Origin of the sequence: Paenibacillus sp. J5C2022 (genome assembly GCF_025567625.1) — a bacterium.
Classification (GTDB): Bacteria; Bacillota; Bacilli; order Paenibacillales; family Paenibacillaceae; genus Pristimantibacillus.
This window is the reverse complement of the sequence record NZ_JAOQJC010000004.1, coordinates 1-57671: the sequence shown is the minus strand read 5'-3', so window position 1 is coordinate 57671 and position 57671 is coordinate 1. Positions and strand designations below refer to the sequence as shown.

Here is a 57671-nt window from a genome sequence, read left to right as displayed (position 1 = left end):
ATTCTCTTTTTTGTTATTCAATTAGAGTTTTCTAATAATTTTATTATTCATTTCGCGACCTTTTAGGCATAAAAAAAGCATACGAAACCCCAATTGCCATACGATTCCATTGTGACCGTCAGTGCTAGCTTTGCAAAAAACCATCAATCGTTCCGCCGTTCAAAATATGCTCCATCATCGCTTCCGAACAACCTTTCATGCCTCTCTTCTCCAGCAGCAGCGTGATGAGCCGCGCCAGATCAATGGATTCATTCCAGGGTCCGTAGCCTGACATCAGCAGCAATTCCGTCATGGAACGAGATTCGTCTATTATCGATTTTTTCTGACACAACGATTCGTCTTCGGATATCCGCTGCAAGAACTGCTTCAGACGTATTTGCTTTTGTTCCAGATTGATAACACTCATCGTAGCAATTCCTCCATTCATCCACTTGCTGCCCCCGCAAGTTTTAGATTGCTTTACTCAGATTTCCTATACAACCTTAATGAGGAGGTTCTATTCATTCCATATGCATGATTTCCCTTTGAGAGGGGACATGTGAAGCTTTTTCACACTACGAGTCTAAGTATGCCATAGATTTCCGCAAATCATGAGGGAAGAAAGACATGTGTCGCTTAGCCTTTCTTTCTCATTTTCGTCATCGTTTTTCATAAGTAAGGACGACTATTTTAGTGGTTTGACACTTACTTTGGTACCGCTTTCAACTCCCTATCTTGATGAATTGTCAGAAAAAATCGTTTTTTGTCCCAGCAGCCGTTTTCCATCTACAGACTCACATTCCCGATGCAATCAGGCACCCGTCATCCCTTGTAAAATAAAGGATTTCTCACCTCTATTCCAAGAAGATTCTGAAAAAAGCAAGCCACCGCTTCCCGGATTTGATGATTCATTAGGGACTATGGTCCATGAGCTTGCCAATCCACGGGAAGAAATGTTGGTTTCGACAATTTTTGCACTTCTCGCGAAGCCTGTTTTTTCAGCATGCAAAGCTATATTTTTTCACATTAATGCAAGTCGTCCATCAAAATTGTAAATGAAAGGTCGAATTGAGCTTGACTTTTGCAAATGGCTTGGTCCTTTACGAACGTTCCTCAAACCGCAATTCAAATTAGCCGTCGTCCGACTAGGCATACGCGACCATAAAGCGTCTTGATTTCCGTTACTATTGGAACAGAGATTAAAAATGGAATGCGAAACGGCACAGGAAATAATCCTGTACCGTTTCTTCGGGTTCTTCATCATCGGCCCCGATTGTTTTCTATGCCCGCTCTCCGCTCAACGTGCAATCTCGTACAAGGTGAAATCCGCCCCCCGAAGGAATGGCGTCCACTCGCCGTCCGCGTAGAGATGCAGCCGGTGCATGGCCCGCGTGCATGCCGTGTAGAACAGCTTCCGCTCACTCTCGCGGCCGTATACCCGTTCCGATGCGTCATAGACCAGCACCGCGTCGAATTCCACTCCCTTGGCAAGATAGGCCGGGATGACCATGATTCCTTTCTCGAAAGCCGGCGTCTTCTTCGTGATCAGCTTCAGCCCCCGGCAGCCCCGCACCTGCAGCGCTTCGTACGCTTCGAGGCTCTCCGACGCCGTCTTCGCAATGACGGCGATCGTGTCGAAGCCCTCGCCGCGAAGCGCCTCAAGATCGGCTGCCATGCGCGCAAGTCGTTCCTCGCCCGTGTCCGTCTCGACGAGCAGCGGCTGCTTGCCGCTTCGTTCGAACGGCTCGATCTCCCCGCCGTCCGGCAGCAGTGTCCGAGTGAAGGCCACGATCTCACGTGTGGAACGATAGCTGCGAAGCAGCCGGATCAGCCTCGTCTCTTCCTTTCCATACAGTTGAAGTAACGGCGATTGTTCGTCCCGAAGATCGGTCGACTGTGTGAAGATCGCTTGCCCGAAATCGCCGAGCACCGTCATGCGGGCGCGAGGGAACAGTTTTTTCACGTATTCGTACTGGAACATCGAGTAGTCCTGTCCTTCGTCGATGAACACATGGCGCACCTCCGCATTCGTCCGCACGCCCTCGACCAGCTCCTTCAGATACAGGAACGGCGTCGCATCCTCGTAATACAGCTCCTTCGCGGCCAGCTTGCGCTTCGTCTGCCCGCCGATCTCCGCCCAGCGCCCTGGCAGCTCTTCCGCCCCCGAACCCGTCATGTCCCGGTAAGTCTCCCCGCTGTCGAACAACTGTGCGTAGACGGCGGGCATATCGACGAACGCAAGCTTCCTGACGCTTCGCCTGAGGGGGCGGTACGCATCCTTCACGACCCTCTTGCGCAGCAGCTCTTCCTCTCGATCGGCGAATTCGAAGTCCGCCTCGTCGCCGCGGCGCTTGCCGGTTACAAGCTCGGCGACTTGCTCGTACTTCTCGCCAAAGTCGAATACGCCTCGGTCCTTATGCAGTTCCTCGAACGCTTCCGCGTACTGTTCCTTGTCGAGGTAATTGAGCTCCTCCTGCACCCACTCCTCAAGCAGCTCCCGGCGCGCATGCCTGGCCAGTTCCCCAAGCAGCCACTCACGCAGCAGGTCGATCCGGTTCGGCAGCGTGACGGACGGATCGATGCGGTAGAATTGTTCCTCCATGCGTCCCGCCGAGATCAGCTCCCGTTCGCGGAGGCGTATGCTGCGGAAGCGCATGCCTTGCTTGCCGAGCCATTCGGCATAACGCTGCAGCGCCTCGAGATACTTCGGCGATGCCTTGTACCGAATGCCGTTCATCCGAGCTTCGTAGCCCGCTTCTCCCGTCTGCGACAGCACGTATTCGATCTGGTCGAACGGGTCCTCCGCGCGGAGCTCCGGCTCGAGCGAATAGTCGAGATACTCTTGGAACGTGGTCTGCTGCAGATTCTCCTCTCCCAGCTCGGGCAGGACGGTAGAGACGTAGCTGTTGAACATCGGATTAGGCGAGAACAGCAAGATCTGATCCGCCTTCAAGCGTTCGCGATGCTTATACAGCAGATAGGCTGCGCGCTGCAGTGCGGCGGACGTCTTGCCGCTGCCCGCCGCCCCTTGAACGATAAGCATCCTGCTCGCGTCGTCGCGGATGATCGCATTCTGCTCCCGCTGGATCGTCGCCACGATGCTCTTCATCTGCGAATCCGCGCTCTCGCTCAACGCCTCCTGCAGCAGCTCGTCTCCGATCGTGACGCCGGCGTCGAACATGCCGCGAAGCTGTCCTCCTTGAATCCGGAATTGCCGCTTCAGCTCCATCTCGCCAGAGACGGGGCCGATCGGCGTATCGTAAGCCGCCGTGCCCGGCGAATAGTCGTAATACATACCCGCGATCGGCGAGCGCCAATCATAGATCAGGAACGTCAATCCGTCGTCGTCCATTAGCGATGAAACGCCGATATAGATCTCCTCCAGCATGTTCAGACCGTCCTCCCGGAAGTCAATGCGGCCGAAATAAGGCGATTGCAGAAGCCGATTCATCCCCTGCCACTGCTGCATTAATTGCCGGTGCCTGCGTTCCCGCTCGTTCAGTACCGCCGCTTGCTGCCGCACTGTATAGAATGTTTCCTCCAGATCCTCGTCCGAGCTCGTGTTAACCGTCACTTCATCCCAGAATCGCTTCTGGATATCCGCCGCCTGATCGCGCAAGCCCTCCGCCTCCGGCTCCAGTTCGGCTATCCGCACCTGTAGCGTTGATAGGATTCCGGCAAGTCGCTTCTCTTCCCGCTTCCATTCGTTCGCATCCATCATTTACACGCCACGCTCCCCGTATTGAATTTGCATACCGCGCTTGACAACCCGACGACCTCCATGATAAGATTAAATTATAGATAAAATGAATTAACTGTGTCCATATGAATTGTGAATACATATGGATTTCTTATCATAGCACAAAAAACAACTTTGCACCAGCCTGCGTGCATGAATGATCGAGCGCATATTTATGAGAAATGGCTTACGGCGTCCTTTTACAAGGACGCCGTAAGCCATTTCTCATAAAAGTTTATTCGACAGAAGAATCGAAGCACTGGCTTTGGCAGCTTTTGTTTAACGAGCAAGCTGCACATTTGCCCTGCCGGCTTTTCTTCATAAACCGATATATTGTCCACGAGGCATATCCAAAAATAGCAACACCCAATATCCAACTCACCACTGCCGCTTCCTCCCTTGCCCTTTATTCGAATCCAAGTAAACGGCCTGCATGATACACAATGAACGATATCAAATAAGCGATAACGAGCGCATAAAGTATGGAAAATAGCGTCCATTTCTTCGATTTCGTTTCCTTCTGAATAATCGCTACAGTGGCCAAACAAGGGACGTATAACAGAATAAAAGCCATAAAGCTGTATGCCGACAAAGGTGTAAATTGTGTGGCCAGCAGCCCTTGCAGCATATCCGTATTCGGTACAAAGTAGATAATATTCATCGTCGACACAACGACTTCTTTCGCAAGAAATCCCGTAATTAACGCAGCTCCCGCTTGCCAGGTGCCAAAGCCGATCGGGGCAAAAATAGGAGCGAGACCTCCGCCCAATATGGCCATAAAGCTCTTGTCGATCTCAACGTCGAATCCGCCAGGACCTGTATAGGATAACAGCCAAATGACTACTGTCCCTCCAAAAATCAACGTACCCGCTTTTTTGACAAAGCCTTTCCCTTTATCCCACGTGCTTCTTATCAATGTCTTGCCTTGCGGTACTCTGTATGGAGGAAGCTCAATGACAAATAAAGAGGACTCGTTCTTCATAAATAATAATGAGAACAGCTTAGCTAATAGCAAAGCTACGACAACGCCCATAACATATAAAGATAACACAATGAGCGCTTGATGGTTTTCGAAAAATGTGCCCACAAATAAACTGTATACGGCAAGTCGGGCGGAACAGGACATTAATGGCGTCAATATGACCGTTAATAACCGTTCCTTAGGCTGCTCGATCGTTCTGGCCGCCATAATCCCCGGCACATTGCAGCCAAAGCCGATAATCATGGGAATAAAGGCTTTGCCGTTAAGACCGGTTTTCTCCAACAGGCGATCCATGACCATCGCTACACGCGCCATGTAACCCGAATCTTCAATTAACGAAATAAAGAAAAATAAAATGAAAATTTGCGGCACGAAAACCAACACTCCGCCAACTCCAGCAACGATCCCATTCAAAACAAGCGCTTGAATAAAGGAATTAACGTTGAGCTTCGTTAAGGCGCCACTTAGCATGTCTGTTAGCGGGCCTGAGAAAAAGGAGTCCAGCGCGTCTGATAAAGGGGAGCCGAGCCAATCAAACGTAAGCTTGAAGATAAGAAACATGAACAATAAAAAAATAGGGATGCCCAAAAAGCGGTTCGTAACGATTTGGTCAATAATTTCAGTGAATTGATCTTCTTTATGTTCTTGTCTCTCATAAGAGGCATTCAGCACAGTTTGAATATATTGCTTTCTTATGCGGTATATATGGTCCTGCATTCGCTTGGATAATCCGGATTCGATAATAGCCTTCTCTGTCCGATCATACAGGAATTGCAAGGAATCCGAATCAATATAATGCTCCAGACTGTGACGAGCAACGTAGTTGCCTTCAAAAAATTGAATCGCAAGCCACCGCTTATTACGATCGTCCATATCCGGCAACTGCGAAAGCAGCTCCCGTATGCCGTTCTCCAATTGGCCGCCATAGTCAAGAACAAGCGGTTCCCTGGCCGGAATATTCTGAGAAAGTGCCCCCAACAGCTCTTGGCATCCTTGCCCTGTCCTTGCAATAACAGGCTTGACACCCACTCCGAGCTTCTTGGCTAGAATAGAAGGATTTACGACAATGCCGCGTTTTGCTGCAACGTCGATCATATTTAACCCGATCATGACAGGCTTTCCGTATTCCAGCAATTGGACAGTTAAGTGCAGGTTTCTTTCAATTTGCGAAGCATCAACAATATTAAGTATGTGAGAGAAGGTTTCGTTTAACAGAAATTGCGAGACTACCCCTTCATCTTTCGAAATCGGCGCCAGCGTATATACACCTGGGAGATCAATAAGTTCTCCTGCCTTGTTCGTCAACACGCCGACTTTCTGTTCAACGGTAACTCCGCTCCAATTTCCAACGTATTCGTAAGAACCCGTCAACTGATTAAATAAAGAAGTCTTCCCGATGTTCGGGTTTCCGGCCAGTGCGATTCTTGTCATTGGTACTCAACCTCGATGCATGCGGCTTCTTTGTAACGAATCCCTAGCCGTTGTCCGTTGCATTCCAGCATTAGCGGTCCGCCGAACGGCATTTGGCATTTATAGCACAGCTCCGATGCTTCAACGACTCCCATATCGTTTAGCCGTTTGCGTATGAGCCTGTTAATTGAAGATAAATCTTTTACTTTAATGACATCGCCGGTTTTTAGTTGCAGTTCTGAAAGTAATGGCAAGAGGCATCACCCTAATCGATAATAATTTTCATTAGCATTTATATTATAGGCGAATTTCGATATTTGTAAAGACTTTTCATAAGGTAGGGATTTTTTAACAACTGCAACAAAATGCTTCAATCCTCGTCCATTACTATTGTGATCACTTCATACGCGCATGAATGAATATTCAACTTAGGGGGAAGCATGTTTTGGTTTTCAGTTCCGTCATCTTTTTATTTTTCTTTCTGCCCCTTGTCCTAAGCTTGTATTTTGCTGTTCCTTTCAAATTTAAAAATATCATTCTTCTCATTTTCAGCTTAATCTTCTACGCCTGGGGTGAGCCCCGATATGTATTTCTCATGATCGTATCCATCCTCATCAACTATGGCTTCGGCATCTGGATTGATCGGGCGGAGCACTACGAGAAGAAGCGAATCTACATACTGGCTTCCGCCATTGCGGTCAACATCGGGCTTTTAGGCTTTTTCAAATATGCCAACTTCGCCGTTGATGTCATGAATGCCGCCTTGCACACGAATATCCAGCTGCAAGCGATTCCGCTGCCGATCGGCATTTCCTTCTATACGTTCCATGCGCTTAGCTATCTCATCGACATCTATCGCAGACAAGAGCAGGCCCAGCGGAATCTGTTCAGATTATCGCTGTATATTACGTTCTTCCCGCAGCTTGTGGCAGGCCCGATTATCCGTTACAACGATGTCGCCAAGCAGCTTGGCCGGCGCGTCTTCTCTTCCGTGCAGTTCGCTGAAGGCATCCAACGGTTCATTCTGGGCTTGTCCAAAAAGATGCTGCTGGCCAACCCGCTGGGCGCTGTAGCGGACACGATATTTATGACTTCTGCGAATGACCTGTCTACCGGCAGCGCGTGGATCGGCATTCTCGCCTATACGCTGCAGATCTATTTCGATTTCTCGGGTTATAGCGACATGGCGATCGGTCTGGGTAAAATGTTCGGATTCGAATTCAAGGAGAATTTCAACTATCCCTATATCGCCAAGAGCATCTCGGAGTTCTGGCGGCGCTGGCATATCTCCCTCGGGAGCTGGTTCAGGGACTATGTCTATATCCCGCTGGGCGGCAGCAGAGTATCGAAGTGGAAGCTATGCCGCAACCTGCTGGTTGTGTGGGCATTGACAGGCTTTTGGCATGGAGCAAGCTGGACGTTTATGGCCTGGGGCATCTATTACGGGGTGCTCATCGCGTTGGAGAAGTTCGGTCTGGAGAAGTGGCTGTCCAGGATCTATCCGTTCAATCACGTGCTGGTACTGCTGCTTGTCATGATCGGCTGGGTGTTCTTCCGCGCCGACAATTTCAGCTATGCAGCAGATTATCTTACCGCCATGTTTTCATCCCGCGGTCTGGAGATTTTGGATGCCCAGGCGCTGTCGCTGCTGTCATTGAATTGGTTCTATTTCGCCATTGCGATCGTCGCGGCCATGCCGGTATTTCCGAAGCTGCAGAAGCTTAAGCTGCACCCTTCGACCAATATTTTACGCGAGGCCGTTGCATTGTTCTTTTACATTTTCCTATTCGTGCAAGTGATCTTGTATCTGGTTAATTCAACGTACAATCCGTTTCTGTATTTCAGATTTTAAGCGGGCTTGCAATCAAGTCATAGTCATCAAGGGAGTATCAACGTGAACAAAACAATTGCCATTGTCTATATCGGAGCCTTCCTTGCCATTATATTCGGATTCTCCATAGCCAGCCTGGCGACGCCGGACAACAGCTTCTCGGCCAGCGAGAAGAGAACGTTAAGCCAACTGCCTGCATTCAGATCCGATTCGCTCCTCTCGCGAAGCTTCTTCGAAGATATGAATCAATATGTGAATGATCAGATCGTGCTTCGCGACGGGATGGTAATGATGTATCAGAGGCAGCAAAATTCGAAAGTATTCAACGCGATGCTGTTCGAAAACTTGCTCCGCCCTGCCCCTTCCCCCAGTCCGGAGGACGGAACGGTCGTGAAGGATTCGCGCATCGTGTCCAAGCTTGTGCTGATCAACAAGAAGTGGATCTTCCCCGTTCCCAGCAAAACCGTCTATATAAAGCATATTGACGCTGCGACCGCTAAATTGAACGAAGCGGTGAAATTCGCCGGGGAGCAAGGCACCGAGACCTATTTCGTCTTCAATCCGTCGAGAACGAAATCGTTAATGCATCTGTATCCCGCTTATTTGCGAACCGATTCTTATAGCAAGTCCAAGCAATACTTCCTATCCAAGCTGGATCAATCGGTTAACGTCGTAGATATCGGAGACAAGTTCGATACGTTTACGAAAGCGGAGCTGGAAGAGATGTATTTGGAGACCGACCATCACTGGAATATCAAGGGCGCCTTCACCGCTTATCAGGAAATGATTGAAGAAATCTCCGACAAATCGCCGCTTTTCACGGACGAGCCTATGACGTTGGACGATATCCATATCTCTCAATTAACGGACGGCAGATTCGAGGGCAGCTATAACAATCAGATCAATTATGTTATCAATCCGAAGAAAGCGGACCGTACGATTATTTACGAACCGCGAATTCCGTTCTCCTTCGAACAATTCGAGGTCATAAACAAGGACGGCACGCAGACGATCAAGGAGTTCCATGATTTCTACGGGTACAAGCGAGGCCGAAGCACCTACACGTACGGTTCGATCTTCGGGGGCGACCGTCAGAGGATCGTATATGAGAATCCGCAGGCGAACAATGATCTGAATGTCCTGCTGCTGAAGGATTCCTTCATGAACCCCCTTACGCCTTACCTGGCTCAGCACTTCAACAAGTTGACCGTTCTGGACAATCGATATTATACGGAATTCAGCTTGCAAGATGTGCTCACCCGGGAGCATTACGATATGCTCATCATCGCCTTCCACGACGATAATCTGTTCAGCGGCAATTATAGCTTCGAGAAGAAAGCGGAATGATCGGCACAGCTTGTCGAGCTATACAGGCAATAGCCCGATTCCTGCCGCATCAGAAGGAATCGGGCCATTGTTATCATGTATTAAGCTTCATCTCTCAAGCATTCAAGCATAAATGCTGGTATCCACCAGCTCACGGATGGACACCGGCCTGCCCTCAGCAATGGATACGTTCGCCCCTGCTCCGATCAGCAGCGACATAGCGCCCGCATGTGTCCCTGCCTGCTGCCCCAGCGGATCTGGCACCCCGTCTCTGAACAGCATATCGCGCAGCCTTGAATCTCCGCCGCCATGGTCGCCGCTGGACATGCGGCACTGCACGACCGTCCGTTCGCCATGCTCATTGTACAGCAATATGTCATTGTATGGCTTCATCTGCTCGCCGTTCACCGGATAGAGCTCCTCGGCAATCAGTCTGCCCTTCGTCCCGACAAGCACCGCCCGCCAGCCTTCTATCGGATTGTATGCGCTCAGAGAGTAAGACATCGTCGTTCCCCGTTCATAGCGCACTTGCACAGCCATCGTATCATAGATATCGATTTCCTCACTGAACACACAACGATCCCGATAATAGCCGTCATAGCTCTCATTCTCGAGATACAATGTCCGGTCCCGTTCGTTGCCCGCAATATTATAGTAGAACGAACAGGACTGCGCATGTGCGCAAGTATGACAGCGTTCGCCACGCTCTTCCCGGTTCGGCCCGTAGAACTTCAGATCACCGAATGCTTGCACTGTCTCGGGATGATCGTCCAGCCACCAATTGATCATATCGAAGTGATGCGTCGACTTGTGTAGCAGAAGCCCGCCGCTCTTCTCCATATGCCGGTGCCATCTGCGGAAGTAATCCGCTCCATGACGCGTATCCAGGAACCATTCCACATTCATATGCAGCACTTCGCCGATCGCTCCTTGCTTAAGCAATTGCTTCACCTTCGATACATATGGCATGAACCGCATATTGAATGTTACGGCCACCTTCTTCCCCGTCTCCGCTTCCGCCTTCATAATCGCCTGGCACTTGACGGCATCGATCGTCATCGGCTTCTCCGTGATAACATCGCACCCGGCTCTCAGTGCACGAATGATGAAGTCGTGATGCAAGCTGTCAATCGTGGTGACGATGACGCGGTCGGGCTTCGTCTCATCCAGCATTCGTTCGAAATCGTCGTAAGTGGCTACTCCTCCGCACCGCTCGCTCATCAGCCTGGCACGCCCCTCATTCACGTCGCATATGCCGACCAACTGCGCCACATCGGACAACTCTTCCACCAAGGGAATGGCGAACATATACGTGCATCTTACACCTGCGCCTACAATCGCATATTTCTTTTTCATTGCTACTCCTCCCGCTTCATATACGATGGAATCAAGAATAGAAATCGATTTCTAAAATTGGTTTAACCTTACTATAGCACAGCATTGCCGCTTTGAACATACAAAAAAAACTAACGATTATCAGAAATGGCTGCTGCCGCTGCAACTACGCTTCTTGACATTCGTTAGCCTATGGAACGGCCTATTCTAAAAGCAGTCCATCTCTTCTACAACCGCTTCCTTCTCATTAATTCGCACTCTCGTCATACCGTTCAAATATTCCGTATATCCGCATACAGTAAGCTCCCCGCCTTCGCCTCTGGCGTCCCGGAATTTCAAGTAAACGGCATTCTCGCTGGTAAGATCGAGATTCGGAATGAATCTTGCTTTCGACCCGCTCGCAATGATCTTGTCCAGCGTTTCCTTAGATTCGCCCTTCAACAACCCGAATTCCAATGAAACAATATCGTATTCCGAGTCATTGGTCACTTCGACTGTGAACGGACGGACGAAATTGAAAACCTCTGCGCTCTTGATCCAATTGACCAGCAGGAATGCAGTGGCAGCGAATAACGCTATAAAGATGAAAACGATCAGAATCGTGTTCCTTCTTCCGCTTTTCTCCATACGCCTTAGCTTCCGAATCGACGGGCATTCCTCGCCCGGGCGCGCTCGGCTTCCACTTCGCGATCACGCGGTTCGGCATTCGTTACAAGCGTGTCCAGCAAAGTTTTGGCCGAAGCCGCAACCTCCATGACAGCGCGGTGGAAGGCTTCTTCATTCGCCTTGGAAGGCTTGTTGAAGCCGGACAGCTTCCGGACGAATTGCACAGCGGCCGCCTCAATCTCCTCGTCCGTCGCAGGGGGATCGAAATTGAACAGCGTCTTAATATTTCGGCACATCGCGATCACTCCTTCATTGTAGCTTTATCTTTATTTATACTACGATAATGCGCGCGGCGAATCCAGCTCATGCTATAATTCACTTGGAGGTGATAGCCATGCTGGAGCCGATGGTGCAATGGATACAGAGCAGCCGGAACATAACCGTCTTGTCCGGAGCAGGCATCAGTACCGCAAGCGGGTTGCCCGACTTCCGTTCTCGCGGCGGCATTTACGATAATCATCTGAATGTGGAAGCGATTCTGTCGGAGTCTTATTTCTACAGTAAGCCCAAGCAATTCTGGGTATACTTCAAGGAGATTTTTCAATTCGAACAGCTGGAGCAGTATAAGCCCAATCCGGGCCATCATTTCGTTCGCCTCCTTGAGGACATGGGGAAGTCAGTGACCGTCGTCACTCAGAACATTGACGGCCTTCACCAGCAAGCCGGCAGCTCTCATGTACTGGAAGTTCATGGAACATTGAACTTCGCATGCTGTCCAAAATGCAAGCGTCAATACGATAGGAAGCATCTGATGCAAGAGGCAATTCCACGCTGCACGGAAGACGGCTTTATCCTGAAGCCGGAAGTCGTGCTGTTCGGTGGCAGTGTCAAGCATATGGAGGCTTCCTTCGCGGCAGCCTACGATGCCGATCTATTCATCGCGATGGGCACATCGCTGCAAGTCTCCCCCGTCAACGGGCTACCCGGCTATGCTGCGCGCAATCGCAACAGCAAGATGGCGCTCATTAATCGTGAGCCGACATCGATGGACTCGCTCTTCGATCTTGTCATACATGCGGACATTGTCGATACGGTCGAACAACTGCAGAGCCGATTGTCCATATCGTGAGACCTCTATCGCCGCAAAGCGTCTATCTATCAGGGTGAGAACGCGCGCTCCTGCACAGGGGCGCTCCAACTCCATCCTTCCCTTTTTCTTTCATTTCCCTCCTTCCATAAGCATGACTTGCAAGAGCTCCTTCGGATTGCTGGTCTTCAGAATAATCCCTTTGTGATCCAGCAGCACAATCGTCGGCGACTGCTTCAGATCCAGCAAGCTTTTATAATGATAAGGATGGGTCATATCGTTTACATTCACAAAGTTATACTTGCTAATCTTCGTAGCGGACATAACCTTATCGTCATAAAGAATGGCAAGCATTTCGTTATTGAGCTTCTGATAATCGGTCACCTTCTTGTCCCAGAAGACGAAAATGCTATAATAGCCCGGTTCGCTGGCGCTCATAAACCGTATTACTTCTTGTTTATCGGATGAATAAGCCACCGGCGCAAACACGAAAATTGCAAGTAATATTAACAATGACCATTTTTTCACAAATGCACCCCCACTATATAGGAACACCATGGATGGGGGTTAGGTTGCATGAGCTGATACCGCTCGACTTATGTATTCGGGATAACCATACGTTGGAACTGCTCTTTGCTTGTAAGGGTGGCATCGTTGACAACGGTTTCAAAAAGACTCCTTGACACCGTATACCGCTCGTTGTCTATGCCGGCATCTGACTCGGTTGTCAAATCTATTATGGTTACATACTCCACATCGGGAAACCGTTCGAACACTGTGCTGGCAATGCCTATTACATGAACATCCCTTAATTCTGCTTCGGTTTCTTTTATAGCTACGCATACCCGGCTCTCATCGGATACTTTGATCTCTTGTACAATTCGATGGTTTTGCAGTGCGGCTCCCAGCAAATGCTCCAGACCGGAATATTGCCCTCCTTCGCTTTGCCATCCCCCTTTATCCATGTACAGCATTTTTGCATAGTAGCCTTCCTTGCTCTTATAGTCTCCTTCAGACGATTGAATGAGCAGCTCGAATACGCGAGGAATGGCATACACACTAATAATGAACATAATAAAAATCAATAATATGTAGTCGCTTCTTCGAGCATACTTGCTTCTTTTCATTTTTATATGATCCCCTTTCCCCTCAGCTTGGACCTCTTACAGTAGTAACACTTCCAATCTCCATTAGGTAGCAGCTGCTGCGAATTTCTCTCAATTGCCAATAGTTTGTAAACACAAAGGATATCGGAATAGGTTATAATAACTGGAGGAAATTAGCGGAATAAGCAACTTTTCCACTATAAACAGCGCTAGCAAGGGGGTCGCAATAGATATGCAAGAGAAGCTAGTCCATCTGATGACCGCTAACTATGAACAACTAACCCCACAGCTTCAGAGAGAGATCTACGATGAGTTCTATCAGCTCATGTATCCAGTCATAATGTATATGGTGAAGGATCACGCCACAACCGAGGATATTATCCAGACTTCATTCCTGAAGGTCATACGCAACGTGCCGGAAACCAATACCGAAATGCAGTTGAAAGCATGGATGAAGGTTGTCGTGAAGAACACGGTATACAATTATTTCAGAAAAACGAAAAAAAATCGCAACGATATTGACTCTGACAGTGTTTACATAAATGAGAACTCCGAACTGACCACGGAACCGGGCTCAATCGAGCAGGAGGTGGAGCTCAAATTGATGTCCGAGACGCTGGATCAGTGTCTCAGAGAATTGAAGCCGGAGTATCGCTCGCTGATTGAACTAAGATGGAAACGGGACTTGAGTTACAAGGAAATAGCGGCAGAACTGGATACTACTCAGGAGACGGTGAAGTATAAGCTGTACCGCGCAAGGGAAGCCATGAAGAAGAGATTCAAAAAGAAATGGGGTGGCCGAAATGAATAAAGACGAATTCGAAAGGTGGTTCGATGAAGCATTCGAGGAGACGGCAAAAAAACATGAATTCGTACCCAGCTCCGATCAGTCATGGACGAGAGTTCAGGCGCAATTGCAGCGCAAGTCCAAACGAAAATTCCGGTTAAAAGTACTGCCTTATGTGGCAGCCTCTTTCCTGTTAGGCGCCATCATCTTTGGAACACCTACGGTGTCGAACGCTTTCGACCCCATCTATAAAGCCATTGTCAGCATAAAGGACGAAGCCATCAAGATCATATTCGGCTCGGAAGACAACAAAGGAGCCATTCCACAAACATCGCCTCCTCCGGAGGAAGGGGCTAAAGAAGTGAATGATGGGGGTGGCGGTAAGAGTAATGACTTTGGATTAATGGAATACAATTCAATTAAAGAAGCAATGGATCACATTTCATTCAAAATCCCAACTATTACTTATCTTCCTGAAAATTATACGATTAAATCGATTAAAGAATATTATAGTGGAAATTTTGAATCGGATAAGAAGACTGCTTATTTAAATATCATTTATACGAATTCTAATAACAATGATGTAACTATGTCTATTAAAAATGTTATTAGTCAAGAGCAATTAACCTCAGAAAACATAAAAGCTAATGATACTTTTAAGACAATTAAAATCAATCATGCAGATGCATTTTTATTTAACGATTCAAACGGAAAACTTAGTATTGAATATCCCTTTAATGACATTTATATTGTTATTTCAGGGAAGGCTGAAATAAACGAGCTAATCAAAATTTTAGAGAATATACAATAAAAAGCGAATCTCAATTGATTCGCTTTTTATCATAATATTAATCTGCTAACATTGTCGCAGTATATTCTACGGCAGATTCATTAGTACCATTATGACTTACGTAGTGGGTTATATACCCCCTGTAATAATATCCAGATGTAGTTGTTTTCGTAACACCGCCAAAAAATACACTAGTATCAGATTCACTAAAATTACTCTCTGGTCCAACGCTTAGCCAGTACGTGCCAGTCCATCTTTGAAGTTGAAACTTGGCTCCAATTGTATCAACATCTTGACTTGCCTGTGTTTGAGCTTGTAATTGACAAGTTTCATTCTGATTATCAATTATTGACCGAAACGATGATTCTAAATATGTATACCCCGTATATAATCCTAGAGGCTGAACCATCATCGGCGGTGGTGGTGTCTTCGGAACCGTCTTCGATTTAGATGCCGTCCCTCCTTCTGCAAACGCTGCCATCGGCGTCAACATTAATACTAGCGCCAAGACCATGCATGCTGAAATTTTTGAAAATCTGCTTAACCTTTTCATTTCAACCAATCCCTTCTTTTTTATATTTGTCCTTCACTCCTTAAACACATAAACTATTAACGAGGTTGCATATTTCAAAAAAAAAATTGTGACTTTTTAACCAGACAGCATGCACTATATAAAAACAGTTCGACAAGTCTATCATTGGTGCTATGTAACCATGTATTGATCATAATGAGCGATAGAGAACGACTTTGGGGCGGTCGAGGTACGATTGGCGGGGCTATGTGATCATTTTGAGCGATAGCGCACACTTTTCGGCTCCCTCTCAGGGGCTATGCATACATAATGAGCGATAGAAAGCGACTTTGGGGCGGTCCAGGCACAAGTGGCGGGGCTATATGACCATTTTGAGCGATAGCGCACACTTTTGGGTTCTCTTTCGGGGCTATGCGAGCAAAATGAGCCGATAGAAAGCAACTTTGGAGCGGTCGAGGCACGATTGGCGGGGCTATGTGACCATTTTGAGCGATAGCGCACACTTTTGGGCTCTCTTTCGGGGCTATGCACGCATAATGAGCGATAGAAAGCGACTTTGGGGCGGTCCAGGCACGAGTGACGGGGCTATGTGATCATTTTGAGCGATAGCGCACACTTTTCGGCTCCCTCTCAGGTGCTATGTGAGCAAAATGAGCGATAGAGAGCGACTTTAGGGCGGTCGTGGCACGATTGGCGGGGCTATGTGACCATTTTGAGCGATAGCGCACACTCCAGGCTCCCTCTCGGCGGCTATGCACGCATAATGAGCGATAGAGCTCGACTTTGGGGCGGTCGAGGCACGGTTGGCGGGGCTATGTGAGCAAAATGAGCGATAGAGAGCGACTTTGGGGCGGTCGAGGCACGGTTGGCGGGGCTATGTGAGCATAGTGAGCGATAGAGCTCGACTTTGGGGCGGTCGAGGCACGGTTGGCGGGGCTATGTGAGCAAAATGAGCGATAGAGAGCGACTTTGGGGCGGTCGAGGCATGATGGGCAGGGCTATGTGATCATTTTGAGCGATAGAGAGCGACTTTGGGGCGGTCGAGGCATGATGGGCAGGGCTATGTGATCATTTTGAGCGATAGCGCACACTTTTCGGCTCTCTCTCAGGGGCTATGTGACCATTTTGAGCGATAGAAAGCGACTTTGAGGCGGTCGAGGCACGATTGGCAGGGCTATGTGTACAGAATGGTCCGCAACACTTGCTCGGCGGCTTCCTCCAGTAGTCCTTCCGTTGCAGCCATCGCCTCACCCAGCTTCATCGGCCGGTTCACGATGCTGAATATGGCCGTTATCCCATGCTTATACAATACTTCAATGCCATCCCCTATAGACCCCGCCAGTACGATAACGGGGACACCATGACCTTGCGCAAGTCTCGCAATGCCGGACAATGTCTTGCCTCCGGCAGTCTGGGAGTCGATGCGCCCCTCTCCGGTGATGACGAGATCGGCTCCCGCTATCGCTTCTTCAAGTCGGGTGAATCTGGACACGATGGCTACGCCGGACTTCAGCTTGCCTTGCAAGATTGCCTTGATCGCCCCAGCGAGTCCGCCCGCCGCCCCGGCGCCAGGCTGGTGATGGATGGAGATGCCCAGAGTCTGCCGAATAACGTCGGCGAAGAGCTCAAGATTGCGATCCAGCTGCGCTACCATTTCGCTTGTAGCGCCCTTCTGCGGACCAAATACGACGGATGCCCCTTTCTCGCCAATATAAGGATTGTCTACGTCGCAAGCGATCAGGAACTCGCATTCCTTCAAGCGGGCATCCATACCGTCTATTCGAATCGTACTCAGCTCGCTTAATGCTCCGCCTCCGAAGCCGATGGCTTTGCCAGCATGGTCCAACAACTCCACGCCCAGCGCTTGCAGCATACCGGCCCCGCCATCATTCGTTGCACTGCCGCCGAGGGCGAGGATGAACTGCCGGCAGCCATGATCCAGCGCGGAGACAATGAGCTGACCGAAGCCGTAAGTCGTCGTCAGCATGGGATTCCGCTCATGCTCCCCGATGAGATATAACCCCGATGCCATCGCCATCTCGATGACACATGTCTTCCCGTCTCCCAGTATACCGTACCCGGAGCTGATCTCCCTGCCCAGCGGGTCGAGTACCGGACAGCTTACGAATGTGCCGCTTGTCGCTTGGATAAGGCAATCCAACGTACCTTCTCCGCCATCCGCCATCGGCATGTTCACCGTTCTGACTGCATCATCAGCTTTCTTGATCCCCCGCTCGATGGCTGCTGCTGCAGCTTTGGCAGACAGACTCCCTTTGAACGAATCGGGAGCTATAACAATCTTCATATCGCATCCTCCTCTGGCATTGGACAATTACTGAATTAACTGCTAGTACCATTATAGAAGGCGATCAAAGCTGCGACTATGTACGAAATATATAAATTGAAGACAACTCAAGAGCATCTTCTTGTACGAATTGCACAATATCACAATCCCACCTGCCGCCTCATCATCATCGCCACTTGAAAGTTCACCGCTTCCTGGAATTGACGCGGGTCTCTGCCTGTAATAGAAGCGATCCGCTCGAGCCGATACAGTAACGTATTCCGATGAATAGAGATGGTCCCGGCTGTCCGATTCAGATTCATGCCCTGATCGAAGAACACCTGCAGCGTGTCCAGCAGAAGGGGATGCTCCATAAGCTCGCCAAGTACTTGCATAATGAAGCGCTGGGACGATTCGGCCGATATATCTGACAAAGCATATGCCAAGCCCGCATCCTCCACATGAGCGATTGGCTCATCATCGGCATGCAGTCGGACAATCTTCAATAGCTTGTCCGCTTCGATAAATGCCGGTCCGATATGCTGCACCTGCTGACAAACGCCGCCTATTGCAATAATCGTATCTGCCTGGAAGCGGTCTAACATGAGTGAACGGATGCCGGATGCAATAGGAATGAGCGACTGCTTTGCATGACTATTGGACTGGTATGCCGATACGTCGGCCACAACGATCCAACGTCCTCTGCCTAATTGGGCAATCAGTGTCTCGCTGGGTGAGGGGAACAGAGACGCTATTTCTCTTGAGGCTATGCGATACACTCTCGCATCCTCCACGAACTTCATCTCAATGAGCAGAATGGCGCGAGACAGCTTCAAGTCAATCCCCAGCAATTCCCCTCGCATATAGAGACTGTCGAGTGCAGCTTGATCCACGCCTCCTGCATAACCTATTATCTCCTGTACCAAATACACCTTGGATCGTTCCTTCAGCTCCACTTGCTCCGTCAAATACGATTGCTGCAGCAGAAGCTCTGTCATCATGCGTACCGCACGGCCGAACGGGACAACCTCTGACTGTTCACCGGTCAAGCCAATTACACCGATGACTTCGCCATGGAAAGTGATCGGCATATTCATACCGGGCTTTGCCCCCGTCCACTGTTCCCCATCCGCATCCGTTACCGTCACTTCCTTGCCGAGCCGTACCGCTTCTGCAGCCCCTCCATGAAGCATGCCGATCCGTTCCGGATCGCTGGAGCTGATGATGACACCTGATTTGTCCATCACGTTAATATTTAATTGGGTTAATTCCTTCGTCTTCACGACGATCAGGTCAGCGATTTTCTTCGTAATCCGCATAGCGCCTCCGGAAGGATGTATAGTTGGAGATATCTTATCATATTCATTATCGACACACATCATAAAAAGCCTCCAACCACCCTGAGGTGAATTGGAAGCTTTCACATGTTTCGATGTGCCGCTAATGACGTTAAGCATGCATATCTGCATCAGCAGCAATACGGAAGCCGCAATTGCCCGTCGAGCTGTCTGGCGTATTGGAGCTTCTGGCGGCAACCCGGTATCGATTGCAATAGGAGCGATGACACAGGTATGACCCGCCTCGCATCGAGCGCTTGCCCGTCTCCTTGCCGTAATAAGGATTGTCGTCGGAGGTGGTCCGGTGATAAGCCGGGCTGAACCAGTCCGCTACCCATTCCCACACGTTGCCGGACATATTGTACAAGCCGTAGCCGTTAGGCTCATACGCATGAACGGGCGCTGTGCCGATATAGCCGTCGGAAGCGTTGTTCTTGACCGGGAACTTGCCTTGCCAGATGTTGCACATATGCTTGCCGTCCTGCTTCAGCAGGTCGCCCCAAGGATACATGCGCCGCTCAAGTCCGCCTCGCGCCGCGTATTCCCACTCCGCTTCCGTCGGTAGGCGAGCGCCGGCCCAGTCGCAATAAGCCAGCGCATCATTCCAGGAAATATGCACGACGGGATGATCCCAGCGACCTTCCAGATCGGAATCCTCGCCCTCCGGCTTCCGCCAATAAGCTCCCTCTACGACCAACCACCAAGGCACCTCTTGCGGCACATTCTGCACCTTCGCTTGCGTCGCTTCGGATGCCAGCAGATGGAAGACGAACGACCAGCCGAACCGCTCCGCCTCCGTCACATAGCCTGTCTCTTCCACGAAGCTGCGGAATTCCTTGTTCGTCACGCAATATGGCGCGATGCGGAACGGCTTCACCGTTACTGCGCGCACCGGCCCTTCCCCGTCGGCGGGGAAGCCTTCCTTCGTATCCGTTCCCATATGAAAGGTGCCCCCGGGAAGGCTGATTAAAGCATCCAGCGCCTCCCTGGCCCCTGCACCTGTATGCCGATCCGTTACCGGTTCCGCAACTGCTTGTCCACCTTCTGCTTCCCTCTGCGCTTTTGCAGCCTCGGCAACCGCTTCAGCGCTTGCAGCAATCGCTTCGGTGCCTGCAGAAGCCGCTACCTGTCCCCGGCTTGCCGCGCAGCACGCCTTCTTCTGTTCCATATTCACAACTTCCTCCTTCGTCCATCCTGCCTGCACGCATCTATTGTCAACCGCAGCGTTATCGGCTCCATCTCCCGTCGTCCGCCTTGTCAGGAGAAGAAGGCGATGCCTCCGATAGCCGAGAATAGCAAAATATAGACGGGATGCATCCGATACTTGACGAGCATCATCCAGCATACCCCTATCATAACAAGTCCGAACAGCAATTGCATGGCCCACTCCGGGCCGTCAAGCGAACCGACGCCAAGCCGATAGACGGCGAACAAAATAAGTGCCGTCACGATCGGCATCAGGCCGTAAAATATCCGGTCGATCCATTCCTTCTTGCGCAAGCGGTGAATGATGATGAAGACAATTGCCGCCACGATAACCGATGGAATAATAAGCCCCGCCAGCGCTGTAAGAGCGCCGCCAATTCCAAATGTCCGATAGCCGATAATCGTGCCCAGGTTCACCGCGATCGGTCCCGGCGACATGCCGGCAACGGACACCGCTTCAATGAACGCTTCCGTAGACATCCATTGCTGCGCCGCCGCTTCCCGTTCAATCATCGGAATAAGCGCATAGCCGCCGCCGAAGGAGATGAAGCCCAGCTTCAGGAAGAACAAGAACATGTGCAACATATGAATCATCTCCTCTTATCCGGATTATATAAAGTACATGTACCCTTCTTCGACTGTCCGGCTCGCTTCCCGCTTGTTCTCATTCCTCTGCTTGAATAAGGTTGCGACAATGCTGATCACGATGCCCGCCACGATCAGATAGACGGGCGACAGTCCGGCGAACAGACAGATCAGCCCGCCAAGCATGAGCAGCAGCGTGAACTTATCCTTGATCGCCGTTCGGCCCATCCGCAAAGCTGAAAACAAGATCAACGTAATGACGCCCCATGTGACGCCCGATAAAGCGCCCCTTACCTTGGGGGAATCTCCGAACCGCATATAAGCAAAAAATACGGCAAGCACAATAAAGAAGGTCGGCAGGATCGCCCCGATGCCTGCCGCGACCGCTCCGGACACACCGTTCAGCCGATGTCCCAGCAAAATTGCCGCATTGACGCCAACGCCGCCCGGTGCAGCCGAAGCCAGCGACAGCGTCTCCGACAGCTCCTGTCCGCTCAGCCAGCGGCGCCGGTCGACAACCTCCCTTTCAATAGAAGGGAATATCGCATAGCCGCCCCCGAACGAGATCGGAGACAGCTTCAGGAAACTCCACAGTATGGAGAAGAATGATGGTTTTTTCGTTGTAGTATGCATCATTATGGCCACCTTAGTGTTTGGTATCTCTATCATACCTCACTTTTGACCATTTTGGAATAAACTTTTGCTGATAAAAGCTATAACACTTCCTTATCAACTTATTAATTCCATTAATTCCGAGTACTTTAGTTCGTTTTGGAGTTTATTCCGTCGCTTTCTTCAGCATGAACGCCGCGGCGCCCGTCGCTACCGCATCGTCGCCCAATCCGCTCTGTTCGAAGGTTACGTCATATTGCGGGTAATGATACGTCTTGGACCTGGCCACCCTTACCGCTTGTTCGAAGAACAAGTCGTTCCCGGATACAAGCGGCCCGCCGAGCACGACCTTCTCGGGATGAAGAATGTTCAACAGATTGGACAGTCCTATCCCGAAGTAGCTTGCCGCCTGCAGGAACAGCTCCCTGACCATCTCATCCCCTTGCGCCAGAGCGCGCTCAAGCATGGGATACGTCACCTCTTCGGGCCGTGTCACCATACCCCGGAGCAGCGTCTCCCTGCCCAGCTTCAAGCCGCGCTTCGCCCCTTGCTGCAGCGCATAGGCGGAGACATACGTCTCCCAGCTGCCGCAGTTGCCCCCTTCCTGTCTGGATGGAGGGCCGTCTGCCTGAATAATCATCTGTCCTACGGCGCCTTCCATATCGACTGCACCGTACATGATCTCTCCGCCCATGATCATGGCCGAGCGAAGGCCGACACCGGCATGCACGTAGAGCAGATGCCGAATGCCGCTGCTCGCCTGCGTCCAGTACTCCCCCAGCAGCGCAGCATTCGCGCCATTGTCGATATGCACGGGGAAGCCAAGCTGTCTCTCCAGCATCGGCCCGATCTCCACATTCAGCCACCCCGCTGCGGCGAAGTGCATCGGATTCAGGATAATCCCTCCCTCGCGGTTCAGAGGACCGACGGCTCCGATGCCGAGACCGAGCATCGATCGGCTCTCGAGACCGTGCTCCCGCATCATGGCGTCGATAGACCTGACCACTTCCTCCATCAGGCGTTCCGGCGTCATGTAGCGGTTCATCGGCCATACTTCCGCCGCCAGCTTATTCAGATGCAGATCGCACAGCAGCAGTCTGGATACAGAACGCGATATTTCCAGCCCGAACACATAAGCGTACCGGGCATTGGTCCGGTATAGAATCGGACGTCTTCCTCCGCGTGATTCGCCGAAGCCGACTTCCTCGATCCACCCTTCCTGCACCAGCTCCTCCAGCAGCCTGGTCAACGTGCTGGTCGTCAGTCCGGTTAATTCTTTCAGATCGACCTTGGAGATCGTGCCTTTAGCCCGAATATGACCGTATACTTCCTTCGCTTTTCGCGTTGCCATGCGCTCGACTTGCCGCATTCATTCAACCCCCCGACCGTTATTCACCATATCTGCTAACACCGTTCACAGCCATTTCACAGACTGTGTCCCGACACTTTCATCCATTATGACATTAAGCGGCATAAGCCGTCGTTCCAATCGTACTTTCATGACCTCTTGCCCCATTATTCCACATCATATCATGAAAGTACCATCGAAAGTCATCACATTCACTTATGCTAGGTGCCTCGCCACGATAAGATATAGAAAAAACTATGGCGTAATTAGAGGAGGAATTAGGCATGATAAGAGAAATGAAAGCGGACATCGTCATTATCGGCGGCAGTCTGGGCGGCTGTTCGGCAGCGCTCGCTGCAGCCAGAATGGGCAAGCAAGTCATTATGACAGAAGAGACGGCATGGATCGGCGGGCAGCTGACGAGCCAAGCGGTTCCTCCCGATGAGAACAGATGGATCGAGGAATTCGGCAGTACTGCATCCTACCGCGAGTTCCGCACCAGAGTGCGCGATTATTATAGAAGAAACTTGCCGCTGACGAAGGAAGCGGCAGCGGAGCCGAATCTGAATCCCGGCAATGCCAACGTCAGCCGGATCAGCCACGATCCGCGCGTAGCGCTTGCTGTCCTGCAGGAAATGCTCGCCCCATATACGCTCAGCGGCAAGCTGACGATTCTGCCCCATCATCGTCCGGAATCCGCGGAGATGTCGCAAGACCGCATCGCCTCCGTCACCGTACGCAACCTGTTGACGAGCGGCTGCACCGTATTGACGGCTCCTTACTTCCTGGATGCGACAGAATGCGGCGATCTGCTTCCGATGACAGGAACCGAGTACGTCACCGGATCGGAGTCCAAGTCGGACACAGGTGAGCGGCACGCTCTGGAAGGAGCTGCGGACCCGCAGGATATGCAGGCTATTACGCACTGCTTCCTGGTCGATTATATCGAAGGCGAAGATCATACGATTAATAAACCGAAGGAATACGAATTCTGGCGGTCATTCCGTCCGCGCTTCTGGCCGGATCACTTCCTGAGCTTGTCCGGCGTCAAGCCGACAACGAGGGAGCATGTCCGCTACGATCTGCTGCCAGGCGGCGACGGACTGGCCCACTGGAAGGGCTTCTCGCTGATGACTTACCGCCGTGTGGCCGCAGCGGAGAACTTCGCACCCGGCACGTTCCCCGGCGATGTCAGTGTTATCAACTGGCCGCAGAACGACTATATTCTGGGCTCCGTGATCGACGTGCCGGAAGAAGAGCGGCAGCTTCATCTGCAGAGGGCGAAGGATCTGAGCTTGTCTCTGCTGTACTGGCTGCAGACGGAAGCACCGCGGGCGGACGGCAAGTGCGGTTATCCCGGCCTCCGGCTGCGCCAGGACGTCTTCGGAACCGACGACGGTCTTGCGATGTATCCTTATATCCGGGAATCCAGAAGAATCAAGGCCGAATTCACCGTAAAGGAGCAGCATGTCAATCCGGAAGATCGCCCGGACGGCAGAGCTCAGGCCTTCCATGACTCCGTAGGCATCGGCCACTATGATATCGATCTGCACCCAAGCACCGGATATCGGCATTATATCCATATGTCGGCGCTGCCTTTCCAGATTCCGCTTGGCAGCTTCATTCCAGTGCGGGTTAATAACCTGCTGCCAGCTTGCAAAAATATCGGAACGACTCATATTACGAACGGCTGCTACCGCCTCCATCCCGTGGAATGGAACATCGGGGAAGCGGCCGGTGCGCTTGCGGCATTCTGCCTGCAGCGCGGCGAATCGCCTCGCGCTGTCAGGAACGGACAGAACCTTCTGGAAGAGTTCCAGAGCGAGCTGAAGCGGCAAGGCTTCCGGCTGGAGTGGCCGGACAGCATCAGAGAGTAGGGCCCTGCAACAGCGACGGCACGAATTATGCTGCTGCCATGGCAGCAATAACTCCTTGTATGGCATTATTTTCGCTTATGCTAGAATATAAGCAGAGAATAACCGGATTGAAACCGATGATATCCTCATCGGTTTTTTCCCGCTTCGCGAGGAGGCATTGCCGTGCATGGCACGCTAAGTTCTATAACCGTCACTACCGCAGCCGGGCAGCATATCACTGTCACACCGGTTACGACATGCGCATTTCATATCCGTTCCTCTTACTCATGTGATCTTGTGCAGGCGTACTCGCCTCTCAGACAGCTTGGAGCCATATCCGCCACAGAGCCGGTACAATATGTCACGAGTGAACATAACGACTGGCTGTACCTGTCTACCGCAGACGCAGAGGTCGCCATCGACCGGAACAGCGGAGAACTGCTGCTTCGCAGCGGCACGGGCGAGCGACTGGCCAGACAATTCCCGTCCCAGCTGCAGCATGAGCCGGGTGAATCAGGCTACTATACCGAGTTCGAACTGAGAGCGGACGAATCAATATATGGATTGGGCGATGCGCCGAGCTTGCCCCTAATGAAGCGGGGTTGTACGGTACCGATCCGAATGAGAGACCACAATGCCCATACCCCCGTTCCGCTGCTGCTGTCTGCCACTGGCTGGGGGATGCTGGCGGATACGACGGAAGAGCATGAATTCGACATCGGACGGAGCCGTCCTGACCGCATCCGCTATGACCGCAGGCAAGAAGAGCTTGCATACTATTGGATGACGGGAAGCGATCTGAACGGACTGTTGAAGACGTACAAGGATCTGGCCGGTCCTCCCGCGCTCCTTCCTCTATGGGGATACGGCCTCTCGTTCAATTGCAATCTGCAGACGACCGCCCGGGACATGATCGAAGATGCGCTCAAATTCGGAAGGGAGGACATCCCTTGCGACTTGATCGGTCTGGAGCCGACCTGGATGGAGCAGCCGGAAGGCGCCGGCAGAGACAGACCGTTCCGCTGGCATCCGGAGCGCTTCTACATCCCGCAGTGGATGCCGGAAGGCGAGCATACCTTCATGGGCGCGCTCAGACGCATCGGCTTCAAGCTCAGTCTCGGACTCTATCTGTCCCAATTAGAGGACAGCGCGCCGGGCGCATATGAAGGCTCGGACACAGGGCAGCAGCGTCTCTACAGCAGAGTCGCACCGCTCGTCAGGCAAGGCGTGCAGGGCTTCCATCTCTGCTCCAAGAAGCCTTATATGGACAGCGCGCAATCCCATCTCCCCCTGCCGCAGCACGAAGCGGCGGGAGAGGCGGGACTGACCGATACGCTGCGTATTGGCAAGGAGCTGGCAGAGGGCTATGCCGCTCATACGGGGAAGCGCCCGATGCTGTCCGTCCCCGCCGGCTATGCCGGCATCCAGAAGTATGGGGCCGTCTCGTCAGGCGGCACCGCCAGTCCGCAGCTCGCGGTCATGAACGCCGGATTGTCCGGCATTCCACATATGAGCGTCGATATGCATCTTCATACGAGCGAAGGCATCCATTACGCCTTCTTCCAGCCATGGGTGAGAGTGAACAGCTGGGCGTACTGGCGGCATCCCGCACTGCTGGAGAAGAAGCTGCTGACCGTCTTCCAGACCTATGCGAAGCTGCGCTATCGGCTTCTTCCTTACATCTATACTGCGGCGCATGAAGCGGCCAGAAGCGGCTTGCCCATCATGCGGGCGATGCCGCTTATGTATCCTGACGATGCCGAATGCGCAGCCTTGCACAATCAGTTCATGTTCGGCGACTCGCTGCTGGTAGGCGCATTCACCGGCCGCATCTACTTGCCTTCAGGGCAATGGTTCGATTACTGGACAGGACAACAGTATGACGGGCCGGGGTTCATTGACGTTACTGTCCCCGAGACGGCTGGCGGCCCACTTCTTGTGCGGGCCGGAGCCATCATCCCGATGTGGCCCGATGTACGGCATACGGCAGAAGGAGTACGGACGGAGCAACTGGAGCTACATCTCTATGCCGGCTGCGATGGCGACTTCGAATTAATCGAAGACGACGGGGAGAGCTACGGCTACTTGCACGGACAAGCGGTTACAACAGCGATTGCATTCCGTGACGAGGGAGAGCAACTATCGCTGCAGTTCGGAGCGCGGCAAGGAAGCTATCCATCCATGCCTGTCGGAAGAAGCTGGCGCATCTGCTTCCATATGCAAGGACGAGGCGCTCCGGCGACTGTTCTGGTTGACGGGAAGACGCGGCGGAAGAGAAGCGGCGGCAAGGCGAAAACGAAGGCGGAGGATGCGTGGCATTTTCACCGGGGGAACGGTATGGTGGAGCTGGGAGTGAATGAAAGCGCCGACCGGACGGATGCCCGCGTGATCGAGCTTCATATGAAGGACGTCGCTCGCAGCAATTCCATGAAGAAGAAGCCGGAAGGACAAGCCAGACAGAACGAAGCGGCAGCCGATCACAACCGCTTAACGATGGTATCGGAGCAGTTCAATGGCATGAACGCGCATAACGGCCCCGGCACAGAAGAGGAAAGCGCTCCTGCATCAAGACACGAGAATACCATTGTGAAGGAGACGTTGGACCTGATCCGGCAGCATCTGGATAAGGAAGAACTCACGCTGCAGTATGCGGCCGACCGGCTGCATGTTAACTCTTCTCACTTAAGCCGCCGCTTCAAGCAAGAGACGGGGAGCGCCTTCTCCGAATACCTTCAAGCCGCCCGAATGGAGCGTGCGAGACAACTTCTGCTGGAGGGCTCCACTGTCAGCCTGGCGGCGCAGGACTGCGGCTTCAAGGATGCCAGCTATTTCATCCGTGTCTTCCGCAAGCATTGGGGCGTGACGCCTGGAGAGCTGCGTAAGTGAAGGGCGTGACATTCGGACTTCGATGCAGCCGCGAAAATTAAAGTGACCATCTATTTGAAGCAACTATGCCAATTGGGGCTGGCTGCGGAGTAACCGAACGTCGAATGGAATATAACGCAAGTCATGAACGGGAAGATAAAGCTGCAATCAGTCGGCTTGACGGATATGCGTGGGGTTGTATGCAGCAGCTTATCTCGTCAAGTTGAACGATTGAAGGCTTGTACGACACGCGATGTATAATACATCATAGTGGCTACGAACTGCATTTTGTAGCCACTAACTGTGCTTTGAGCTGCTTACTGTCATTATGTAACTACTAACTGTGCTTTGGGCTGCTTACTGTCATTATGTAACTACTAACTGTGCTTTGGACTGCTTACTGTCATTATGTAACTACTAACTGCATTTTGTGTACTATATTGTAGTCAGAATCCATGTTCTCCCCACTTGAAATGGAAAATGTACAGTTATTTCTGATGTTGTCGGCTTAGCAGCAATGATAGTGATCAAATTAGTATCCAGAAATCCATCTCATTGTGATGGCAAGGTACAAATCGGTGAAAATAGTGACACTAAATACAGTTATACGGATTGCCGGATTGATATGGCATGCACCTCTTTTGGACTTGCTATGGCATCATGTCGAGCGATTAGAGTAAGGTAACAGCTATCCATCAGTCCATGCTGCACAGAGGAAGGTAGAGAAGCATCCAGGAGAGGCGCATACGCACCCCTCCTCTACCGCTCAAGCCGCTTAAGGAGCGAGCAGCGAGCTCGCATCGCGCAGCAGATAGTCCGCTGCCTCCGCCGCAATTGCTCCTCCCCGATTCGCTTCCACTAAGGCGATGAAGCCTTCCAGATCGCCATTGTAGATTTTTCTCAGCATGGAGAATAACAAAGACACCGACGAAATCCACCTTTGAGATGAGAATTGCAACGTTAGTGACCGCAGGCTATCTGCGCTCGCTGCGGTGTGGAACGTTACGGACTGGCTCGCCGCATTGCCTGCCAAGTCTCTGGCTGTCACGGTGAACACATGTGCACCCAGCGGCAGCGTGTACAGAGGAATACTGGCGCTGGGATCGATAACCGCTCCATCCAGCGTCGCCGCCGTATAACTGCCGTCGACACCTGAGCTGTCGTCCGAGATTTGGAACGACGTAAGCAGGCTGTCCGACGTCAGGTAGCTGCCATCGGAGACAGGCTCGTCTATCGCAATGTTCGGTGCTGCCGTGTCTGCGTGGAATTGCAGCACCGGCTTCGTGTCGGAACGAATCTGGCTGTGAATATACGTTGTGTATCCTTTGCCCGTCTGCTGAAGAGCAAAGCTTGCAATGCCGTCGCCGGCATGCTCTGCACGCACATAATCCGTCACATCGTATTCATGCCATGCTGCCGTCTGATTGAATGTTGCCGTCGCGACCAGATCCGCTGCATCCGGACGGTTGTTCCATGTAAGAGTAGACTCCGTCCAGTTGTCATCAGCTACGCCATGCAAGTGGGTAACGGACTCAGTACCGCTTGGATCTTGAACATAGCCGTATACGCTTAAGGTGACACGCTCAGTAGCGGATGGCATTTCACTGACATCGAACTGCAAGTAGGACATGCGATTGTATCCTTTATCCGGCGTGCCGGATTTGACGATCAGGTTATATCCGCTTCCGTAATTTTGATCTGCATAAACGCCATCACGCACATAAGTATCATGGAGCGGGAACACTCTGCTGCGATCCTTCGCCTCCAGATCTACGCTGGACATCCGAATATTCCATCCATCCTTCACCATAACTGTCAGTCTTGCCGTTCCTTCTGCTTTCGCCTCCGTCAGGCCGGAAGGAGTCACGGCGATAATATCAGGCTGATTAGAATAATACGTGACTTCCATTGCAGTCAAGTCCGCCTGCGTGCCGTCGCTCATCTCGCCTGTCACTGTCAGTTGAGTCGTATCTCCTATGTTGAGCGATGAAGCGTTAGCAGCGAGTGCAACCTTCTCCAGCCGAAGCGGCTTCGCGGGTGCCGGAATGACCACATCATATATTCTCGCCTCCGCCACGCTGTTCCACATACTGTTCGTATTGCCATGTCCGACAATGCGAATATATCGGGTCACATGCTCGCCGATTCCGTAGTTCTCCAGCTGCGCTGTCTCGCCGCTGGCCGTGCCGCTGAATACACTCGTCCAGTTTTGGGTGTCATCAGATACTTCAATATCAAATATAGCTCGTCGCTCCGCCCCCCTGAACCAGGCCAGTGATACACTGCGAACGGTTGTCGGAGCTCCCAAGTCGTACTGTATCCAGTGGCCGTCTCCTTCTACCGCCCATATCGTAGAGTAATTGCCGTCGACGGTGTTCTCTGGAATATTGTTGTCTTGCGGGCTGGAGAAGCTTGCAGCGACAGCTTGTACCGGCAGACCGCTATCTTGAGTAATGTCGCTTTCATATTGAAAATGAACGGCATAGCGGGTAGCCTCTGCCTCATTCGGATTCTGAACTTCAATCCATGCTGTCCCAGGCACCGCGTCAGCTTGTGTTACGGCAACCGATGTTCCCAGTTGTGCAGCCGATGCGGCAACATTCGGCACGCTCGTCATCTCCGCAGGAAGCATCACATTGTACGTCAGTGTATCCGGCATGAAGCCGTCTAATGCTACGCCGTCTATCGTCACCTCTTGCAGCAGCGACACTGACTCCGTCTCCTGTCCCCATTGCGACAACGGCGTCGTGACAGGCAGAGCGACAGGAGGCTCTTCCCACTCGCGGAGAGGAACCATGAGTACAGACAGCTGGAGGTGAGATACATCCGGTTCATGTATAGTGACCTTTCGCATACCCAGGTTAGGATTTTGCACCGAAGGATCGTGGGATGACGGCAGCGGCTGTGCGTCCATGACCGTGAATTGGCCTTGAGAGGACAGTATCCGCATCCACAAGCGCTTCCCATCCAATTGAAGGATAGCCGTCTTCCCATCGGCGCTCACTTCTTCCACATTCGCGCCTGTATGCATGAACCACCATATATGTCCAGGTTCGCTCAGTTCCACTTCATCTTGAACAAGGAACTGACGGCGATGATCCAACAGCTTGATGCCGCGGTGCGCCCGCAACACTTCCGGCCCTTGAAGCGGCTTCAGATCAACGATCGCATAGCCTCCTGTCACGCTTGAGCCGTATTCGATCATTTCTGCAGCGGTATTATAATCTTGCTCCGGTCCTATACCCGGGTTGATCACAATTGTATTCGTTCCTTCCGCCCGATTGCGGTAATAAGACCATCTTTGGTTATCAAAGTCAAAGTATCCTGGCATATCGTAATCATCAAAACCCAGCACATCGGCCCAGCGCACATCAAGCGCATCCAGCACGAATTCCCCTGCATCCAGTTGCCTGTGGCTCCGGTGATGATAAGCCCCTTTCAGACCTGTGAACAGTGCTTGGCGGTCTTCCCAAGCACTCCGGAAGGTCGCGGCATCAATATTTTCAAAATAGCGATCCTTCGGCATTCCTTCTTTTCTCGGGCCACTGTATGCGCTTGGACGGTACCATAGAAGATTTTCCGCCTCACCCAATGCTCCCTTACGGAACCATTGATACTCCGGGCGGTCGTATTGATTCGCCAGCCACATCAGCTGCGGTGACGGGAATCGTCCCGGGCCGCTGTCGGAGTAATTGAAAGAACGTTGGAACGGTCCTTCCATATAGATGGAGTAGTCCCCCGTCTCCGACAGTCCGGGCAGATTCGACAGACCGAAGTCCGTTCCCAATGCGCTCTGCATGCCCCCCAGATAAAGCGCTAAGTATTGCGAGGTGAAATCCCAATAGGAAGGGCCTTCGTACCATCCTCCATCGGGTGCGAATTGCTGCAGTGCTCCCTGTACGCTGTCCAATCCTTTGCGAAGCACTTCTTCGGCCAGCTGCCGATAGGCCGGATCATCCCCGATGGCCAGCGCCCCCGCAGCCAGTCCGCCATTGCAGACGACATTCCAATTGCTGACGGTTTTCGTCCACCACCGTTCGTTTGTATAGTCCCGCAGCCCCGGAATCAGACCTTTGACCGCAATCGCTTCCTTGATTACGTCCTTGCGGGATTCCGACCAGTAGGGATAGAACCAGTCATAGCCGATGGCTACAGCATGGATCATCTCTGCCGTTTCCAGGAAGTTGGAGTCCAGCCAATGCACGAATCCTGCAACCGCTTCCAATTCATCCCAAGCCCGTTCTGCATATGCTATATCGCCTTCCAGCCAGTAGGCCATCCCCAGCGTATACATCCGGTGATGCACAAGACGTGCTGTCTGCAACAACCGTCCAGTCCCGCTGAAAGTAACCACGGGCTCCTGAATCATCGCATCGGCATCCGCCTTCACCTTCTGATACCAGCCAGCGGCTAGCGGGTCGCTCTGTACCCGTGCTCCAATTGCCGCAAAATCATCGGCGTCCGCCAGCAGTCTGGGGTGGGTCGGCTTCAGCAAGCCCGTCAGCATGCCTTGGTGCAGCAATGAGACATTATCGAACCATACGCTCCCCGTCGCGAGCCACAGGAACGGCTCGATCTGAAAGCGCGTCGCATCGGCAGGAACCTCTGCGCTGTATGTCACCTCATGCCAATCCTTCGTTCCTGTGCCGACGACGATATACGCGCTATCGCCAACCTTGTTCCAGCTTTGGTCGAAGTACTGTATCCGGATCTGTGCTCCCTTGTCGCTGGAGACGATATTATCCAGCTTCACTGATAGGCTCAGATCGTATATTTCGCCGCCTGTAACAGGAACTGTTTGCTTCACATTGGCTCTGCTCACCGTATCTGCCTGGATGCGCAGCGATGCGGCGCCTTCAGCGTATACAGATGTATCTACCGAGACCGAAGGCGTTCCCGAAGCTATCCAAGACGACCAATTGCCGGGCATGCCCGTACTGGCATCATAGCTCTCGAAGCCGGGATTCGCCACCAGATTGGGCGAATGCCAGCCGCTCGCTTCCACTCTGTCCCCATAAGGGGGAAGGAGACTGGCCGCCAACAATACGGCCAGCAATACCGCTGTCGCCCGCTTCAGCAACCCCTGCCTCGCTCTTCTATTCACATTCCCCAACATTCATCACTCCTTCAGAAAAGTAACAAAGTAGGACTACCATTCGCTCATAACCTTTCTCAAGTCCATCTCATAGATCTGCCTGCTTCCCTCATGTGTCGAATCGAATGAAATATGCGTACCCGCGTAGTTCCAGCGGGGATGGAGATCGCAGCGCGCATCCAGCTCCGACGGCATGGCGGAATAAGAGCCCAGCGTCATACCGCGCCCGCTGGCGGGATGGTAGAGATACAGATGCTGCATCCGGTTCTCGTCGGGATAGCTGTCGTACAGCAGCCACTGCCGATCCGGCGAATAGCTGCAATGCCCGTCCTTGCGGAAGTACCCCATGTCTATGGTGCGTATATGTGCGGAGCAGTCTTGCCATTCGTACAGCTGATTGCCCTGCGGGCCGTCGCTATAGATCAGCAATTCCCGCTCGTTCTTCCAGTAGTAATGAGAGGCGAAGGAGTAAGCATCCTTCTTCGCGAACAGCCCGCTTCCGTCCCTGTTCGCCGTGACGACAACCGTTCCCCAAGTACGACCCTGCGAAGGAAAGTTGCGAAGCAGCATGACGAATCGGCTGCCGTCGTTGTTGAAGGTAAGATGGTTCACGAGCAGCTTGATGTCTTCTCCCGGCATATACCCTTGCGTGAACGATTGCAGCTGACGCAGGGACAGCGCCAGCCTGCAAGTCCCGCTCTCCAGATCCAGCAGGTACACCCCGTCTTCCTCCGGAGCCAGCTTTCGGTCATGCTCAGCATCCGCTCCCGCATATCCGTAGCCCGGCCGGAACTGGAACATGCGGCCGAAGCTGACGCTGAGCGCATAGCGGCCGTCAAGAGATACGCATGCGATCGGAAGCGGCAGCGTCCTCGACGTGCCGTTCGCCACATTCATCATCACGCCGCATAAGCTGCCGTTATCACCATAGCTGTTGAACAGGATTTCCCTATCCGCATGCTGCGGCCGCCATTGCAGCATCGCGCCTTGCTGGAAATTCCATGCCCGCGTCTCCGCAAGCGCTGTGAATGCTCCGCTTTCCCCGTCCAAAATACCGATTTCGCAGCTTTCCGTCCGCTCGGGTATACGCCCTGCGAATGATGTGCGATGCGCCAGGTGAAAGCTCCCTTTACCGCCGTAAGCGCATACATCATAATAGCCAAAAAAGTAATGTCCCTCCCCATTGCTCAAACGTCTGGACTGCACTCTCTCCCACTTGTACAATTGAATCCCTCTTTCTCGTCTTATTCTCTGCATACTTCGTGCATGCACTGTGTCCTTCGAGCATCCATCAATTGCCGCAGTCAATGCCGCACAACATACCATTGTAATACAGCATCGCATACGCACGTCTGACGCTTCTCACAATTGCTTCGCAATACGATTCCTTCGCAGAATCGCTTCACAGCAATTGACACAATTACGCCTTGGCTATACAATGTTGCCAACTAACGACCCATGAAGGGAGCATAACCGTGTCCCGATCGATCATTATTCCTTACCCCTCCGAGGCATATCTGGACGTGAACTACTTGCAGCGGCAACAAGGCTGGTCCAAGGAGCCCCATCGCCATGCCTATCATCAGTTGATCTGGGTGACGGAAGGCATGCTGCAGATGCATATCGCGGACAAGCCGTATGAGCTGAAGCCCGGCATGCTGTGTCTGATTCCTCCTGACATGACGCACAATCTCTATACCCCTTCCGGTTACGTGCAATTCGGACTGAATCTGAACCACAAGACGGCCTCCGACATGCGATCGCTTCTGCTCTCCCATATGACGGAGCTGACGATTGTGAATTACGCCCATATGCAAGGTAAAATCGCCGTTATGCTGCAGTTGGGCGAGCATGCGAGCAAGCTGTCCAGACTGAAGCTGGCGAACGAGCTGGACGCTCTGCTTATCGCGATCATCGAGCATTCGTTGCAGCGCAGCGAAGCGGAATTCCGGCTTAAGCTGCTGCAGAAGCTGCGTCAGCATCTGACCGGCAAGCTTACTCTGCTGGAGATTGCCCGCCACTTCTGCATGAGTCCCTCGCATCTGGAGCGCCTCGTCCATCGCGAATTCGGCTGCGGAGCAATCGAGCTGCACAATCAGCTGCGCATCGAGCAAGCGTGCACACGGCTGATCCAATCCGAAGACGCCATCGAGCTGATCGCCCATGAACTGGGCTTCTATGACGCTTCGCACTTCTCTCGCTACTTCAAGCAAAAAATGGGTCTGTCGCCCACCCAATACCGGCGGGCTTCCTATTCCGATTAATCCGCACTTCACCTCCTATTCTGCTGTTACTATAACAAAGCCTCTATCGCCCGACCTATAGAAAAAGTAATCGCAAACTTGTATATTCTTCTCCTGCCTCGCCTGCAGCCCCAGTCCCTCCATCTGCTTAAATCGCAGCGATATTTTTCAATAATGACAAAATAACCCCACAAGTGGAAACTTCTGCAAAAGTCGTGCTTTTAAAGAATCCGACTATTTCAGGGGGTCAATAAATGTCTCCCCTACCTCAAAACGAGCCTTAGAATCGATTCTAGTGGCTCGTTTTTTTGATTCACTTAAGTTGGTATTCCGAATGAGCACTTTTGCAGCAGTCTCCAAGTGTGGGGCTTTGCTTCGAAGCATGCACAGGTACTTTGCGGGGGACCCGGAACTTATTCTTTATACAAAAAAAGGGGCTGCAATCAGCCCCATTCAGCTTGTACGCCTGTAATGACTCCCCATAGCCAAAGTGGCTAAAGATAGGGCTTTTCGGCGCTAATTCATAAAACTATTCCAACTGCACGTCATCGTCATCATCCACAGCTGTAGTCGTTTCTCCCGTTGCCTCTTCAGCCACTTCTTCAGTCTCCGCTCCCTCCGCTGCCGGTCCGCCAAGCAATGCGTTGGCGTCGCGCAGCAAATATGCGGCGGCCTCCGCGGTAATATGCTTCCCGCTCTGCGCTTCAACTTCATAGATGAATGCTTTCAGATTGTCTTGCTGCAGCTTCTGAGAAAGGTTCTTCCATACGTCCTTGTTGTCGATCCATCCCTCCCGGGCGAATGCGATGAGCAGGTCATGCAAGCTTCCCATGCTTGCCTCCGTTCTGAACGTAACGGAGCGGCTGGACGTATTGCCAGCATTGTCGCTTGCCGTCACCGTGAATACATGCAGCCCCAGTGACAGCGTATACAGCGGTATGGCAGCTTCGGAATCGACCGTCACTCCTCCGATCGCCGCCACCGTGCGGCTGCTGTCCACGCCGGATTCCTCATCCGTAACCGTGAACAGCGGCGTCAGCTCATCTGCCGTGCGATACGTCACCTCTGCAGGCTCCACTATCGCAATCTGCGGTGCCGTGTTATCGGTATGGAATTGAAGGGCAGGCTTATTGGCGACGTGCTCCTTGCTGTGAAGCACAAGCACATAGCCGGTTCCGTTCTGCTTCAGCGCCAAGCTGACGATGCCGTCGCCTGCCGCTTCCTCCAGCACATAATCTGTAATATCGATCTCATGCCAGGAAGAAACATCATTGAAGTGCTCCACCGCGATCTCAGCTCCAATAGCCGGCTGATTGCTCCAAGTGAGCGATTGTTCGGTCCATGAGTCATCGGCGACCTTGTGCACATAGACATCCGCTTCGGTTCCGTTGCTGTCGCCTATATACCCTTGCACGTTCAAGGTTACGCTCATCGTACCGGCAGGGATAGAGGAAGCGTCGAATTGCAGATAAGATATCCGGTTGTATCCGTTGTTCGGAATAGACGCCTTCACCAGCAGAGTGCTGTCGCTGCCGTAATTGTCTCCGCTATAGGCGCCATCCCGGACGAAGGAATCATGCAGCGGCATCCGCATGCTGGGATCCTTCGCCGTCAGCTGCATACTGGCCATCTTCACGAGCCAGCCGTCCTTCACCATAACGGTAATCTTGGCTGTACCATCTCCTACCGCCTCCGCTAATCCCGATGGCGATAGTGCGATGACATCCGGACGATCCGAATAATACGTCACCTCCGTTACGCTCATATCCGCCGGCGTTCCATCTGTCAGTTCGCCGCTTACGGCAAGCTGCAGAGAGTTGCCCAAGTCGATCGTATCCGCAGAAGCGGAGAGCGCGACACTGTCCAGACGCACCGGCAATTGCGGCCCTGGAATGACGATATCGTGGATGCGGGTTTCCAGTATGCTATTCCATAGATTGCTTGTATTGCCGTGGCCAATGATTTTCACATAACGGGCGTTATGCTCGCCGATATCGTAATTTTCCAGCTCCAATGTATCGCCGCTGCTGCTTCCGCTATAGACTGTCGTCCAGTTCGTTCCGTCCTCCGACAGGGTAATATCGAAGATGGAACTTCGCTCATTGCCCCGGAACCATGCCAGCGACACACTCTTCACCGTAGTCGTTCCGCCCAGATCGTATTGTATCCACTCTCCGTCTCCTTCCGCCGACCATCGCGTCGCGAAGTCTCCGTCCAGCGTATTCTCCGGAATATTGCCATCATCGGAGCTGGCCGTCACGGCAGCGACAGGCAGCCCGCTATCTCCTCCATCATTCGATTCTTCTCGTTCGAAGTGAATCGCGTAGCGGGTGACGTCTCCTCCTGGAGCATTCTGCACTTCAATCCAAGCGGTGCCAGGCAGCTCCGCCGCCTGTGACACGGAGACACTGGCTGCAGCATTGCTTGCCGCCGCACCTACTGCGGGAGCGGTTGTCGCTTCGGCAGGCAGCTTCATATGGTAAGTGAACGTATCCTCCGCGAACTCTGACATGGCCTCGCCGTCCAGCGTGACGCTCTCCAGCAGAGATACGTTCTCCTGCGCTTCAGCCCACTGCGACAGCGGAACGACGGAGGGCAGGTCGGTCGGAGCCTCCTCCCACTCATGGAGAGGCACCATCAGAATGGACAGCTCAAGTCCCATCGTATCCGACACGTGAACGGCTACCTTCTTCGTCCCGATATTAGGGTTCTGTCCAGCTGGATCGGGCGACGCCGGCAGCGGCTCGGCATCCATAATTGTGAATTCGCCTTGGGCCGACAATATCCGCATCCATAAGCGCTTGCCGCCCTGGCTAAGAATGGCTGTCTTGCCATCCGGGCTGACTTCTTCTACATAAGCGCCCGTATGCATGAACCACCATATATCAGAAGGCTCGGTCAGCACCACCTCATCCTGCACGAGGAACTGTCGCCGATGGTCCAGCAGCTTGATACCGCGCTCCGCCTTGACTGCCGCTTCGGAATAGACCGGCTGAAGATCGACGATCGCGTAAGCTTCCGTCAGATCGGACCGGTAATCGATGACTTCTGCCGCGCTTCGAATATCCTGCTCCGGCCCCATGCCGGGATTAATGACGAGCGTATTGCTGCCTTCCGCACGATTCCGATAGTACGTCCAGCGCTGGCTGGCCGTGTCGAAGTAGCCGGGAAGATTGTAATTGTCCGCTCCCAGCAGCTTCGCCCAGCGAACGCCAAGCGCATCCAGGACGAATTCACCGGCATCCAGCTGCTTATGGCTCGTATCGGAATAGGCGCCCTTGATACCGGCGAACAGCGCATTGCGATCTTCCCATGTGCTGCGGAACAAGGCAACGTCTATATTGGAGAAGTACCTGTCCTTCGCGAGTCCCTCCTTGCGCGGACCTTCATACGCATTCTCTCTGTACCAGAGCAGTCCTTCCGCCCTTCCCGGCGTCCGCTCGCTGAACCATTGATAAGCCGGAAGGTTATACTGCTGAGCCATCCACATCAGCTGCGGCGCTCTCGTGGAATCCGGAGATGCGTCAGAGTAATTGTATGTCTGGCCGATTGGCCCTTCCATGTAGATGGGGAATTGCCCCGTCTCCGCCAGACCTGCCCGCGCGGACAGTCCGAAGTCCGTGCCAAGCGCGCTCTGCATGCCCGCCAGATGCAGCGTCAAATATTGCGTTGCATAATCCCAGTAGCTGTAACCTTCGTACCAGCCTCCGTCCGGCATGAACTGATCCAGTGCCTTCTGTACGGAGTCCAGTCCCTTGCGCAGTATCTCATCCGCCAGATAGCGGTATTCCGGAACGTCGCCGATGGCCATAGCCCCGGCTGCCAGCCCGCCGTTGCAGACCATGTTCCAGTTGCTGACCGCATTGGGCCACCATGCCGATTCGTATTGCTGCAGCCCCGGCATTAACCCCATCGTCGCAATCGCATGCCGGATGGCTTCCTTCCGCGTCTCCGACCAGTAGTCGTAGAACCAGTCATAGCCGATCGCGAAGGCATGCGTCATCTCCGCCGTATCCAGGAAGTGACGCGGATTCCAATCCGGGAATGCTGCTACCGCTTCCAACTCTTCCCAAGCCCGTTCCGCGTACAGCGCATTTCCTTCCACCTGATATGCCATACCCAGCGTATATATCCTCCGCAGCACTTCCCGGCTCGTAGCCAGCAAGCGCAGCCCGTCCGGTATTTCATAAGAGGAGACAGGCATGCCAATGATGCTGTCCGCATCCTGCTTTACGCTCTCATACCAATTAGCGGCTAATGGATCTTGCGACACTCGTTGCCCGATTGCCAGGAAATCGTCGGCATCCGCCAGCAGACGGGGATGGTCCGGATTCAATATCGCCGTTATCGTCCCTCCCGGAAGCAGCTGGACATCATCGAACCATACCGTGCCTGTCGCAGCCCATATAAAATTCTCGATCTGTAGCTTGGCCGTTCCGGGAGGCGTCTCTACCGTATACTGCACCTTCTGCCAGTCCAATGTCCCTTTCCAGCTGTCCAGATGAAGATTGCCCCCGATCTTGGTTCCCGTCTCATCAAAAAATTGCATGCGTACCGTTACTCCCATATTGCTGGATACGATATTGTCGAGCTTGATCCACATGCTCAGCTCATAAGGAACGCCTCCTTGAGCGGCAACCTGCTGCGTGACGCTAGCCCTGGCTTCTGCTGCAGCATGGATGCGCATCGATGCGCTGCCCTCATGAGCAATCGTCGTATCCACTCCCATTTCGGGCGTCCCGTCCGGCACGAAGGTTGTCCACATCTCAGGAAGCCCGTTGGCATCATAAGCTTCATATCCGGCATTGGCGAACAGATTCGGCGGGTCCCAGTTATTGGCCGCCTCTACTCTGCTGTTCATTAAGGGAGTCATACTTACCATCATTGCGATCATCAACCAGGCTGTCAGCACTCGCTTTATCCGCAGCGCCGCATCCTTTTTGTCACGAAGAGCATGCACGAGTCTTCACTCCTTATTCTACATAATGAGCTTCCACCTTTCCCAATAGATGTTCCCATCTGGTTGCAGTCAGCCGAACTCCCCCCTTTCCATATCACCCATAAATTATAAGCGCTTACATTCCGAATTGTAGACAGACCGATTATCCGATCCACTAACAAGATTTCATCTCCACATCGAAAAAAGCCTGTAAAACCGCGGTTAACGGCTTCACAGGCCAATCCTTATAATTGCGTCTGATCCAGCAAATGCTTCGTCTCCACCAGTGCCACAGTAGGGGCGCCAAGCACCGTTGTCGTGTAACAGATCCATTCGTCATTCAGGCAAAACTGCGGATGCGGGTCGGTATGATATCTCCCTCTTCCGAGGGGCGGCTCCGGCAAATTCGAGACGATATTGATCTCGCGCGAAGTCAATGTATTGTAGAATGCAACTCTGCAGCCGTCCTTCCAAGTGTATGGACCAATATCTCCTGCTACGTATTGTCCTGACCGATCGCAATGGGAATGGCACGTGCCGCTCTTCCATACAATCTTCCGCTCGCCTGTCTCTATATTCACCTTCTCGGTTCCGTGCTTGTAATCCACGTACCAGACATGCTTCCCGTCCGCTCCCCACCATTCATGAGCCTGTCCGCTGGAGCCATCGGCGCGGATCGGCCTCGCTTCCTCCCCGCGCCGGATGAGCCACATCCGATTGTCGAGCCACCCCTGATGGCCGCTGTTCTGATCAATCCAGGAATCCTGGGCAATCAACTGAAGATCGGGATCTGTAGGGCTGAATTGTCCATGATTGTAGCAGCGGTCGAATGACTGCCAGATAGCGATCGGGCTGCCGTCCAGAGGCGCTTCGCCGCAAAACCATTGTTCACCGAACTCCGCATCCACGGACAACGAGCGCCGATCGGCCGAGAAGGTCAGATGTGTGGCGATTCGTGCCGGGCGCCTCCGCTTCGCCAGCTCCTCGGGGAACGAATGAACTAACGCGGCCTCATCCTTCTCTTCAGGCCCGCGTCGCCATATGTCCAGCCCCGTGCACCAGTAAGCTTCTCCGCTGTCGAGATCGATTAGCGGCGAAGCATCCAGAAACGCTGTCTCCGGAAAATGCCGTATGGTATCCTCCTGCAAATCTGCTACACCCAGCAGCCGGCCATAATGCGAGCTTCCCGAAGGAGGAAATGCGCAATAAAACCATAAATAACGTCCATCCCGGGTCATACTCTCATTGGTGAAATAGAATGAGGATTGATAAGGAGCCGTTCTTGCCGTCAGTATCCAGCTCTCGACTCCACTCACAGGATCGATCCATTTCGTGAACATTGCACTTTTCTTAATCGGACTGTCTGTTTCCGCTAGCAACACTGCATCCCCCTTTTTTGATACCCCGCCATTTTTTCCAAAGTTTAGCATGATGCCAGAAGGATTACAATTCTTTTCGAGCAAACGGCAATACGAAGCATTTGCATAATTTCCGCAGCAATGCGCAGGCTATGGGTATTGCCAATTTTTAGTTGCAACGATATCAATTCACACAGGAGGTTATTTGCTCACGATGAAGAAGATGATAATGCTCATGGGAGCTCTGCTGTTGGCATGCTCCATCGCTTATGCTTCTGCCCGCGAAGATATAGCGGAAGAAGGAGTCGGCCATAACGAAGCCGGCCCTATAGCGGACGTTGCCGCATTAACCGTCGATATGACGAATCAGCAAGGGGAACGAATCGGCAGAGCGACCATCACCGAGAACACCGATAAAGTTCGCATCCATCTGGAAGCAGAGGGGCTTCCTCCAGGCAAGCATGCTCTGCACTTCCACGAATTCGGCAAATGCGAAGGACCAGACTTCAAAAGCGCCGGCAGCCACTTCAATCCTTACCATAAACAGCATGGCTTCAACAATCCGAAGGGGTTCCATGCTGGAGACTTGCCCAATATCGAAGTCGATGCTTCCGGCAAAGTGAAAGTCGATATCATTAGCGCCGTGGTCACGCTTAAGCCGGGCAAGCCCAACTCCTTGAAGCGCGAAGGCGGCCTGTCGCTCATCATCCACGAGAAAGCCGACGACTATACGACGGACCCTTCGGGCGAGTCGGGCGCCCGCATCGCTTGCGGCGTTGTGAATTGAATCCGCTCATCGCTCTTAAGCTCCAGACAACATGAAGGGAACGCTCATTACCGAGCGTTCCCTCATCATTTCCCATTCCCTGCAGCAGATAAGTGCATGGCCTCCTTACATGCTCCAGCTCCTTCTCGGCTTATATGCTGCCCCTACGATGAAATCCTGCTCCACTTCATTCGGCAGCCCCTTCATCTCAATGCCCGCCGATTGCGACACGATTAACATCTTGCAGGCCATTTCCAATGTATGAAGCGCCATTCTGGCTTCTCGAATAGACGTATCGTACACAAGAACGCCATGATTGTCGAGAAGCAGAATATTGGCCGATTTCGCTTTGCCGCGCACTCCTTCACCCAGCGCCTCGCTACCCGGATGAGAATAGGGAACACGCTCCACACGCTCCAGATAATACATCGATTCAATGAACCAATTGGATGGAATCTCGATGCTGGAAGCTGCCACCAGCGTACTGTAGAAGGGGGATGCATGCAGCACGGCATTGATTTCTGGACGCTCTTCGTATACAGCCCGATGCATCGGGGTTTCCTTGGAAGCCTTGCGCCCTTCCACGCCGAACGTGTTGCCCTCCAGATCGCATTCAATCAGGTCGTGGTCATCCAGTTCGGCCATGAATGTACCGCTGGCCGTAATGACATAACGGTCTTCGGCAATTCTGGCGCTAATATTCCCCGAATTCCCCCAAGCAAGCCCATACTTCATCATATATTTACCGGTTTGCTGCAATTCTCTTCTAACCGCTCCGTCCTCCTTCATTTCATTCACCTCCTCCTGTTAACCTCGAATATAGCCACTGCCAACGGACGTTGCTTATTCCAACAAATTCGGTACGAACATCGTCAATTGCGGAACAAATGTGATCAGAAGCAACGTGACTATTAGCAAGATATAGAACGGCACCATCCCTCTGGTGATCTGAAGAAGATTGATCTTCGCCAATTGGGCCGAAATGAACAGATTGACGCCAAGAGGCGGGGTGCACATGCCGATAGCCAGATTGACAATCATAATAATGCCGAAGTGAACCGGATCAATGCCAAGCGTGACGGCTACAGGCACGAGCAGCGGAGCCAGAATAATGATGGACGCATTGGTTTCCATAAACATCCCGACGAACAGCAGGAACACATTCACCAGCAACAGGAATACGATTGGATTATCGGAAATGCCGATAAAGAACTGTGCAACATCCTGCGGAATGCCCTCACGCGTAAGAATCCAGCCGAACAGCCCTGCGCTGGCCAAAATAAACATAATCGTCGACGTCGTAATGACGGACTGGGTTAAAATATGAATCAGCTTTTTCAGCTTGATTTCCCGATAGATCAATACGCCAACGATGAACGCATAGGCAACAGCGATCCCAGCCGCTTCCGTTGCCGTGAAGAATCCGCCGTAAATACCGCCAAGAATAATAACAGGCATCAGCAGAGCGAAGAAGGCATCCTTGAACGCTTTCCACAGCTCCTTGCCGGATTTCCGGGTTTCTTTCGCGTATTTGCGCTTCTTCGCAATGATCAGGATAGTCGCAATCAGTGACATAGCGACGAGAATACCCGGCACCATGCCAGCCATGAATAACGCTCCGATCGACGTTTCCGTCGATACGCCGTACAGAATTAACGGTATGCTGGGCGGAATGATGACACCCAGCTCGCCTGATACGGACTGAACCGCACCCGTAAAATTTTTATGGTATCCCCGGGCGATCATGGCCGGGATAAGAATACTCCCCAGAGCCGCGGTAGTGGCCGCGCTCGAGCCCGATATCGCCGCGAAGAACATGGATGTCACGACTGTGACGATCGCCAATCCTCCCGAGAAATGGCCTGTCAGCGCGTTCGCGAATGCGACAAGTCTTCTTGATATTCCTCCGTATTCCATCAATACGCCGGCAAGAACAAAAAACGGAATGGACATAAGCGGGAATGAATCGATGGATGTAAATGAGCGCTGCACCAACACGGTCAGCGGCGTGCCGCCGTCCCACCATAGCGCTACTGCGGCAGCAAGCCCCATTGAGATGGCAATCGGTATGCCAAGCGCAAAAAACAGGATGAGAAACAGAAACAGTACTGTACCCATTAAGACTGCTCACCTGCCTTCAGCGCTTCGGAGACTTCCGAAGTGTCGATATCGTCCTTCGTCAAGAAATCGATTATATTAGCTGCCGAGTTAATAATCATAAGCAAAGCGCCGAGAGGAATGGCCATGTAAGGAATATCCATATTGATGCCAAGGCTCGCAGAGGATTGCCTGCTTACAACATCAAGCATATCCACCCCTTTGAAGAGCAGAATGACAAAAAACACGATAGAAATAAGCGAAATCAAAATTCTAAGCACTTTACGCACCTTGGGGCTAACGCTTTCCACAATGATCTCGATCGCAATCATCTTATGGTTGCGAATCGCCAGCGGAGCGCCCAGAAATACAGTGTAGACCATCAAATATCGCGCCGCTTCCTCGGACCAGGCTAATGGAAAATTAATCACAAATCGGCAAAACACTTGAACAACAATAATAATGGACATAGCGCCAAGCATAAGGCCGACTACGATTCCCACAAACTTATTCAAGCCATTTATAGCTTTCATAGTTGCCTTCATTGAGGTTATCCTCCTGTTCAGAAACTCTCGCTGTCGCAAAAACTCTACAGAAAGGCCGGTGTCTGCTTGTCTGCTCTATGCAATCCAGCACCCATCGACACCGGCCATCTATTATCGTCTACCTATTTAGTATCAACAATACTGTCATACAATTCCTGACCGTACTTCTCGGCGAATTCCGCATGCACAGTTTGTGCTTTCTCCATGAATGGAGCCGTATCCAATTCAATAACTTCCATGCCGTTCTCTTTCAACTGCGTCAACAGCTCTTCTTCTTGCTTGGCTACCAGCTCATTCTCGAATGCAGTCGCTTCCTTGGCGGCTTCTTCGATAGCTGTCTGCTGCTCCTTGGTCAGCTTCCCATACGTGATATCGCTCATCGTCAATTGCACATAACCGTAGACATGGTTTGTCATCATCAGATATTTCTGCACTTCATTGAACTTATTGCTCGAGATAAGAGCCAGAGGATTCTCCTGCCCGTCAATTACTCCGGTCTGAAGGGAAGAATACACTTCACCGAATGCCATAGGCGTAGGCGCCGCACCCATTGCTTCCCAAGCCGCTATCGATGCCGGAATTTCCGGAACGCGAACCTTCAATCCCTTCAAATCTTCGATTTTCTCGATTTTACGATTCGTTGTCAGCTCGCGGGGACCGCGCAGCCAAAAGTCCAAGCCGCGGATTTGTGCATTGGCTAGCAAATCTTGCTTCAACTGCTCACCCACGTCGCCATACAGCACGTTCTTCAAATGATCGACATCTCTGAACAAATACGGAAGTTCCAGAATAGAATATGGCTCATAGAAGTTGGACAAGACCCCCGCCACGAGAGCAAAATCAACGGACCCGAGCTGCATGCCTTCAATAAGGTCGCGGTCGTTGCCCAATGTGGAGCTAGGGAATACCTCGATTTCTACGCTGCCGCCGGTTTTTTCCTTCACCAGCTCGGCGAATTTGAGAGCTCCTTTATGCCACGCGTCGCTTTCGCTTGTAATATGCCCCAATCTTAGCTTTACAACTTTATCGGAATTGCCGGACGAGCCTGAACCCGCATTGTTATTGTCACTTTTCCCGCATGCTACAGCGCTTACAAAGATCAACACAATCATCATGGTAATAGCAACAGACTTTTTCATCATTTCAGTATGCCCCCTAGTTGAGTTAGATGAAGTCATTTAAAATGAACAAGTACTTTAAGCGACCGATCCTCTTTCTTGTCCACGATACGGAATCCTTCCGCTGCTTGCTCGGGCGCCAATCGATGGGTGATAAGCACCTTGTCGTCGACGAATCCCGCTGCGATCAGATCGATCGCAATGATGAAATCCTCGCGGGTATAGGTCATGCAGCCCAAGATCTCTTTCTCCTGGTTTTGGAGATTGTGAATGTTGAACGTCTGATCGCCATGGAACATGGCGATCGTAACGACTCGTCCCCCTTTGCGGAGCAGCTTCAGCGATTGATCCACGATGCCGGGAACCCCTGCCGCGATGAGAACCTTGTCGAAGAGACCTCCTCCAATAAGCTCCCGCGCCTCTTGCGTCCACTCCTCATTATGCTGAATGTTCAGTGTATGGGTCGCTCCCATATACGATGCGCTCTCCAGCGCGTAGTCCATGACATCCGTAACGAGAAGCGTCGTTGCGCCCGCTGCCTTGGCTGCGGCCATGGCAAGCAGTCCGATCGGCCCCGCTCCCAGAATCGCGACTTTATCTCCCGCGCTTATCCCTGCTTTGCGCACAGCGTGAACGCCTACCGCAAAGGGCTCGACCAGCACGCCTTGCTCGTAATTCAAGCCTTCCGGCAGCTTGTACACCGTCTGCTCGGGCGCCGCAAAGTATTCGGCCATCGCCCCGTACCATGCGCCAATGCCCGGAGCGCCTCTGTCTTCGCAGTAATTCACTCTTCCCGTCAGGCAATATTCGCATGTTCCGCATCCCGCTTGTGGCTCCACCGTGACACGATCGCCCGGTTGAAACTTGCAGACTGCGGACCCGATCGCCACTACTTCGCCTGCAAGCTCGTGGCCGATAATGACCGGAGGCTTTCGGAATGGATGGAGACCTTTATAGGTATGAATATCGGAACCGCATATGCCGGCCGTCTTTACTTTGATCAGCACTTCATGATCTCCCAGCTTGGGAATGTCCACATTCTTGACAATAACCTCATAAGCGTCTTGCACAAATACAGCTTTCATGTTTGTCCTCTCCGTTCAGTCTTTTCGTGATGCGATTCTCGGTTTTATTCAAAAAGCTTGCTCTTGGAATGCTGAAGATGATCGCGCATCTTATTGATGCATGCTTCGTCGCTCTGCTTGAGCAGATCGTATATCGCAACATGATCCTGCCAGAAACCTACCATGCGATGCGGGTCCTTCCTCAAATGACGGAGCGTAATCCGAAGCAAATGATCCTGGTAATTAAGCAGTACGCGATAAATTTCTTGATTGCCTGTGAACTGGCAGATCAGCAGGTGAAATTCATGATCGGCCTTGCCGAAGGCTTTCACATCCAAGCGCTTCACGATCTCTTCCGTTTCTCTTAAATTGTCCAGGAGCAACTGGCTCTGCTCTTCGTTCAGCTTCCCAAGAATCGATTGCAAATTAAAGGTTTCAAGCGCCGTTCTCAGATCATAAATATCGATAATGCGATTAATGGCCAGATCGTTTATAATGATGCCTTGCTTGGAAGATACCGTTACGAAGCCTTCTGCCTCCAGCCGAGTAAGCGCCGACTTGATTGGCGTTTTGCTCATCTCCAGCAATTCAATTAGCTCACGCTCCGACAGGAAACGCCCCGGTTCGAATCTTTCATCCAGTATTCGTTCTTTTATTTGGTCATATGCAATGTCTTTCAATAACAACGAAGCGCCTGATCCCTTGGACACCGCCATCGCTTGCTTTCTCCTCTCTCTATCTCCATATTTTCAATCCATGGCAGCATCCCTGACCTTTGCGAAGTAGTCGGGACTGCCGAATTGGCCGCCTTTCAAAGCCAGCTCGACGCCGTCCATATATTCATCATGCGAGTATACTCTGCACAGCGGCGCGCCAGGCGAGATCGGCATCAGCATTTCCATGCCGTAAATCCCCATCTCACTGGTGACGAAGCCCGACGTATCCCCGCCTGCAATCACTACTCGCCGCAGCTTGGCCCGGAGCATAATATGCCTCGTCCAACGGCCTAATTGCCGCCCGATATGCTCCCCGGCTTGCGAGCTTTCCATTCCATTATCCAGTATTCGCTCTCGCGCCTCAACAATGGCTTCGTCTTCCGGGCCAAGCGCCGTATAAAGTACGACGCTTTCTCCTCTATCCAGCAAGCTGATCGCTTCATTCAACAGCTCTTCCGGCATGCAATCTCTCTGCGCCAGCTGCTGGGGCGAGATGCGAATGCCATGGAACCCTTCTGCGATAGCGTTCTCAATCTGACGCTGGCTAACTGATGAAGCGCTGCCGGATACAACCAGAATGCGCTCTGCAGCCTTTACTGGTGCGGAGGTTAAGCTTCCTTCAGATGCAGCTATCCCCTGCTCCTTCCAGAATGCCGACAGTGCATATTCCACGCCGGAAGAACCGACCACGAACCGGTCTCCCTCTTCCGCCGCTTCCCATATTAATCTGCCGCTCAACGTCATTCTCGCCTCGTCCAGCACATCCAGCAGAAGAACCGACGGTTTGTCCCTCAGCTTCCCCTTGTATCGTTCCCCTACATGCTCATATTCGCCGTCCAGCTCAATAATATTCATCAGTTCGACCTTTTCGCCCAGCTGCGCTTCAAGATGAAGGCGAAGATCGGCTTCATGCATCGGAGTGACGGGATGGCGTGACATGACAGGATGGCGATCCAATCGGTATATCTCGCCGTTCATACGGGCGAAGTGCTGTCCGAACAGCGTATATCTGCCGAGAGCCGGCGCTCCTACCAATAACGGAACGGTGCTCTGTTCCGGGAAGAACGGCCGGGAAGTTCTGATCGCTTCTCCGATGCTCCCCACCTCGGGCGACGAATCGAAGGTGGAACAGGTTTTGTAATGAACGATAGGCGCTTTAAGCTCCGACAGACGCGACATCACCGGTCCGATCTCCTTCGCCATGTCGGACGGAGTCTTCGCCCTGCTCGTCCCTGCGACGCCTATGCAGCGGATGCCTTCGAAGCGCTCAAGCATGTCGGCTGATGGAGGCTCCATGAACAATAAGGTCCGATTGCCGCTTAGGGCCAGTGCTTCCATGGCATCTGTCGATCCTGTGAAATCATCGCCGTAAAATGCAAGTAAAATGGTATTCTCTCTCATGATGCCCTTCCCTCCAAGATGTTACTAGCCGCCAAACACGCGAATTGCGGCTTGAAGCTCCGGATGTGATTCAGCAAACTTCTCCAGCTCGACGCCTTGCACCGCCGCTTCCCATCCCAGCTGCATGCTGCGGACGCCTGCGGCAACTCCGTCGGGATGCGCCAATATCCCTCCGCCGGCAAGGTGAATGACATCCAATGTGCCGACAGACTGATAAGTCGGTATCGCGCTGCCTGCCCATTGCGCCGAGGAGAGCACCGGCATGGCCTCGTATCCGCCGAACATCGGCTGCAAGCAATCCCGAATCGATTGACTGACCGAATCGTTGCTTTCCGCGAACTTGCTGTTCAATCCGTTCGTATGCAGATGATCCACGCCGGCTAAACGGCAGAGCTTCTGATAAGCGGTAAAGCTCATGCCCAGCAGCGGACATCTCGACATCGCTCCCCACTGCGTGCGGTGACCATGAACAGGCAACTCCGTATAGCCCCGAAGATGCGATACGCCAGCGAGTCCAACGCTGTTCACGCATACCATCACGCAAGTGCCGCCCGCTTCATAGACGATGTCGTGATTTCGCTTCATCTCATCGATGTCGCCGGTAATATTAAAGGCATACATCAACTTCTTGCCGGTGCGGTCTGCCACTCTCTCGATTTCAGTCATGACGGTTTTCACCCGCTGCTCGAAAGGCGCATACGGCGGATTCCCGCATAGTTCATCATCCTTGATGAAATCAAGCCCCGCTTCCGCAAGCATCCGAACCAGCGGACCGTAATCGTCCAGAGGAAGGCCGATGCTCGGCTTGATGATGGTACCGATAAGCGGACGGCCGTGCACTCCCGCAAGCTCTCTTGTTCCCGCTATGCCGAATTTCGGACCCGGATACTGAGTCGCGAATTCGGACGGGAGCTCAATATCGAGCAATCTTAATCCCGAAAATTCACGAAGCTCGTATAAGTTCCCCGCTATCGTCGACAATAGATTAGGGAGAGAAAGACCGAAATTATGAAACGGAAAACTAATCTTCACAATGGCTCTCCTGTAGACCGGGTTGTTCATCTCCTTCGTCAGGTACACGCCTGGCAGCGTAGGCGTAATCGATTCCTCTATCGGTTCGATAGCAAGCACCTTCGCTGCGTGAAGCTCCTTCAACTCATCTGTTTCACCCGGCACTGCGATGAAGGTTCCTGTCGATTGCTCTCCTGCCATAATGGCAGCAGCTCTCTCCAGAGGATACGGCGTCTCTATGAGATACGTGGCTGTCACTTCATTACCCCTCAACTGTCGTTCCCTCCTCTTGTTGTTTATGTCCAATTAGCTCATTAAGCTTCCATACATCTACGTTTACTTTATAGATCTAACATAGATCTATGTTGTATCTATTTGATATCCATCATAAGGGAAGCGTTTTCAATTGTCAACAGGTTATATTTTCTGTCTGTTCAATCCGCCTTTGCTCCGTTGAAGTGACAGTGAACAATAAGGAAGGGGCTGCCGCTTGCCGAAGTTTCACGGATGCCGAAAGCAGACGAAAGGACCTCAATCTCCACTTCCAGTTGGAGACTAAGGTCCTTTATCTCGAAGACATTCGCACTCAGATGCATCCCGGAAAATGACAAACCGACTTTCGGGATATCCCTTTCACTTCTGCTTGCTTACTCTTACAAAAACTCTGCCTTGTCCAGGAATCGCTTCAGCATCATGACGGACTCGGCGCGAGTCGTATCCTTCTGCGCTTGAAGCATGTCCGATCCGGCACCTTTAATCAATCCTGCAGCTACCGCAGCGGCTACTTCCTTCTGTGCCCACACAATGTCAGATTGATCCTGGAATGCGTCCAGTATGCGCTGCTGCTCAGCGTCGGAAGTTACAGAGATATCCGTCCCCGCATATTGCAAGGCGCGCACGATCATCGCGATCTGCTCCTCCCGATTAATGGATGCTTCTGGACGGAACGAACCGTCGGCATAGCCGAGGATCAATCCCGCGTTAACCGCCGCCGATACGTCGCTGGCATACCATGCCGATGCCGATACGTCGGCGAAGCTTGCTCCCGCTTCAGCCGGTATCAATCCCAGTGCGCGAACCAGCATGGATGCGAACTCGGCGCGAGTAACGCTGCGGTCTGGTGCGAAGCTGTTCTCGTTCATGCCATGAATCAATCCCTTGTTCGCCAGCAGCTCGATTTCCCGCTTCGCCCAATGCCCCTGTATATCATCGAAGCTCTTGTCATATGCGGCCAGCACATAGACGCTGTTGCCGTTCCGCTTCACCAGAGCAATCGTCTTGCCGTTCTCGTATCGGAATTGCGCAGGCACGAATTGCAGTTGCTGCGTATCCTCCATATATTGCAGCGCCGTCAATTGACTTGCATTGTACTTGCCATCCAGTCCGATCTCTCTCACGACATAAGAGGTGCCGAACGGTACGGCTGCCGTATTGCCTTCACTGTCGACAACTTCGACTTCGAATTGAATGGCGGCATGAACCAGATTGCCGCCGGAAGCCTTCACGGCATCCTTGACGTTCTGCGCCTCCTGACCTTCCAGCTTCTTCATCGTGAAGCGGAGTGTCAGATCGTCTCCATTGCCTGTGCTGCCGAGCAGATTCGCCCATAGCTCCGGCTGCCATGCAGCCGCAGGGAAGCGGTATGCGGCCACCTCATTCCGGGCGATAAACATGCCGTTCTCCGAGCGCGCTTCCTCCGGCCATGCATCGGCCTTCACCGACAAGCTGTCGCCTTCGAATTGAACTGTAACACTGGACGAGGAGTTGAATGCTTCTTGAATATGTGCCGAGCAAGCCAGCTGGCCATCGGCTACAACAACATGGCTTCCGGCTTCCCGTGAGCTGTCGCTGCAAGGGTCCGCCCCGTCTGTACCTGTGCCAGTTCCCGTATCGGAGTCTCCGTCGCCATCGCCATCGCCATTTCCGTCTCCGTCTCCGTCGCCATCACCATCGCCATTTCCGTCACCATCGCCATCGCTGCTTCCTGTCACTTCAATCGCAATCGGCTTGGTATACAGGTCATAAGCATTCGCATCATCCAGATAACTCGTATAACGGAGCATAGCATAGGCCGTTCCGGCCGACTTCGCTGTCAGAGCAGCTCCGTCCGTATCCAACAGCTCTTCTCCTTGCAGCCATATGATATCTGGAACGACCTCGTGAACGGTGCGGTCGTATGTCTCGGCCCGTGCCGTCAAGGTGACGCTCTCGCCCTTCTCCAGTGTGTACTGCTCCTGTTCAGGTTCCAGCGAGATATTCCAATCAGCCGAGTAGTAGGCATAATCCGTCGTAATGCCGTATATCCCGCGCATGAAGAACGTCTTATAATCCGCCAGATTGTTGATCGTCCAAGGTGAGACGATAATGCCCCGATGCTTGGCCGCTTCCAGATAGGCTTGTCCCATGCCGTAGTAGCCGGCGTTATAAGTCGCGTTCAATGTCTGCGTCGTGCGCAGCGTGTCGCGCAGCGCCTTGTTCACATTGGCGTCGGTGTCGGGACCGCTGCCCACAAGCAGCCCTACCGGCATGCCCGGCATCTGCTCGGCGAACAGCTTCAACTGCGACGTATGGAATGCCATCACATTAATAAGTTCTTCGGCGTCCTTCTCCTTAATGAGGTTAACGAGTACGTCGACCGCCCGCGGTGTTCCCGTCTTGATCTCCGCATACACCATAATGCCCTTCTCGCGCGCCAGCTCGATCTGCTCGTCCAGCGTCGGCACCTTCACGTCCGGATAGCCTTCCGGATAAGGCTTGTTGGCATTCAGCTGCTTGATCTCCTCCAGCGTGAAGTCCTCTACCGGACCGCTGCCGTTCGTTGTATTCTGCAGTACGCCATCATGGACAATGACCAGATGGTCGTCCTTCGTCACATACATATCATTCTCGATAAAGTCGGCCCCGTTCTCATAAGCGAGCAGGTTGCTCTCGATCGTATTCTCCGGCGACTTGGACGGCATGCCGCGATGACCGATAATGTATGGCTTGCGAACGAGCGTCGTCTCATGGTTGTAGACGCCCAGAGCCGCGATCGCCTTATCGGGGCTGTCGGTCACGATGCCGTTCGTTCCGGTTGCGATTATATGATGAAGCGCTACAGAGCGGCCGGCCTGATCCGCTTCGGCCTTCGTCCATACGACCACGGCGCGCTGCTGCAAATATTCCACATTCTCTTCCGTTGCCGCCGCTTCAGACAAAATCGCGATTTTGGAACCGCTGATTGTCGTCTCGCGGCGAATGTCCAGCAGTTCCTCGTCGCTTGCCGCCTGCTGACCGCTAAAGTCCAGGATACCCCGCAGCATAGGCGCAATCTCTCTCGCTTGTTGGATCAGTTCGCCTTGCGAGGAGACGATGAACGCATCCTCGATGCCGTGTCCCTTCGCATACTTTGCCACCTCGCTTGCCGCCTCGCTGCCGGTTACATAGAAGGCGGGAATGATATGACCTTCCATCGCCTGCAGCACAGATGGCAGCTCCCCGATTACGCTCCCATCCCCAGAAGACAGAACGTCAAGCACGTCGTTCACATGAATGATCACGGTGGCCGGAGCCGGCGGCTCGCTCAGCGATGCAAGCTGCTCTTCTCTAGTCAGCTCCGTCGCAATCGTCGGTCCCATAACGATCTTCGTATCCGGCTCATAGACGTTCGCGAACCGGTCGGCCGGCATCGGCGGCAGCTCCTCCTGCTGCAGCGTAATCCGTATATTATCCACTTTCATTTTGCTTCCGTTCGCCTGCAAGCCGATGAGGCCTTGAAGATAGCCGCCTGCGGCATCGGTATCGATGATCAGCTCGTCGTTAATCCACTCCTGTACCCGATTGCCTCGCGCAATGACGGTATAGCGATACATTTGATCCGATTCGATCATTCCGCTGAACGGGCCCTTGTCATGGACGGCCCATCCGTTCGCCGGTGTGCGCTCCGCGAATTCGACGCCATTCGCAGCAGATGCATCCTTGCGTACAGCCATTTGATAATAGGGATAATTGCCGTTCTGAACGCGATACATGATGGAATGCCATCTGCCATTGTCGTTCGCGCTCAGATGAGTGACATCCGCTTCAATGCGATAATCGCCGAACATGCCCAAATATTCCGGCAGCAAGACACGGGACGGATTATCGGAACCGGACGAAGCGTCGATCTGGAATGCGCCGCCTTGCACGGCCGCCTTGGAGGCGGTGGACCCTTCGATTCGCGACCAGCCGTCAGGCATATCGCCATCCGCAATAGAATCGAAATCTTGCTCATACAGCGTATATACGCTGTCCGCTGCATCCTTCGCAACGACGAGCAGTTCTGCGGATACGCCATCGATCTCTGCCGTTAAGCGATATACCCCTTGCTCTTCGATATGCATGCTTCCGTCTTCGATAACAACCTTGCTGTCTTCAGCATGCCAAGCGAGTGCGCCGCCTTGAAGCGTTCCCGATGTGAAATCGCTTAGCTCCGTCAAGAAAGTCAGACTATCCAGGCTCAGCGGCGTCCCCGCTGTAGCCAGCACATACCCTTGCTCATGGCGAAGCTCGACCACCTTGGCCCCTGTGGACGATGGCTTCACCGTCATCTCGTAGGTCGCTTCGGCGCGGCCATAGATCGCCTTAACTGTAACCTGGCCCGCTTTAAGCGGGTACAGATTGCCATCGATCACCTTCATGACGGATTCATCCGATGAATACAGCTTCAGGCCGCTTAACGGAATGGCTTCCGTCAAGCCGTCGGAGTAATACACACTGCCTGTTACCGTCACCGGTCCGGTCAGAGCCTCCAGCTCGGAAGGCATGATCAGATCGAGACGCTCAGCAGCAAGACGAGTCACCTTCAAGTTGTCGAAGGACACCTTGCTCTGATCCGCCTGGAACCCGACTTTGCCGCGCTGCAGCAGCCCGCTTGGGAAGCTTTGATCCAATACGAGCGTATATTGAGGGTCATCCTTGGCTTTCAAATATTCCTTCACATTGTCACCGTAGACGCGCACCTTCATCTGATAATCCTCGTTCAGCGCCAGCGGCTGCCATACGCCCGACGCCATGACAGACCAGCCGTTATCCGGCTTGCGGTATGCGACTTCATACGTACCGTTCTGGCGAACCGCCATCTGGTTGTATGGATTCGTCCCCTCCGGAATTCCCCTGAACATTAATGCCGTCCATCTGCCGGAGTTATGTACCGCCTCGAAGCGGACGTCAGCCTCAATCGTATAGTCGTCCCACTGCACAGGAGCCGTCACCCTGCCTTGCTTGCCCGCGGAGGAGCCGTCGAAGCTCATTCTTCCGCCGTACGTGCTCTGTGTAACGGTGAAAGACGGGCTTCCCGCATTGACATCGGAAATCCAACCGTATGGCAGCGCGCCTTCCAAGACGCCATCGAAGCTCTCTTCCAGCAGAACGGGATTGATCGGACCGATCACGGGCATGTCCTCTTGCAGCTGGATCGTCCCGTATCCGCTCGTATCATTCCAGAAGGAAGAGGAATCATACGCGCTCCAATAAGCCGTCCGCTGCATGGAGCTGTCCTCTCCGTACCGGTCAGTCACGCCCAGGTTGAACCCAAGCTGCTTGCTGAGCTGGGGATCGAACTGCAGCATGTCCCACGATATGGCGACTTCCAGCTCCCAGCCCGTTGCCGTCTGGTTCATCGCACGCATTATGCCCTTGTCGTCCTTGCCCTCATGGTTGTTCAGCGCCGCGCCGAAGTGGAACTCGGGCGTCGCCGAATCGGCGCGGAACAAGAAGCCCGCTTGCATATCCTCCGGCTGGAACGGAGTAGAACGATGCATCGTCGGATCGAAGAACAGATGCATGCCGTCCTGCTCGAACCAGTAGCCCGCTTGATCCTGAAGCGGCGTATGATCTTCGGTTCGAATGCCGATATACAGGTATTGATTGTCCCACAGCATTCCGAATGCAGAAGCCGGGAACGGCGCTTCGCCGAATAGCTCCGGCAGCGGCTCGGCTATGCTCCAGTTGCTATCATCAAGCTTGCCGTCAATGATAGGAGCATGAATCGTTTTCTTCGCTTGCAGCACTGGACGTCCGGCTTCCGTGGCTTCGCTGATCTCAAAGCCCTGGACGGATGCCGCTTCCTTCTCTACAGTGTCTTCCTCCGCGGCAAATGCCGGATAGGCCGGCACAAGACTTGACAGAACAACAACGCACAGCAGAATCGATAACCATCTTGACGCTGATCGGGATAACATGATCATCTTCCTTCCCTCTCCGTATTCGGCGGGGCAAGAGCCGGGCAAAACAAATAAACCCTTCTATGCATCAAATCCGGAAGCCGCATGCGCTCGCTAAAGCACTTCCATATCTGATACATAAAAGGGTTTTCTCCCTGTCTCATACCCTGGCCTTACTGGGTGGTATGCCCAGCACTACTGTACCGCTTTTTTGTCAGCGCAATGTTTTCGCAACTTAAAGAAATTATTAACAGCATGAATTATAATGTGGGAGAGACTTGAGGGATGAGGTGAGAGGGACATGACCGTTATTTCGAAGGAACATTATTTCCGAAGCAGTACTTTCCCTTTTCATATTGAACAGTACACCATTGGTCATCATGAGCGGATTGCTCATCATACGCATGATTTCATTGAATTGGTGTTCGTCCATAGCGGAAGCGCTCATCACGAGATGGCAGGGCAGCGGTATACGCTGCAAGCGGGCGATGTGTTTATTGTCGAGCCGAATGTTTATCACAGCTATGAGGGATCACCGCAAGAGGAGACAACGATATACAATGTGCTGTTCGATTCCGGCTTTTTGCAGGCGGAGATGGGCACGTTGTTGCAGCTACCTGCCTTTGCTAGATTTTTCTACCTGCTTCCCTTCATGCGGAGCAACGCATCGTTCGTCCCGTTCCAGCCGTTGACGGAAGAGCAACGTGCCGTCATTCGGCAGCATCTGGATACAATTCATCATGAATATATGGAAGAGAGAGAGGGGTGGCAGCTCATCGTCAAGACGCGCTGGATGGAATGTATGGTCTGGCTCAGCCGTTATCTGCCGACAGAGCGTCTGCAGGGGCAGAGTGCGTCGCCGGACTATGACTGGATTGGCTCGGTCTGTCACTTGATTCAGCAGCAATTCCGGCAGCCGATCAGCCTTGCGCAGGTTAGCCGAATGTGCGGCATGAGCGAATCCTCGTTCCGAGCCAAATTCAAGGAAGCGACCGGCAGCAGCCTGCTGGACTACAAGCATGCCGTTCAGATCCGCTACGCGTGCTCGCAGCTCAAAGAGTCCAATCGCAAGGTGCTCGACATTGCGCTGGACTCCGGCTTCAACGATATTAGCTTCTTCAACAAAATATTCCGCAAGCATTGCGGCATTACGCCGAGGGATTACCGGGAGCGCGGCTAAGTGGAGGGGGCGCGCACGCACCATTTCCGAGCTTCAATGTATGCGGCATACGCTAATTCGGCGTGTACGCATCATTTCAGAGCCCCAGTGTATGCCACATGCACTAATTCAGCTCGCACGCATCATTTCAGACCTTCAGTGTATGCCACATGCACTAATCCAGCTCGCACGCATCATTTCAGACCTTCAGTGTATGCCACATGCACTAATTCAGCTCGCACGCATCATTTCAGAGCCCCAGTGTATGCGGCATACGCTAATTAGTCGTGTACGCATCATTTCAGACCTCCAGTGTATGCCACATGCACTAATTCAGCTCGCACGCATCATTTCAGACCTTCAGTGTATGCCAC

Annotated in this window: 41 protein-coding genes; 11 read left to right on the top strand and 30 right to left on the bottom strand. The window is 52.6% G+C overall.

Annotated elements, in window-relative coordinates:
- Positions 1 to 124: 124 nt before the first annotated feature.
- Positions 125 to 406, bottom strand: coding sequence for a hypothetical protein (locus M6D81_RS04450; protein ID WP_262675621.1), 282 nt, complete (start codon positions 404 to 406; stop codon positions 125 to 127).
- Between the two features lie 184 nt (positions 407 to 590).
- On the opposite strand from M6D81_RS04450, the gene M6D81_RS04445 reads away from it, so the two are divergent.
- Positions 591 to 1034: a hypothetical protein gene (locus M6D81_RS04445; protein WP_262675620.1), complete on the top strand. Its 444-nt coding sequence runs from the start codon at positions 591 to 593 to the stop codon at positions 1032 to 1034.
- 242 nt (positions 1035 to 1276) lie between these two features.
- On the opposite strand, the gene helD is transcribed toward M6D81_RS04445, so the two are convergent.
- The 4 genes from helD to M6D81_RS04425 form a co-directional block, all read right to left on the bottom strand.
- Positions 1277 to 3697: an RNA polymerase recycling motor HelD gene (gene helD, locus M6D81_RS04440; protein WP_262675768.1), complete on the bottom strand. Its 2421-nt coding sequence runs from the start codon at positions 3695 to 3697 to the stop codon at positions 1277 to 1279.
- A 256-nt stretch (positions 3698 to 3953) separates the two neighbouring features.
- On the bottom strand, positions 3954 to 4103 hold the full coding sequence (locus M6D81_RS04435; protein WP_262675619.1) for a FeoB-associated Cys-rich membrane protein: 150 nt from the start codon (positions 4101 to 4103) through the stop codon (positions 3954 to 3956).
- A 21-nt stretch (positions 4104 to 4124) separates the two neighbouring features.
- A complete protein-coding gene (feoB, locus tag M6D81_RS04430; RefSeq protein ID WP_262675618.1) occupies positions 4125 to 6131 on the bottom strand; it encodes a ferrous iron transport protein B in 2007 nt (668 codons plus the stop codon).
- Positions 6128 to 6364 (bottom strand): FeoA family protein, encoded by a 237-nt coding sequence (locus M6D81_RS04425; protein WP_262675617.1) that lies wholly within the window; start codon positions 6362 to 6364, stop codon positions 6128 to 6130. The genes feoB and M6D81_RS04425 overlap by 4 nt, the downstream gene beginning before the upstream one ends.
- A gap of 191 nt (positions 6365 to 6555) precedes the next feature.
- Between M6D81_RS04425 and M6D81_RS04420 the strand changes: the two genes are divergently transcribed.
- Positions 6556 to 7962 carry an MBOAT family O-acyltransferase gene (locus M6D81_RS04420; RefSeq protein ID WP_262675616.1) on the top strand — a complete coding sequence of 469 codons (1407 nt, stop codon included), beginning with the start codon at positions 6556 to 6558 and terminating at the stop codon, positions 7960 to 7962.
- A 42-nt stretch (positions 7963 to 8004) separates the two neighbouring features.
- A complete protein-coding gene (locus tag M6D81_RS04415) occupies positions 8005 to 9288 on the top strand; it encodes a DHHW family protein (RefSeq protein ID WP_262675615.1) in 1284 nt (427 codons plus the stop codon).
- A gap of 102 nt (positions 9289 to 9390) precedes the next feature.
- Here M6D81_RS04415 and M6D81_RS04410 read toward each other — a convergent pair whose 3' ends face one another.
- The 3 genes from M6D81_RS04410 to M6D81_RS04400 form a co-directional block, all read right to left on the bottom strand.
- Complete coding sequence (locus M6D81_RS04410) at positions 9391 to 10623, bottom strand: Gfo/Idh/MocA family protein (protein WP_262675614.1); 1233 nt, start codon at positions 10621 to 10623, stop codon at positions 9391 to 9393.
- Between the two features lie 186 nt (positions 10624 to 10809).
- Entirely contained in the window at positions 10810 to 11229 is a 420-nt protein-coding gene (locus M6D81_RS04405) for a hypothetical protein (protein ID WP_262675613.1), read from the bottom strand.
- A 5-nt stretch (positions 11230 to 11234) separates the two neighbouring features.
- Positions 11235 to 11504, bottom strand: coding sequence for a DUF2277 domain-containing protein (locus M6D81_RS04400; protein WP_262675612.1), 270 nt, complete (start codon positions 11502 to 11504; stop codon positions 11235 to 11237).
- Between the two features lie 98 nt (positions 11505 to 11602).
- Here M6D81_RS04400 and M6D81_RS04395 point away from each other — a divergent pair, with 98 nt between their 5' ends.
- Positions 11603 to 12337, top strand: a complete 735-nt coding sequence (locus tag M6D81_RS04395) for an NAD-dependent protein deacylase (RefSeq protein WP_262675611.1) — start codon at positions 11603 to 11605, stop codon at positions 12335 to 12337.
- A 90-nt stretch (positions 12338 to 12427) separates the two neighbouring features.
- Here M6D81_RS04395 and M6D81_RS04390 read toward each other — a convergent pair whose 3' ends face one another.
- Both M6D81_RS04390 and M6D81_RS04385 read right to left on the bottom strand, forming a co-directional pair.
- Positions 12428 to 12733: a hypothetical protein gene (locus tag M6D81_RS04390; RefSeq protein ID WP_262675610.1), complete on the bottom strand. Its 306-nt coding sequence runs from the start codon at positions 12731 to 12733 to the stop codon at positions 12428 to 12430.
- 158 nt (positions 12734 to 12891) lie between these two features.
- Complete coding sequence (locus tag M6D81_RS04385; RefSeq protein WP_262675609.1) at positions 12892 to 13422, bottom strand: hypothetical protein; 531 nt, start codon at positions 13420 to 13422, stop codon at positions 12892 to 12894.
- A gap of 211 nt (positions 13423 to 13633) precedes the next feature.
- Here M6D81_RS04385 and M6D81_RS04380 point away from each other — a divergent pair, with 211 nt between their 5' ends.
- Positions 13634 to 14212, top strand: coding sequence for an RNA polymerase sigma factor (locus M6D81_RS04380; protein ID WP_262675608.1), 579 nt, complete (start codon positions 13634 to 13636; stop codon positions 14210 to 14212).
- Complete coding sequence (locus tag M6D81_RS04375; protein ID WP_262675607.1) at positions 14205 to 14999, top strand: DUF4367 domain-containing protein; 795 nt, start codon at positions 14205 to 14207, stop codon at positions 14997 to 14999. Before M6D81_RS04380 ends, M6D81_RS04375 begins: the two co-directional genes overlap by 8 nt.
- A gap of 37 nt (positions 15000 to 15036) precedes the next feature.
- On the opposite strand, the gene M6D81_RS04370 is transcribed toward M6D81_RS04375, so the two are convergent.
- The 7 genes from M6D81_RS04370 to M6D81_RS04340 all read right to left on the bottom strand — a co-directional run bounded on the left by M6D81_RS04370 (position 15037) and on the right by M6D81_RS04340 (position 22903).
- A complete protein-coding gene (locus tag M6D81_RS04370) occupies positions 15037 to 15531 on the bottom strand; it encodes a hypothetical protein (RefSeq protein WP_262675606.1) in 495 nt (164 codons plus the stop codon).
- 1153 nt (positions 15532 to 16684) lie between these two features.
- Positions 16685 to 17815, bottom strand: coding sequence for a glycerate kinase (locus M6D81_RS04365; RefSeq protein WP_262675605.1), 1131 nt, complete (start codon positions 17813 to 17815; stop codon positions 16685 to 16687).
- A gap of 140 nt (positions 17816 to 17955) precedes the next feature.
- Positions 17956 to 19176 carry a CdaR family transcriptional regulator gene (locus M6D81_RS04360; protein ID WP_262675604.1) on the bottom strand — a complete coding sequence of 407 codons (1221 nt, stop codon included), beginning with the start codon at positions 19174 to 19176 and terminating at the stop codon, positions 17956 to 17958.
- 67 nt (positions 19177 to 19243) lie between these two features.
- On the bottom strand, positions 19244 to 20299 hold the full coding sequence (locus M6D81_RS04355) for a formylglycine-generating enzyme family protein (RefSeq protein WP_262675603.1): 1056 nt from the start codon (positions 20297 to 20299) through the stop codon (positions 19244 to 19246).
- An 89-nt stretch (positions 20300 to 20388) separates the two neighbouring features.
- Complete coding sequence (locus M6D81_RS04350; protein ID WP_262675602.1) at positions 20389 to 20922, bottom strand: chromate transporter; 534 nt, start codon at positions 20920 to 20922, stop codon at positions 20389 to 20391.
- Between the two features lie 24 nt (positions 20923 to 20946).
- A complete protein-coding gene (locus M6D81_RS04345) occupies positions 20947 to 21558 on the bottom strand; it encodes a chromate transporter (RefSeq protein WP_262675601.1) in 612 nt (203 codons plus the stop codon).
- Positions 21559 to 21700: 142 nt separating this feature from the next.
- Complete coding sequence (locus tag M6D81_RS04340; RefSeq protein ID WP_262675600.1) at positions 21701 to 22903, bottom strand: ROK family protein; 1203 nt, start codon at positions 22901 to 22903, stop codon at positions 21701 to 21703.
- 263 nt (positions 22904 to 23166) lie between these two features.
- Here M6D81_RS04340 and M6D81_RS04335 point away from each other — a divergent pair, with 263 nt between their 5' ends.
- Both M6D81_RS04335 and M6D81_RS04330 read left to right on the top strand, forming a co-directional pair.
- Positions 23167 to 24759: an FAD-dependent oxidoreductase gene (locus M6D81_RS04335; RefSeq protein ID WP_262675599.1), complete on the top strand. Its 1593-nt coding sequence runs from the start codon at positions 23167 to 23169 to the stop codon at positions 24757 to 24759.
- 162 nt (positions 24760 to 24921) lie between these two features.
- Entirely contained in the window at positions 24922 to 27624 is a 2703-nt protein-coding gene (locus M6D81_RS04330; RefSeq protein WP_262675598.1) for a helix-turn-helix domain-containing protein, read from the top strand.
- A 754-nt stretch (positions 27625 to 28378) separates the two neighbouring features.
- On the opposite strand, the gene M6D81_RS04325 is transcribed toward M6D81_RS04330, so the two are convergent.
- Together M6D81_RS04325 and M6D81_RS04320 are read right to left on the bottom strand one after the other, a co-directional pair.
- Positions 28379 to 32719, bottom strand: coding sequence for a CBM96 family carbohydrate-binding protein (locus tag M6D81_RS04325; protein WP_262675597.1), 4341 nt, complete (start codon positions 32717 to 32719; stop codon positions 28379 to 28381).
- 33 nt (positions 32720 to 32752) lie between these two features.
- Positions 32753 to 33922: a TolB-like translocation protein gene (locus tag M6D81_RS04320; protein WP_262675596.1), complete on the bottom strand. Its 1170-nt coding sequence runs from the start codon at positions 33920 to 33922 to the stop codon at positions 32753 to 32755.
- A gap of 251 nt (positions 33923 to 34173) precedes the next feature.
- On the opposite strand from M6D81_RS04320, the gene M6D81_RS04315 reads away from it, so the two are divergent.
- Entirely contained in the window at positions 34174 to 34962 is a 789-nt protein-coding gene (locus M6D81_RS04315; RefSeq protein WP_262675595.1) for an AraC family transcriptional regulator, read from the top strand.
- Between the two features lie 508 nt (positions 34963 to 35470).
- On the opposite strand, the gene M6D81_RS04310 is transcribed toward M6D81_RS04315, so the two are convergent.
- Together M6D81_RS04310 and M6D81_RS04305 are read right to left on the bottom strand one after the other, a co-directional pair.
- Positions 35471 to 39901 (bottom strand): CBM96 family carbohydrate-binding protein, encoded by a 4431-nt coding sequence (locus M6D81_RS04310; protein WP_262675594.1) that lies wholly within the window; start codon positions 39899 to 39901, stop codon positions 35471 to 35473.
- Positions 39902 to 40125: 224 nt separating this feature from the next.
- Complete coding sequence (locus M6D81_RS04305; RefSeq protein ID WP_262675593.1) at positions 40126 to 41259, bottom strand: oligogalacturonate lyase family protein; 1134 nt, start codon at positions 41257 to 41259, stop codon at positions 40126 to 40128.
- Between the two features lie 193 nt (positions 41260 to 41452).
- On the opposite strand from M6D81_RS04305, the gene M6D81_RS04300 reads away from it, so the two are divergent.
- Positions 41453 to 42025 (top strand): superoxide dismutase family protein, encoded by a 573-nt coding sequence (locus tag M6D81_RS04300; protein ID WP_262675592.1) that lies wholly within the window; start codon positions 41453 to 41455, stop codon positions 42023 to 42025.
- Positions 42026 to 42130: 105 nt separating this feature from the next.
- On the opposite strand, the gene M6D81_RS04295 is transcribed toward M6D81_RS04300, so the two are convergent.
- From M6D81_RS04295 to M6D81_RS04255, 9 genes are all read right to left on the bottom strand, one after another.
- Positions 42131 to 42793, bottom strand: coding sequence for a class II aldolase/adducin family protein (locus tag M6D81_RS04295; protein WP_262675591.1), 663 nt, complete (start codon positions 42791 to 42793; stop codon positions 42131 to 42133).
- Positions 42794 to 42847: 54 nt separating this feature from the next.
- Positions 42848 to 44122, bottom strand: a complete 1275-nt coding sequence (locus tag M6D81_RS04290) for a TRAP transporter large permease (protein WP_262675590.1) — start codon at positions 44120 to 44122, stop codon at positions 42848 to 42850.
- Positions 44122 to 44646 carry a TRAP transporter small permease gene (locus tag M6D81_RS04285; RefSeq protein ID WP_262675589.1) on the bottom strand — a complete coding sequence of 175 codons (525 nt, stop codon included), beginning with the start codon at positions 44644 to 44646 and terminating at the stop codon, positions 44122 to 44124. The genes M6D81_RS04290 and M6D81_RS04285 overlap by 1 nt, the downstream gene beginning before the upstream one ends.
- A gap of 122 nt (positions 44647 to 44768) precedes the next feature.
- The gene (locus M6D81_RS04280; protein ID WP_262675588.1) at positions 44769 to 45788 is read right to left on the bottom strand and encodes a TRAP transporter substrate-binding protein; all 1020 of its coding nucleotides are present in this window, start codon (positions 45786 to 45788) and stop codon (positions 44769 to 44771) included.
- A 32-nt stretch (positions 45789 to 45820) separates the two neighbouring features.
- A complete protein-coding gene (locus M6D81_RS04275) occupies positions 45821 to 46849 on the bottom strand; it encodes a zinc-dependent alcohol dehydrogenase (protein ID WP_262675587.1) in 1029 nt (342 codons plus the stop codon).
- Positions 46850 to 46893: 44 nt separating this feature from the next.
- On the bottom strand, positions 46894 to 47544 hold the full coding sequence (locus tag M6D81_RS04270) for a GntR family transcriptional regulator (RefSeq protein ID WP_262675586.1): 651 nt from the start codon (positions 47542 to 47544) through the stop codon (positions 46894 to 46896).
- Between the two features lie 33 nt (positions 47545 to 47577).
- Positions 47578 to 48945, bottom strand: a complete 1368-nt coding sequence (locus tag M6D81_RS04265; RefSeq protein WP_262675585.1) for a four-carbon acid sugar kinase family protein — start codon at positions 48943 to 48945, stop codon at positions 47578 to 47580.
- A 24-nt stretch (positions 48946 to 48969) separates the two neighbouring features.
- Positions 48970 to 50229 carry a ribulose-bisphosphate carboxylase large subunit family protein gene (locus M6D81_RS04260; protein ID WP_262675584.1) on the bottom strand — a complete coding sequence of 420 codons (1260 nt, stop codon included), beginning with the start codon at positions 50227 to 50229 and terminating at the stop codon, positions 48970 to 48972.
- A gap of 380 nt (positions 50230 to 50609) precedes the next feature.
- Positions 50610 to 56162 carry a glycerophosphodiester phosphodiesterase family protein gene (locus M6D81_RS04255; protein WP_262675583.1) on the bottom strand — a complete coding sequence of 1851 codons (5553 nt, stop codon included), beginning with the start codon at positions 56160 to 56162 and terminating at the stop codon, positions 50610 to 50612.
- Between the two features lie 277 nt (positions 56163 to 56439).
- Here M6D81_RS04255 and M6D81_RS04250 point away from each other — a divergent pair, with 277 nt between their 5' ends.
- Entirely contained in the window at positions 56440 to 57318 is an 879-nt protein-coding gene (locus M6D81_RS04250) for an AraC family transcriptional regulator (protein WP_262675582.1), read from the top strand.
- Positions 57319 to 57671: the final 353 nt, after the last annotated feature.

Excerpts from the sequence above, each read along its gene's own strand:
- M6D81_RS04400 (WP_262675612.1), bottom strand. The coding sequence starts at position 11,504 with ATGTGCCGAAATATTAAGACGCTGTTCAATTTCGATCCCCCTGCGACG.
- M6D81_RS04335 (WP_262675599.1), top strand. The coding sequence starts at position 23,167 with ATGATAAGAGAAATGAAAGCGGACATCGTCATTATCGGCGGCAGTCTG.
- M6D81_RS04300 (WP_262675592.1), top strand. The coding sequence starts at position 41,453 with ATGAAGAAGATGATAATGCTCATGGGAGCTCTGCTGTTGGCATGCTCC.
- feoB (WP_262675618.1), bottom strand. The coding sequence starts at position 6,131 with ATGACAAGAATCGCACTGGCCGGAAACCCGAACATCGGGAAGACTTCT.
- M6D81_RS04325 (WP_262675597.1), bottom strand. The coding sequence starts at position 32,719 with ATGTTGGGGAATGTGAATAGAAGAGCGAGGCAGGGGTTGCTGAAGCGG.
- M6D81_RS04375 (WP_262675607.1), top strand. The coding sequence starts at position 14,205 with ATGAATAAAGACGAATTCGAAAGGTGGTTCGATGAAGCATTCGAGGAG.
- M6D81_RS04385 (WP_262675609.1), bottom strand. The coding sequence starts at position 13,422 with ATGAAAAGAAGCAAGTATGCTCGAAGAAGCGACTACATATTATTGATT.
- M6D81_RS04255 (WP_262675583.1), bottom strand. The coding sequence starts at position 56,162 with ATGATCATGTTATCCCGATCAGCGTCAAGATGGTTATCGATTCTGCTG.
- M6D81_RS04370 (WP_262675606.1), bottom strand. The coding sequence starts at position 15,531 with ATGAAAAGGTTAAGCAGATTTTCAAAAATTTCAGCATGCATGGTCTTG.
- M6D81_RS04380 (WP_262675608.1), top strand. The coding sequence starts at position 13,634 with ATGCAAGAGAAGCTAGTCCATCTGATGACCGCTAACTATGAACAACTA.
- M6D81_RS04270 (WP_262675586.1), bottom strand. The coding sequence starts at position 47,544 with ATGGCGGTGTCCAAGGGATCAGGCGCTTCGTTGTTATTGAAAGACATT.
- M6D81_RS04365 (WP_262675605.1), bottom strand. The coding sequence starts at position 17,815 with ATGAAGATTGTTATAGCTCCCGATTCGTTCAAAGGGAGTCTGTCTGCC.
- M6D81_RS04280 (WP_262675588.1), bottom strand. The coding sequence starts at position 45,788 with ATGATGAAAAAGTCTGTTGCTATTACCATGATGATTGTGTTGATCTTT.
- M6D81_RS04350 (WP_262675602.1), bottom strand. The coding sequence starts at position 20,922 with ATGTTGCACATGTTCTTGTTCTTCCTGAAGCTGGGCTTCATCTCCTTC.
- M6D81_RS04295 (WP_262675591.1), bottom strand. The coding sequence starts at position 42,793 with ATGAAGGAGGACGGAGCGGTTAGAAGAGAATTGCAGCAAACCGGTAAA.
- M6D81_RS04360 (WP_262675604.1), bottom strand. The coding sequence starts at position 19,176 with ATGATGTGTGTCGATAATGAATATGATAAGATATCTCCAACTATACAT.
- M6D81_RS04395 (WP_262675611.1), top strand. The coding sequence starts at position 11,603 with ATGCTGGAGCCGATGGTGCAATGGATACAGAGCAGCCGGAACATAACC.
- M6D81_RS04265 (WP_262675585.1), bottom strand. The coding sequence starts at position 48,945 with ATGAGAGAGAATACCATTTTACTTGCATTTTACGGCGATGATTTCACA.
- M6D81_RS04250 (WP_262675582.1), top strand. The coding sequence starts at position 56,440 with ATGACCGTTATTTCGAAGGAACATTATTTCCGAAGCAGTACTTTCCCT.
- M6D81_RS04410 (WP_262675614.1), bottom strand. The coding sequence starts at position 10,623 with ATGAAAAAGAAATATGCGATTGTAGGCGCAGGTGTAAGATGCACGTAT.
- M6D81_RS04340 (WP_262675600.1), bottom strand. The coding sequence starts at position 22,903 with ATGCGGCAAGTCGAGCGCATGGCAACGCGAAAAGCGAAGGAAGTATAC.
- M6D81_RS04345 (WP_262675601.1), bottom strand. The coding sequence starts at position 21,558 with ATGATGCATACTACAACGAAAAAACCATCATTCTTCTCCATACTGTGG.
- M6D81_RS04290 (WP_262675590.1), bottom strand. The coding sequence starts at position 44,122 with ATGGGTACAGTACTGTTTCTGTTTCTCATCCTGTTTTTTGCGCTTGGC.
- M6D81_RS04390 (WP_262675610.1), bottom strand. The coding sequence starts at position 12,733 with ATGAGCGCCAGCGAACCGGGCTATTATAGCATTTTCGTCTTCTGGGAC.
- M6D81_RS04405 (WP_262675613.1), bottom strand. The coding sequence starts at position 11,229 with ATGGAGAAAAGCGGAAGAAGGAACACGATTCTGATCGTTTTCATCTTT.
- M6D81_RS04450 (WP_262675621.1), bottom strand. The coding sequence starts at position 406 with ATGAGTGTTATCAATCTGGAACAAAAGCAAATACGTCTGAAGCAGTTC.
- helD (WP_262675768.1), bottom strand. The coding sequence starts at position 3,697 with ATGGATGCGAACGAATGGAAGCGGGAAGAGAAGCGACTTGCCGGAATC.
- M6D81_RS04275 (WP_262675587.1), bottom strand. The coding sequence starts at position 46,849 with ATGAAAGCTGTATTTGTGCAAGACGCTTATGAGGTTATTGTCAAGAAT.
- M6D81_RS04285 (WP_262675589.1), bottom strand. The coding sequence starts at position 44,646 with ATGAAGGCAACTATGAAAGCTATAAATGGCTTGAATAAGTTTGTGGGA.
- M6D81_RS04355 (WP_262675603.1), bottom strand. The coding sequence starts at position 20,299 with ATGGAACAGAAGAAGGCGTGCTGCGCGGCAAGCCGGGGACAGGTAGCG.
- M6D81_RS04445 (WP_262675620.1), top strand. The coding sequence starts at position 591 with ATGAGGGAAGAAAGACATGTGTCGCTTAGCCTTTCTTTCTCATTTTCG.